Consider the following 45,048-nt stretch of genomic DNA (forward strand, 5'->3'; position numbering starts at 1 on the left):
CACGGTTGAGCCGATCCCGCCCCACCGACCCACCCGAACGTGGCGCCGGTCACCCCGAAACCCCTGTGAGCCCCCGCACACCGTCGACCCAGCGTGACCACGGGCGGACGCGGAGGTCGCCGCGGTGGGCCCGTCCGGGCGGCCGCGGATGACCGGGGTCACATCCGCCGGTCGAGGTGACGGCGCGTGTCGGTGCGGGCCGGATCTCGGTACGGTCGAAGGGTGAGTGAGCCCGGGAGCGAGACACCCGTCCCGACCAGGTCGGCGAAGACCCTGCTGCGGGCCGGGCTGGCCGACACGCAGCACCTGCCGGAGCAGCTCGCGCTGCTCGCCGTCCAGCTGGAGGGCCACCGGGCCGGGACGGCGGTCGACAAGCTGCGGCGGTCCAGGCCCGACGCGCGGCCCGATGCACTGCGTCACCTGGTGGTGGAGCGCGGCATCCGGCTGACCGTGGTGGAGGGCGGCGCCGTCGGCGGGCCGTTCATGGTGCTGGTGCCGGTCGCCTTCTGCGCCGCGCTGCTGGTCCAGATCCGGATGGTGCTGATGCTGGCCGCGCTGGCCGGCCACGATCCCCGGGCCCGGTCCAGGGTGGCGGAGCTGCTGGTCCTCCAGGGGGTCTATCCGGACGTGGAGCGGGCCGAGGTGGGACTCGCCGAGCTCCCCGAGCTGCCGGTCGCGTCGGGCGAGGGGCGTCTGCCGCGCGGCACCCGGGTGGGGATGGTCCGCCGGATGGCCTACCTGCTGGGAGTGGTCGGACCCGCGGAGCAGAATCCGGGCCGCCTCCGGCAGTTGGCCGGCTGGGTCGGCGTGGCCGTGGTGGTGGCGGTCGGCGTGCTCTTCCCGCTGGTGTGGATCCCGGTGATGGGCCTGGCCTACTTCAAGGGGACCGGGCGGCTCGGCGTGCGCGCGACCGAGTACTACTCCGGCGCCGAGCGGGAGAGTCCCGAGCGGGAGAGCGCCGAACCGCAGCCGCTGCGCGGCAGGCTGCGCCCGTCCGCGGTGCTGGTGATGCTGCGGACGCTGGGCGCCACCGTGCTGCCGCTGCTCGCGCTGCTGCTGGTGGTGGCCACCGACATCCGGCTGGTCGGCAGCAAGCTGGGCGCGGCGCTGTTCGCGGTGGTGGCCGTGTCGGTGGTGGTGGCGACGGTGCAGGGCGTGCGGCACTGGCACCGCCGGCGGCAGGGCTGAGACGGGGCCGGGGGCGGTCACCCGGACGGCGCGCAGCACGGGCGGGGCCGTCGGCGGCGTGGTGGCGTGGGTCGTGACCTGTGCTCGGCGTCGGGCCCTGAGGAGCGCGCATGAGTTCGATGGACCTGCCGGCGGACGGCCGGGGCAGTCCGGAGGCGGCCGGTGAGGTGCGGAGCCGGGCCGTGAGCGCGGTCTCCGCCCCCCCGGCTGACCTGGCTGACCCTGGCGCTGATGACCACCAGCTCGGTCGCCAGCCCGCGGGCCGCACCGACGATGGCGGTGTACGGCCTGGCGTGCGTGTTCCTCTACATCGTCCCGGCGATCGTCTTCCTGCTGCCCACCGCGCTGGTGTCGGCCGAGCTGGCGTCCGGCTGGAACGGCGGCGTCTACAACTGGGTCTCGCAGGGGCTCTCCAAGCCGCTCGGCTTCCTCGCGGTGTGGTGCCGGTTCGCCATGACGATCTTCTACTACCCGAGCCTGCTGGCGTACGTGGCCTCCACCATCGCGTACGTGATCAACCCGGCGCTGGCCAGCGACGGCCTCTACACCGCGCTCGTGATCATGGTGCTGTACTGGACCGGCGTCTGGATCTCCGCGCGCGGCACCGGTGCGGTGGCGGGCCTGGCCTCCTGGGGCCTGGTGGTCGGCACGTTGATCCCGGGTGCGCTGCTGGTGGTGCTGGGCATGGTCTTCCTCGGCCAGGGCAACCCCTCGGCCGCCCCGATGAACGCCGCGCACCTGCTGCCGGCCTGGACGGGCCTGGCCAGCCTGGTGCTGATCGTCAACACCTTCCTCAGCTACTCCGGCATGGAGATGAACGCCGTTCACGTCTCCTCGCTGCGCAACCCGCCCAAGGAGTTCCCGAAGTCGATGTTCCTGGCGACGGGCCTGGTCCTGCTGATCTTCATCCTGCCGGCGATCGCGATCAGCTGGGTCGTCCCGTCCGACCAGCTCAGCCTGACGGCCGGGGTGATGCAGGCCTTCGACGCGTTCTTCCAGTACTTCGACGTCGGCTGGCTCACCCCGGTGATCGCGGTCGGCCTGGTCGCCGCCTCACTGGGCGGCATGCTCACCTGGCTCGCCGGCCCGTCCAAGGGACTGCTGCTGATCTCGCGCCAGGAGGGCTACCTCCCGCCCTTCCTGCAGCAGCTCAACAAGAACGGCGTCCAGCAGAACATCCTGGTCACCCAGGGCATCGTCACCACGGCGATCGCGCTGATGTACGCCTTCATCCCGAACGTCTCCAGCGCGTACCGGATCTTCTCGGTGATCACCACCCAGGTGTACCTGATCGTCTACCTGCTGATGTTCGTGGCCGCGATCCGGCTGCGCAGGCTCCAGCCCGACCACCCGCGCGGCTGCCAACCGGAAGGCCCAGGAACTGTCCGGGCAGCTGGAGGCCGCGGGCTACCCGGTACCGGACCAGGACCAGATCGTCTCCACCCTCGGGACGAGCGGCGGCGCGGTCTGCGAGCAGCCGGCCAGCGTCCTGAAGAACGCGCTCTGGCTGCAGCGCATCGCGAACGGCGCCGCCGGGCCCGGCCAGCGCGCGGTGACCGGGGACCGTCGGGCGATCGGGGTCGAGGCCCTGATCCTCGGCGTCTACTGCCCGGACGAGCTGGACAAGTACCAGGACGGGCTCGACGACCTCAAGACCGACGACACCGTCAAGAACTGAGTCCGCGCAGGAACCCGGTCCGCGCGACACCGCAGCGAGGAGCACCACCGACATGACCCAGGACGCAGCGGACGACGGGCTGGCCCGCCGGATCTCCGAGCTGATGCCCCGAGCCAAGGCCGACCTGGCGGAGCTGGTCGCGATCCCCTCGGTGGCCGACCCCCGGCAGTACCCGCCGGAGAAGTGCCGCCAGGCCGCCGAGTGGCTGGTGGGCGCGTTCACCGAGGCGGGGCTGCGCGACGTGCACCTGGCCGAGACGCCCGACGGAAGCCACGCGGTGCTCGGCCACCGCCCGCCGCCGCCCGGCGCGCCGACCGTGCTGCTGTACTGCCACTACGACGTGCAGCCGCCGCTGGACGACGACGCCTGGACCTCCCCGCCGTTCGAGCTCACCGAGCGCGACGGCCGCTGGTACGGCCGGGGGAGCGCGGACTGCAAGGGCAACATCGTCATGCACCTCACCGCGCTGCGGGCACTCGGCGACGACCTGCCGGTCGGGGTGAAGTTCGTCGCCGAGGGCTCGGAGGAGCAGGGCACCGGCGGCCTGGAGGAGTACGTCCGGGCGCACGTGGACGAGCTGCACGCCGACGCGCTGCTGATCTGCGACACCGGCAACGCCGCCGTCGGCGTCCCGACCGCCACCACCACCCTGCGCGGCCTCGCCAACCTCGTGGTCACCGTCTCCACCCTGGCGGGCGACCTGCACTCCGGGATGTTCGGCGGCCCCGCGCCGGACGCGCTCGCCGCGCTGATCCGGATCCTCGACTCGCTGCGGGACGCGGACGGCGGCACCCGGATCGACGGGCTGGCGGCGGACGGCCACTGGGACGGGGTCGGCTACGACGAGCAGCAGTTCCGCACCGACGCCGGCGTGCTGGACGGGGTGGGGCTCACCGGCTCGGGCAGCGTCGCGGACCGGCTCTGGGCGCGGCCCGCGGTGACCGTCCTGGGCATCGACTGCGCCCGAGTGGTCGGCTCGGCCGCCGCGATCCCGGCCACCGCCCGGGCCCGGGTCAGCCTGCGGGTCCCGCCGGGATCGGACGCGGCCGCCGCGCTCGCCGCGCTGAGCGCGCACCTGCGGGCGGCCGCCCCCTGGGGCGCCCGGGTGGAGATCGAGCCCGAGGGCACCGGGGCGCCGTTCCGTGCGGCCACCGACGGCCGGGCGTACGCCGCCCTCGACCGGGCGGTGCGGGAGGTGTACGGGAGGGAACTCTCCTTCCTCGGCCAGGGCGGATCGATCCCGCTCTGCAACGTGCTCGCCGGCTGCTACCCGGAGGCGGAGATCATCCTGATGGGCGTGGAGGAGCCGCGCTGCCTCATCCACGCGCCGAACGAGAGTGTGGATCCGGCCGAGATCGAGCACATGGCCCACGTCGAGGCGCTGTTCCTGCGACGCTTCGCCGAGACCGCCGTCCGCCGCTGAGACAGGACACCGCTGGAACCGGGGCGCCCCCGAGCCGGGACGCCCCGCCGGGAACCCCGGCCGGACCGAGAGAGGCAGGCAGCAGATGCCGAGCACCCAAGCCGCGCGGCCCTTCACCGCGGAGGACTTCGCCGACCGGATGACCCGGGCCGCCGAGGCGGCCGCCGCCGAGGGGCTGGCCGGCCTGGTCGTCACCCCCGGCCCGGACCTGCTGCACCTCGCGGGCTACCAGCCGGTCGCGATCACCGAGCGGCTGACCGCGCTGCTGCTGGCACCGGGCCGCCGGCCCGTCCTGGTGGTGCCGTCGCTGGAGCGCCCCGACGCCGCCGAGGCCCCCGGCGCCCCGGCGGTGCGGATCGTCGACTGGGCGGACGGCACCGACCCGTACGCGGCGCTGGCCCCGCTGCTGGACCCGCGGGGGCGGTACGGGATCTCGGACGCGGCCTGGGCGATGCACCTGATCGGCCTCCAGGAGGCGTTGCCGGGCACCGCGTACCGCTCGCTCACCCAGGTGCTGCCCATGCTGCGGGCGGTGAAGGACGCCGACGAGCTGGCACGGCTGGCCGGCGCCGGGGGCGCGGCCGACGCGGTGTACCGGGCGATCCTCGGCGTCCGCTTCGCCGGGCGGCGGGAGGCCGAGGTCGCGGCCGACCTGGCCGAGCTGCTGCTCGGGCACGGACACAGCCAGGTGGACTTCACCGTGGTCGGTTCGGGGCCCAACGGCGCCAATCCGCACCACGAGGCCGGTGACCGGGTGATCGAGCGAGGTGACACCGTGGTGCTGGACTTCGGCGGGCTGCGGGACGGCTACGGCTCCGACACCACGCGCACCGTGCACGTCGGCGAGGACGTCCCGGACGAGGTCAGGGAGGTGCACGGGATCGTCCGGAGGGCACAGCAGGCGGCCTTCGAGGCCGTCCGTCCCGGAGTAGAGTGCCAGGAGATCGACCGGGTGGCGCGCAGGGTGATCACCGAGGCCGGTTACGGAGAGTACTTCATCCACCGCACCGGGCACGGCATCGGGCTCACCACCCACGAGCCGCCGTACATGGTGGAGGGCGAGACCCGGCCGCTGGTGCCGGGGATGTGCTTCTCGATCGAGCCGGGGATCTACCTGCCCGGGCGCTTCGGCGTACGGATCGAGGACATCGTCACCGTCACCGCGGAGGGCGGCCGGCGGCTCAACAACACCCCGCACGAGCTCGGAATCGTCTCGTAGCGGGGGATTCGCTGTGGTGTGGCTCACATCCGGCCGGACGGGCTGACGCACCGTCAGATCAACTGACGGACCGTCATGTTCGTTGCCGGGGAATGAGCCTGGTGTCTGACGATGTGTCAGTAAAACTGAAATCAGGCTCAGTTGGGCTGAGTTGGAATCAGCCCGGTCGGATCGGCCCGGGGCTACCATCGGCACCGTTGTCCGCTTTCGACCCGGAGCGAGTGGACGGGGACGAGGACGAGGAGCGCACAGCTGTGACCACCGAGATCGGCACACTGCACGAACCGGAGCTCCGGGAGGACCGGAGCACCGACCCGCGGGCCGTGTTCCCCGGCCGCCCGGCCCCCGCGCCGCGCACCCTGGTCGAGCTGCTGGACGCCACCGCGCGGGCCCACCCGCACGAACCGGCCCTGGACGACGGCCGCACCACCCTCAGCTACACCGCGCTCGCCGCCGAGGTCGACACCCAGCGCCGCCGCCTGGCGGCGGCCGGCGTCGGCCCAGGCGACCGGGTCGGGATCCGGATCCCCTCCGGCACCAACGACCTCTACATCGGCATCCTGGCCGTCCTGGCCGCCGGCGCCGCCTACGTCCCGGTGGACGCCGAGGACCCGGACGAGCGCGCCGAGCTGGTCTTCGGCGAGGCCGACGTGGCCGCCGTCCTCGGCGCCGACCGCGCCCTGACCGTGACCGACGGCCGGCGCGCCGCCCGTGGAAGCGGCCGACCCGGCCCCGAGGACGACGCCTGGATCATCTTCACCTCGGGCTCCACCGGCAAGCCCAAGGGCGTCGCCGTCACCCACCGCAACGCCGCCGCCTTCGTGGACGCCGAGGCCGCGCTCTTCCTCCAGGAGGAGCCGATCGGCCCCGGCGACCGGGTGATGGCCGGCCTCTCGGTCGCCTTCGACGCCTCCTGCGAGGAGATGTGGCTGGCCTGGCGCCACGGCGCCTGCCTCGTCCCCGTCCCCCGCTCCCAGGTGCGCAGCGGCGCGGATCTCGGCCCCTGGCTCGCCGAGCAGGAGATCACCGTGGTCTCCACCGTGCCCACCCTCGCCGCGCTGTGGCCCGCCGAGGCCCTGATCGAGGTCCGGCTGCTGATCTTCGGCGGCGAGGCCTGCCCGCCCGAGCTGGTCCAGCGACTGGTCACCGAGGGCCGCGAGGTGTGGAACACCTACGGCCCCACCGAGGCCACCGTGGTCGCCTGCGCCTCCCTGCTCACCGCCGACGGTCCGGTCAGGATCGGCCTGCCGCTGGACGGCTGGGAACTGGCCGTGGTGGACGAGAACGGCGAGCCCGTCCCGATGGGCGGCAGCGGCGAGCTGGTGATCGGCGGCGTCGGCCTGGCCCGCTACCTCGACGCCGACAAGGACGCCGAGAAGTACGCCCCGCTCAAGACCCTCGGCTGGGACCGCGCCTACCGCAGCGGCGACCTGGTGAAGGCCGAGCCCGAGGGCCTGCTCTTCCTCGGCCGCGGCGACGAGCAGGTCAAGCTCGGCGGCCGCCGGATCGAGCTCGGCGAGGTCGACGCGGCCCTCCAGGCCCTGCCCGGCGTGGCCGGCGCCGCCGCCGCCGTCCGCACCGCCCGCGGCGGCAACCAGCTGCTGGTCGGCTACCTGGTCACCCAGGAGGGCTGGGACCGGGAGGCGGCCGTCGCCCGGCTGCGCGCCGAACTGCCCGCCGCCCTGGTACCGCTGCTCGCCCCGGTCGACTCGCTGCCCACCCGCACCTCCGGCAAGGTCGACCGGGCCGCGCTGCCCTGGCCGCTGCCCGAGCTGGAGAGCACCGGCCCCGCCGAGCAGCTCTACGGCACCGAGGCCTGGCTGGCCGAGCAGTGGAGCGAGATCCTCGGCGTCCCGGTCACCGGCGCCCAGGACGACTTCTTCGCGATCGGCGGCGGCAGCCTCGCCGCCGCGCGCCTGACCACCCTGCTGCGCAGCCGCTACCCGTCCGCCGCCGTCCTGGACATCTACCAGCAGCCGGTCCTGCGCAAGCTCGCCCGGCACCTGGAGCGCTCCGCGCAGGGCGACGGCGCGGCGCGGACGGTCCTGCCCGTGCCCACCCGCGCCAAGGTCCTCCAACTGCTCCTGCTGGTGCCGCTCCTCACCCTGGTCGGGCTGCGCTGGACGGTCGGCCTGCTGGCCCTCGGCAACGCGCTCGCCTGGTTCGGCGACTACCCGTGGGCGCCGACCGCCTCCTGGTGGGCGGTCCTGCCGGCCGGGTTGCTGCTGTTCAGCCCGCCCGGCCGGCTCGCCGTCGCGGCCGGCGGCGCCCGGCTGCTGCTGCGCGGCCTCACCCCCGGCAGCCACCCGCGCGGCGGCAGCGTCCACCTGCGGCTGTGGACCGCCGAACGGCTCGCCGAACTGAGCGGCGCCACCTCGCTCTCCGGCGCCTGGCTGGTGCGCTACGGCCGGGCGCTCGGCGCCCGGATCGCCCCCGAGGTCGACCTGCACTCGCTGCCGCCGGTCACCGGCATGCTCCGGCTCGGACGCGGCTGCGCCATCGAGGCGGAGGTCGACCTGTCCGGTTACTGGCTCGACGGCGACCGGCTGGAGGTCGGCCCGATCAGGGTCGGCTCCGGCGCCGTCGTCGGCACCCGCAGCACGCTCTTCCCCGGCTCCCGGGTCGGCAAGCGCGCCCAGGTCGCGCCCGGCTCCGGCGTCGCCGGCCAGGTCCCGACCGGCCAGCGCTGGGCCGGCGCGCCCGCCGTCAAACTCGGCAAGGCCGACCGCGGCCGCCCCGCGCAGCGCCCGCCCCGCCGGGCCCGCTGGGCCGCGCTGTACGGGGCGAGCGGCCTCGGACTGAGCCTGCTGCCGGTGCTCTCCGGCCTCGCCGCGCTGGCCGTGCTCAGCCGCTTCGTCCACCCCGGGGACGGCCTCGCGGCGGCCCTCACCGGCGCGCTGACCGCCGTGGTCCCCGCCACCCTGGCCTTCGGGCTGGCCTACGCCGTCCTGCTGGTGGCGGCCGTGCGCCTGCTCAGTGTGGGACTGCGCCCCGGCTACCACCCGCTGCACGGCCGGATCGGCTGGCAGGCCTGGACCGTCAGCCAGCTGATGGACCTGGCCCGCGAGACGCTGTTCCCGCTCTACGCGGGCCTGATCACCCCGGTCTGGCTGCGCGCCCTGGGCATGAAGGTCGGCAGCCGGGCGGAGGTCTCCACCGTGCTCGCCCTGCCCAGCCTGACCACCGTCGGCGACGGCGCGTTCCTGGCCGACGACACCCTGATCGCCCCGTACGAGCTGGACGGCGGCTGGGTCCGGCTCGGCGAGGCCGAGATCGGCGAGCGTGCCTTCCTCGGGAACTCCGGGATGACCGCCCCCGGGCGGGCCGTGCCCGACCGGGGCCTGGTCGGGGTGCTGTCCGCGACGCCCAAGAAGGCCAAGAAGGGCAGCTCCTACCTCGGCATGCCGCCGATGCGGCTGCCCCGCTCGGCCGACGCCGGCGACCAGAGCCGCACCTACGACCCGCCCGCCGGACTGCTCTGGGCACGCGGCCTGACCGAGGTCTGCCGGATCGTGCCCGTCCTCGCCTCCGCCGCCCTCGGGGTGCTCACCCTCGCCGGGCTCGCCCTGATCGCCGACGCCGGGAGCCCGCTGCTGGCCGCGCTGCTGTCCGGCGTGCTGCTGCTGGCCGCGGGGACGGCCGCCTGCCTGGTCTCCATCGCCGCCAAGTGGGTGCTGGTCGGCCGGTTCCGCGCCGTCGAGCACCCGCTGTGGAGCGGCTTCGTGTGGCGCAACGAGCTCGCCGACACCTTCGTCGAGGTGCTCGCCGTGCCGTGGCTGATCGGCGCGGTGCCCGGCACCCCCGTCCTCAACCTCTGGCTGCGCGGCCTGGGCGCGAAGGTCGGCCGCGGCGTCTGGTGCGAGAGCTACTGGCTGCCCGAGGCCGACCTGGTCACCCTCGGCGACGGGGTCAGCGTGAACCGCGGCTGCGTGCTGCAGACCCACCTCTTCCACGACCGGATCATGCGGATGGATACTGTGGACCTCCGCGAGGGCGCCACGCTGGGCCCGGGCGGAATCGTGCTGCCGGGCAGCACCATCGGGGCCCGCAGCACGCTCGGGCCGGCCTCGCTGGTGATGCGCGCCGAGTCCGTCCCCGCCGACACCCGCTGGCTGGGCAACCCGATCGAGGCCTGGCAGGCGTAGCCCGCACCAGGCACGACCGCACGACCGCACCGCGCACCACCGCACCGCGCAGTTCCGTAAGACGGCAGGGAGAGTACGCACCGTTGAGCCCCAAGCAGGCGCCGCACCTGGGCGCCGACCCGTACTTCCCCGCCCACGGTGACACCCGCTACCGGGTCCACCGCTACGAACTCGCCCTCGACTACAAGCCCGGCCCCAACCGGCTCGGCGGCTCCGCCCGGCTGAGCGCCGTCGCGGGCGCCGAGCCGCTGCGCGAGTTCGCGCTCGACCTGGCCGAGTTCCGGATCGGCCGGGTCCTGGTGGACGGCCGGGCCGCCCACTACACCCACCGCGCCGGGAAACTGCGGGTCCGCCCGGCCAAGGCCCTGGCGGCCGGTGCCCCGTTCACCACCGAGGTGCACTACAGCGGGAACCCCAAACCGGTCCGCAGCCCCTGGGGCGGCCTCGGCTGGGAGGAACTCACCGACGGCGCGCTGGTGGCCAGCCAGCCGATCGGCGCGCCCTCCTGGTACCCGTGCAACGACCGGCCCGCCGACAAGGCCTCGTACCAGATCGCGATCACCACCCCGTCCGCGTACTCCGTGCTGGTCGGCGGCCGGCTGCTCACCCGCACCTCCCGCGGCGGCTCCACCACCTGGGTGTACGAGCAGTCCGCGCCGACCTCCAGCTACCTGGTGTCCGTCTCGATCGGCCAGTACGCGCCGCTGCGGCTCGACACCCCGGGATCGGGCGCGACCGTCCCGCAGCACGTGTACGTGCCGGCCGGGCTGGAGGCGCTGGCCGCGCACGACTTCGGGCGGCAGCCCGAGATGATGCGGCTGTTCGAGGAGCTCTTCGGCCCGTACCCGTTCGGCTCGTACACGGTGGTCGTCGCCGACGAGGAGCTCGACGTCCCGGTCGAGGCCCAGGGCGTGGCCACCTTCGGCACCAACCACGTGGACGGTCGGCGCGGCTCGGAACGGCTGGTCGCCCACGAGCTCGCCCACCAGTGGTTCGGCAACAGCGTCACCATCGCCGACTGGCGGCACATCTGGCTCAACGAGGGCTTCGCCAAGTACGCCGAGTGGCTCTGGTCCGAGCGCTCCGGCGGCCGGCCCGCCACGGCGCACGCGGCCGTCGCGCACGCCCTGCTGTCCCGGCTGCCGCAGGACCTGCGGCTGGCCGACCCCGGCATGCGGCTGATGTTCGACGACCGGCTGTACGAGCGCGGCGGGCTGGCCGTGCACGCGCTGCGGTGCGCGCTCGGCGAGGAGTCCTTCTTCCGGATGGTCAGGGACTGGGCCGGCCAGAACCGGTACGGCGTGGTCGGCACCGCCGACCTCACCGCCCACGTCCGGTGCTACGCCACTCGGCCGGTGGACGGGCTGCTGGAGGCCTGGCTGCACGAGACGGCACTGCCGATGCTGCCGGTGGCGGCCGGCTGAGGCGGCCCTACTCGCGCGGGAACGACACCAGGACCTTGCCCTTGAGGTTGGTCCGGAAGTAGCCGCCGCCGTACTCGTCGGCCACGTAGTAGGAGACTCCGGCCTCCTTGTCCGACCAGCTGTAGTCCACGATGATGTACCGGCTCGTGGGCTTGGCGACGCCCAGTTCGGCATCGGCCTTGGCCAGCATGGCGGGGAGCTGGGTCCAGTCGACGGAGTCGAGATCGACGGTGTGGTCGCCCGACGTGATCGTGCTGCCCCGGTCGCTGGTGACCTTCCCGTTCCGGTAGCTGAGGTCGTCGTAGAGCTTCGGGTTGGCCTTGGTCGGCACCTCGGCGTTGGCGTACTCGGGGTAGATCGTCGCCTTGACGACCGTCGACGAGCCGGTGGAGGCCCGGATGGCCTCGATCACGCTGCGGACGCCGTCGGGCGTGAGCAGGTCCTTGGTCGCGGCGTTCGTCTTCGCCGGGGCCGCCTTCGGCGAGGCCGGGTCGCCGCCCGTGGTGCGGGCGCCGGTGCTCGCGGCCGTGGACGGCTTCAGGCCCGACCCGGCGGTGCCCGTCCCGCCGGGCTTCAGCCAGCCGTGGCTCACCTTCCAGCCGAGCAGCCCGACCAGCAGCACTCCCGCCACCGCGACCGCCGTCACCGCGCCGGTCCGGCCCCGCCCCGGCGGCTGGGCCGGCCAGGGCTGCTGGGGGTGGCCGCCGGTGCCGTACGGGTGCATCGGGCCGGTGGGGCCGGTCGGGTACGGGGTGCCGGGGAAGGGCGTGTTGAGCTGGGTCTGCGCGTACGGCGCCGGGGTGTTGAGCTGGGTGGGCGAGAACGCGGACGGCACGCCGCCGCCCTGGGTGCCGTCCAGACCCTGCTCGGCGGCGGCGAACAGCCGGTCCAGCTGGTCGGCGTTGGGCCGCACCGCCGGGTCGCGGGCCAGCAGCGCGCTCAGCGTCGGGCCGAGCGGGCCGGAGCGGACCGGCGGGGGCAGCGGCTCGTCGAGGACGGCGGCGAGCGTCGCCAGGCTGGTCGAGCGGCGCAGCGGGTGGTGGCCCTCCACGGCGACGTACAGCATCATGCCGAGCGACCACAGGTCCGAGGACGGGTTGCCCTCCTCGCCGCGGATCCGCTCGGGGGCGATGAACTCCGGCGAGCCGATCAGCGAGCCGGTCGCGGTGAGGCTGGTCGACTCGCTGAGCGCGGCGATGCCGAAGTCGGTCAGGACGGGGGTTCCGTCGGTGCGCAGCAGGACGTTGGCGGGCTTCACGTCGCGGTGCTGGATGCCGGCGGCGTGCGCGGCGCGCAGCGCGGAGAGCACGCCGCGGCCGATCCGGGCGGCCTCCTGGGCCGACAGCGGGCCCTGGCTGATCCGGTCGTGCAGGGAGCCACCGGTCACCAGCTCCATCACCAGCCAGGGGTGGGGAAGTTCGGCGTTGTCGACGATGTGGTAGATGATCACCACGTTGGGGTGCTGGAGCCGGGCCAGGGCCTGCGCCTCGCGCAGCACCCGTTCCCGCAGCTCGTGGGCGGCCGCCGGGTCGGCCGCGAGCATCGCCGGGTCCGGCGGGCGGACCTCCTTGAGGGCGACCTCGCGCTGGAGCACCGTGTCGCGGGCACGCCACACCAGGCCCATGCCGCCGCCGCCGAGTCGCTGCAGCAGCTCGAAGCGGCCGTCGATGAGCTGGGATCCAGCCTCCCCTGTAGTCATGCCGGTCATCGTAGGTGCTGCGGGGGACAGCCGTGGACGCGGCCGGCGGCCGTCCGGCGCCGGGCCGCGCGGCTGCGGCTCCGGTCGTGAACGCACGGCAGCGGCACCGGCGGTAGCCCGGACGGGACACCGCCGGGACGCGACCGGGACCGGTGACCCGGGTGGTCGGGACGGCGGGCCGCCTAGGTTCGGCGACGTGCCCGCAGGACGGGCGCGGGAGGCGGCCCCACCGCGGGGCCGCGCCGAGCGGACAGGAGGCACTCCGTTGTTCGACTACCCCGGTTTCTTCGCCGACCGGATCGAGGCCATCAAGGAGTCCGGCCAGTACCGGACCTTCGTCGAGATCGAGCGCCTGGCCGGGAGGTTCCCCCAGGCCCTGCACCACGGACCGGACGGCCCGCGGGAGGTCACCGTCTGGTGCAGCAACGACCACCTGGGCATGGGCCAGCACCCCGCGGTGCTCCGCGCCATGCAGGACACCATGCTGAAGTCCGGTGCCGCGGCCGGTGGTTCGCGCAACATCTCGGGCACCACCCCGCACCACGTCGCGCTCGAACGGGAGGTCGCCGACCTGCACGGCACCGAGAGCGCCCTCACCTTCATCACCGGCTACGCCGCCAACGACGCGGCGCTGTACGTCCTCGGGCGCCACCTGCCCGACGCGGTGTTCCTGTCCGACCGGCTCAACCACGCCTCGATGATCCTCGCGATGCGCGCCAGCGGCGCCGAACGCCGGATCTTCGCGCACAACGACCCCGCCGACCTCGACCGGCAGTTGCGCGGCCTCGACCCGGACCGGCCGAAGGTGGTCGCCTTCGAGTCGGTGTACTCGATGGACGGCGACGTCGCCCCGATGGCCGAGCTGTGCGCCGTCGCCCGGCGGTACGGCGCCCTGGTGTACGTCGACGAGGCGCACTCCGTCGGCATGTACGGCCCGCAGGGCGCCGGCATGGCGGCGCAGCTCGGCATCGGCCGCGAGGTCGACCTGCTGATGGGCACCTTCGCCAAGGGGTACGGGACCGCCGGCGGCTACCTCGCCGGGCCCGCGCCGCTGGTGGACGCCGTCCGCAGCTTCGCGCCCGCCTTCATCTTCACGCTCTCCATGCCGCCGGCGCTCGCCGCGGCGGCCCTGGCGAGCGTGCGGCACCTGCGCACCAGCGAGGAGGAGCGCCGGCTGCTGCGCCGGCGCTCCGGCCTGCTCAAGGAACTGCTCCGGGAGGCGGGGATCCCGCTGGTGAGCGACCAGAGCCACATCGTGCCGGTGCTGGTGGGGGACGCCCACCGCTGCCGGCGGCTGGCCGGTCTGCTGCTGGAACGGCACGCGATGTACGCCCAGCCGATCAACTTCCCGAGCGTGCCGGCCGGCACCGAGCGGCTGCGGATCAACCCCTCGCCGGTGCACCGACCGGACCAGGTGTACGCGCTGGCCCGGACGCTGGACCGGCTCTGGGACGAGCTGCGACTGCCCAGGGCGGCCGACGACTTCCCGTGCCTGGCGGCCTGAGGGCCGGGCGGTGAGCGACCTCGGCCGAGCGGTCTCCGCCCGTCCGCCGGCCGGGCCGGCCCCCGACCCGGCGGGCGGCGCCGGCCGGACCGGCCACCCCCTGCTGTTCCTCCTCCTCTTCCTGATGGGCGCCGAGACGTTCCTGGTGGCACCCCTGCTGCCGCGGATCGCGGCGGACCTGCACACCGGCACCGGTGCCGCCGCCCAGGTGGTCACCGCCTACGTGCTCACCTACGCGCTCGCCGCGCCCCTGCTCGGCCCCCTCGCCGACCGGGTGCCGCGGCGCTGGCCGATCGGCGTCGGCGGCCTGGTCTTCCTGACCGGGAACGTCCTGTGCGCGTCCGCCGGCAGCCTGGGCGCCCTGACCGCCGGCCGCGCGGTCACCGGGCTGGGGGGCGCGGCGGCGGCCCCCGCCCTGTGGGCGTACCTGGCCGAGACCTCGGCCCCGGACCGGCGCGGGCGGACGCTCGCCGCCGGCGCGGCCGGCTACGCCCTGGGACAGGTGCTGGGTGTTCCGCTCGGCGCGCTGCTGGCCCAACTCGCCGGCTGGCGCTGGGCGTTCCTGGCGGTCGCGGCCGGTCTCGGACCGATCGCCGCCGTCGTGCTGCTCCGGCTGCCCGGCGGCCGGCCCGGCCCGCGCGGCCCGTTCCTCGCGGGGTTCGCGGTCTGGCGGCAGCGCCGGGTGCGGCGCTCGCTGCTGGCGACGGGGGCGCTGCAGGCCGGGCGGCTCGGCGCGTACACCTTCGTCGGCGTGCTGTTCGCCCGCCGATTCGGCTTCGACACCGGGCAGTTGGGCCTGGTCGGCCTGCTCGCGGGGACCGGTGCGCTGGCCGGCTCGCTGGCCGGCGGGCGGACGGTCGACCTGGCCCGGGCCCGGGGCCGTCCGGAGGGGCTGCCCGCGGCCGGCTGGGCCCTGCTCTTCGCGGCGGCCGCCGCCGTCGGGCTGACCGCCGGCCGGCCGGGCCCCGCGCTGGCCGCGCTGTTCGTCTGGTCGGCGGCCGGCGGCGCCTTCTACACCACCCAGCAGACCGGCCTCGGCAGCCTCGACCCTGCCCGGCGGGCCGCCCTGCTGTCCTGGAACAGCACCTTCGACCACCTGGGCGCGGCCGCCGGCACCGCGCTCCTGGGCCTGCTGCCGCTCGCGGGCCCGGCGTTCGTCCTCACCGCAGCCGGTCTGGGACTGCTCGCGGCGCTGCTCGCGGTCGGGGCGCGGCCCGGGTCGGGCGCTGTCGGTGCCCGCGGCTAGGGTCGGTCACCGGCGATCGGACGGGAGGGGGGTGCGGCGGTGGCCGATCCTGACGCGCCGGCGTGGCGGTCGGCCCGCCGGGCGGTGCTGGACCACCTCCTCGGCCTGCTGGCCGAACCGGCCTGGAGCCACGGCCTCGTCCTGCGCGGCAGCATGTGCATGGTGGCCTGGGCCCCGCGCGGCTGCCGCGAGCCCGCCGACCTGGACTGGATGGTCCCGCCGCTGCCGGGCGGCGGCGGGACGCCGTACCCGTTCACCGACTCGCTGGAGTCCGTCCAGCAGTGGCCCGAGGCGTTCGACGGCGCGGCGCGCTACGAACCCTGGCGCGAGGAGGAGTTCGGGACCGCGGGGACCAGGCCGCTCCTCCCGCCGGAGGGCCTGAACTGGGCCCCGGCCCCCGAGGAGCCCTTCGACCCCGGCGCCGAACTGGCCGCGGCCATCCGGCGCAGCCCGCGCGCCGCCCCCGGCATCGTCCTCGACCCGGACCGGATCCGGGTCGACGGGCAGTGGACGTACCAGCAGTACGAGACCCCCGGCATCCGGCTGCTCGTCCCCTGGCACGCGGACGGCCGGCCGCCCGGCGAGATCGGGATCGACTTCGCCCGCGACGAACGGCTGCCGCAGGCGCCCGTGCTGACCGCCGTCCCCAGGGCGGACGGCGGACGGCCGACTGTCCTGCGTACGGCGAGCCGCGAACTCTCGCTCGCCTGGAAACTGCTCTGGCTGCACAGCGACTGGACCACCGGCGGCCGTTCCCGGGGCAAGGACCTCTATGACGCCGTGCTGCTCGCCGAGTCCCCGCGGACCCTGCTCCCGGACCGCCTGCTCAGGTCCGTCCTGCGGCACGCCCTCGGCGCCGACGCCGGTGGATGGGAACCGTCGGCGGTGCGGCGCTGGGACGTGGAGTGGGACACCTTCCGCGCGCGGTACCCCCGGGTGCGCGGCACGGCGGAGGACTGGACCGGCCGCCTCGAAAGGGCGTTGGGGCCCGCGCCGGGCCGTCCGTCGCCGTAGGCTCGTCCCGTGTCAACTGACCTGCCGTCGGTGACGGTCGACGAGGGAGTGACGGTACCCGTGCCGCGGGACGGCGAGGTCTGGGCCGTCGGCGCGGTCGTCCTGGACGGGGAGGGCCGGGCCTTCGTCCAGCGGCGCAGCCCCGAACGCAGGCTCTTCGCGGACTGCTGGGACGTGGTCGGCGGCCATGTCGAGCCCGGCGAGAGCCTGCTCGCGGCACTCGCCCGCGAGGTGGCCGAGGAGACCGGCTGGCGGCTGCGCCGGGTACGGGAGTTGCTCGACACCAGCACCTGGACCGGCGACGACGGCCGGGGCCTGCGGCACGAGGTCGACTTCCTGGTCGAGGTCGACGGCGATCCGGCGCACCCGGTGCTGGAACGGGGCAAGCACACCGAGTTCGCCTGGATCGGCCCGTCCGAGCTGCCCCGCCTGCGCGAGAACCGTCCGCCGCAGGACGCCTTCATCCACGACCTGGTCGCCCGGGCCCTGCGGGTGCGCTGACCCGGTGACCCGTCCGGTCAGCGCGGCGGGACTCCGAGGTACCGCAGGAGTTCCTCGTTGGTGGACAGGTCCGCTGCGGTCGGCGCCTGGACGTCCACCCGGGCGCCGAGGTCGGAGTGGCCGGTGGTCGTGGTGCGCGGGCCGGTGGACGTGTCCTCGGTCTCCGTGCGCCTGATCAGCTCTCCGCCGTCGCCGACCCAGAAGTCGGCGGTGACCGTGCTGGTGCCGTCGGCCGCCAGCGACCGGGCGACCTCCGCCCGCTCGTCGGCGGACAGCCCGGTGGCGTAGTAGTCGACGGCGGGCATCCGGACCCGCAGGCGGGTGCAGTGGACCTTGCCGGCGTCGCTCCCGCCGAGGTTCTCCGCCGTGTCCGAGGCGGCAGCGGCGGCGAGGCCGGTCACGGGGTCGAGCTGCCGGCGGAGCCGGAGGAAGCCCCCGGGCGTGTTGAACCACGCCGCACGGGCGGCCCAGGCGTTGGAGGGCCGGCCCTCGGGGCCGTCGATGCGCAGCCACTTCAGACCCGCCCAGGACGCGTCCTGGTAGGCGGCGCCGTCCACGACGTGCACGCCGGTCCCGAGGTCGGCCCGTACCTCCGGTTCCGCCCAACTCGCCTTCACCACCCGGCGCTCGACACCGTCCGCCTGCTCGATGTCGATCCGCTCCGTCGCGCTCCGGGCCCGGTCCATCGTCTCGGCGGCCCGGCGCAGCAGGTCACGGGCGGTCGGCTCGGCGGGCGCCGGATCGGAACAGGCGGTCAACCCTGCGGCGAGAGTGAGGGTCACGACGGCGGCGAGAGCCGCGGTACGGGCGGTGTGCACGGTGATTCCTTCGACGGGACGGCTGCCAGGCTACGGCCTGCCCGCGAACGGCCCACGGGTGGGGTGACCGGCCCGCTACCGGCCCGCGGTGCGGGGGCGGGGGCGGGGTGCGGTGTCGAGGACGCAGTCGCCGCACAGACCGCCGCCCGGGACCCGGTAGTACAGGCAGCAGGTGGTGCGGCGGAACGACGGGGGGCCGCCGGGGGTGGAGGTTCCGGTGCCCGCCAGCGGCGGCAGGGTCAGCAGCGAGGCCACCCATGTCCCCGCTCCGGAGCCTATGTGACGCTCCGTCAGCATGCGGGCGGTGCCGACCAGGGCGGAGGCGGCGTTGCCCCACAGCAGTCGCTCCGCGACCGGTGCCACCGAGCGGACGGCCTCGCCGAGCGGCGCCAGGACGCCTTCGACCGTGCCCCGGTGCAGGGCGTCCACCGGATCGCCGGTGACGGCGTACGCGCCGGGTGCCGGCAGCCAGAGGTCGAGCGGGCCGCCGGGCGGGAGTCGGATGTGCGCCCGGTCCGGGTGGAGGTCGGCGGCGCCGCCGAGGGCCGCCACGCCGAGGGCCACCGACCAGAGCCGGGCCGCGAGGCCGAGATGGACCACCGAGGCGGCCACCCGGGGCTCGTCGGTGCGCAGTTGGCCCGCGGCGTACCGGATCCGCCGCGCCAGGTCGGTGTCCGGCCCCGGAGCGAACAGGTCGCGCAGCGGGCGGAAGCCCTCCGGCGGGCCGTCGGCCGGGTCGGAGACGTCCACGCGGAAGTACGGGCCGACGGCTCCGACCAGGCGGAGCACCTCGGACGCGGGGAAGGGTTCGGCATCGGGCACGGGTGCCATGGTGGCACGCCCGGCGGGCCGCGGCCGGGCCGGATCAGGGGTGGCGGGCCGCGGCCGAGTCGGGGGCGAGCTGGAGGGCCGAGACGTCGACGGCTTCGAAGTCCGCGCCGGTGAGGGCCCCGAGGCGGGCGAGGGCGGTGTTGTCCCAGCGGTCGTCCTGGGTGCCGCTGACGTACCAGGCCGAGCCGTTGTCGGCGACGATCGCGCCGTAGGTCTTCAGGGCCTGGGCGACGGCCCTGGCCTGGGGCGGGAGCCCCGAGACGTCGACGCCGGCCTTCAGCCGCAGCCGGAGGCCCATCGGCGGCAGGGCGGCGTCGGTGCTGCTGCCGGCCTGGTGCCGGGCGGGCCAGAGGGCGGCCTTGCGGCTGCGCGGGACGGTGATCCGCAGCGCGTGGTCGATGGTGCCGCCGCTCGCCTCGTCGTAGCGGGCGAGGCCGGGCAGGATCGGCAGGCCGGCGGCGTCGGCGGAGGTCCGGCCGGTCGGGCGCAGCGCGTTCGAGCGGAGGTCGAAGACCGCGCCGGAGGCGGCCCGCCAGGAGCCGTCGCCCTGCGGGTGGGCGTCGTAGAGCTCGTAGGCCGGGATCGGGTACGGGCCGCGGTCGCTCTCCTCGGCGTAGTCGAAGGCGACCCGGGCGGTGGGTGTCCCGGGCGGGACGGCGGTGATCGGGATGCCGAAGGGCGCGCCCTCCCAGGTGCCGGCGCCGAAGTCGGCCTTGAGGTGCTTGGCCGTGCCGATGGCGGCGACGAGCGCGGCGGAGTCCGCAGCGGCGGGCAGCCGGTCGACCGGGGTGCGCCAGATGCTGTCGGCGGGGGCGACCGGGCAGCCCCCGAGGTCGGCGGCGCCGCCGGCGGCCGGCGCGGTCGTCGTGGCCGGCCCGGCCGGGCTGCCGCCGGCCGAGGACGCGGCGGAAGCGGGCTGCTCGGCCCGGGGGGACGGGGTGTCCGGCGGGCCGACGGCCGGGACCGGGGCCGGGGGCGCCGGCTCGGCGGCGGCCGGGGTGGGCGTACCGGCGCGGTCCGGGGACTGGAGCAGTACGACCGCCAGGCCGGTCACGGCGCACAGGGCGACCGAGCCGACGGCCAGACGGGCGCGTCCGGGCGGACGCGACGGGCGGCGCGGACGACGGCGCGGACGGCGGGGCGGAGGGGTCACGCGGGACGCGCCTTTCGCCGGGGGACGGGCGACACCCGGCAGTGAACCCAGCGCGCCGCGGCCTGTCAAGCGGTACGCGACCCGGGGTGCGCCGAGGTCGGACGGCATCGGCGTCACGGTCCGTCAGGGCGCTGCCGGGCGGGCCCGTGGGGCCGTGCCATGATGAGCGTGCCATGTTCCCGTCGACGCGGTCGCGCGCGGTGCGCGCCCTCCTCTTCTCCGGGGTCTGCACGACCCTCGGAGCTCTGGCGCATGCCTTCGCCGGCGGTGGACCGGCCGCCCTGCCAGCCGTCCTGACGGGCGGTGCGCTGACCCTCGGGGCGGCGCTGGCGCTGACCGGTCGGGAACGCGGGCCGCTGGCCGTGACGACCGGGGTGCTGGCCTCGCAGGTGTGGCTGCACCTGTGGTTCGCCGCCTGGACGGTCCGGCCCGGCGGCCCGGGCGCCGTCGATCCCGTCCGGCTGGTGCTGGACCGCCTGCTCTGCCCGGCCGGGGTGCACCGGCCCATCCAGCCGGACGAGGCCGCCGAACTGCTGCGCGCGGCCGGTCTCGACGTCGGTGCGCCCGCGCCGTCGGCCCCGCCGCACGCCCACCCGGACTGGCGGATGACGGCGGCGCACCTGCTGGCCGCACTGGCCTGCGCCTGGTGGCTGCGGCAGGGCGAGGCCGCGTTCTTCCGGCTGCTGCCCGTGCTCGGCCCGGTGGTGCGGTTCGTGCGGTGGGCGCTGCTGCTCTCGGTGGTGACCGGCTGCCCGGCGCCGCCGCCGGGGCCCCGGCCGGCCGAGCGGGCCTGCGGTCCGTACCGGCCGCCGCTGCTGCGGCACTCGCTGGACGGCCGGGCGCCGCCGGTCTCGTACGCCCCGACGGCCTGACCGCCGGGGCACCCGCCGCAGCGCCGCCCGCCCCGGGGACGACCCCGGCACGACGGGTGGACTGCTTCCTCCCCTTCACCGTGCCGTGGGGCGCCTCCGGCCGGCTGCCGAGACCGGCTGCCGATCGCCGCCCGCGCCCGCCGCGGCACGTCCTCCTCCGGCCTGCGCCGATGCGGTGCGGCCGACTCCTTCCGGAGAGTCAGATGAGCAGTACGACGATGACCGGTCCACCCCCGCAGGACCACCCGGCCCGCCCCGCCCCGCCCGCAGGCCCCGCCCGACCGACCCGCCCCGGCCGCCCGGCGCGCCTGCTCGCGTGCTTCGGGCTGATGCTGGCGCTGCTGTTCGGGGCCTCGTACGGCCTCGGCCGGGTCGTGGGGCCGGTCGCACCGGGCCTGGCCCCGGCCGGGACGGACCGCCACGACCCGGGCGGCCGGCCCGGCGACGACGGGCACGGCGGCGGCGACCAGGGCGACGGCGACGGGATGTCCGGCATGACGATGGGCGCCCCCGCGCCGTCCGCCGTGGCTGTGACCGTGCCGGTGGCCCCGCCCGCGGCGGAGACCGTGGCGGACACCGCGGCGGTGGCCCGGTGAGCGCCCGCGCGGCCGGGACGCCCGCCCGGCAGTCCGCGCAGTCGCGGACCGAGCCCGTCACCACCGACCTGGTGGTCGGCGGGATGACCTGCGGGGCCTGTGTGGCCCGGGTGGAGAAGAAGCTGTCCCGGCTGGAAGGGGTGAGCGCGGGGGTCAACCTGGCGACCGGCCGGGCCCGGGTGCTGCACCCGGCCTCGCTGGATCCGGCGGAGCTGGTCGCGGCGGTCGAGGCCGCGGGCTACACGGCGGAGCTTTCCGACGAGGCGCCGGCGGCCCCGGCGCTGCACGAAGACCTCCTGCCCGGTTGGCAGTTGGCGGTGGTCGCGGCGCTGGCGGTGCCGGTGATCGTCCTGGCGATGGTGCCGGCGCTGCAGTTCCGGGGCTGGCAGTGGGTCAGTTTCGCGCTCGCCGTGCCGGTGGTGACCTGGGGCTCGGCGGAGTTCCACCGCCGGGCCTGGCGCGGGCTGCGGCACGCCACCGGGACGATGGACAGCCTGGTCAGCCTCGGCATCCTCGCCTCGGCCGGCTGGTCGGTGTACGCGCTGCTGTTCGGCGGTGCGGGGGAACTGGGCATGGAGATGCCGTTCTCGCTGACCGCGCAGGCGGGGGAGGGGGCGCACGTCTACCTGGAGGCCGCGGTCGGGGTGCCGCTGTTCGTGCTGTGCGGGCGGTGGCTGGAGGGCAGGGTCCGGGACCGGACCGGGTCGGCGCTGCGGGCGCTGGCGGAGCTCGGCGCCAAGGACGTCTGCGTCCTGGACGACGGTGTCGAGCGCCGCATCCCGATCGATCGGCTCCTGCCCGGGCAGCGGTTCGTGGTCCGGCCGGGCGAGAAGGTGGCGACCGACGGCGTGGTGCTGGAGGGCGGTTCCGCGCTGGACCTCTCCCTGCTGACCGGCGAGAGCATGCCGGTGGAGGTCGGCCCGGGCGACCGGGTGACCGGTGCGACGCTGAACGTGGGCGGGCGGCTGCTGGTCCGCGCGACCGAGGTCGGCCGGGACACCCAACTGGCCCGCATCACGGCCCTGGTGGTGGACGCCCAGACCGGCAAGGCCAGGTCGCAGCGGCTCGCCGACACGGTGGCCGGGGTGTTCGTGCCGTGCGCGCTGGCGATCGCGGTCTGCGTCCTGGGCTTCTGGCTGGGCGCCGGCGCCCAGCCGGCGGCCGCGGTCACGGCGGCCGTCGCGGTGCTGGTGGTGGCCTGCCCCTGCGCCCTCGGCCTGGCCACGCCCACCGCCCTGCTGGCGGCGACCGGCCGCGGTGCGGAGCTCGGCGTGCTGGTGCGCGGCCCGGAGGTGCTGGAGAGCCTGCGCGGGATCGACACGGTGGTGCTCGACAAGACCGGCACCCTGACCAACGGCCGGATGGAACTGCTGGAGGCGGTGGCCGTGCCCGGTGCCGACCTGGACGCGGTGTTCCGGCTGGCGGGTGCACTGGAGGACCACTCGGAGCACCCGGTCGGCCGGGCCGTGACCGCGGCGGCCCGCCGCCGCTGCGGCGACGACCTGCCGGCCGTGCACGGGTTCGCGGCCGAGCCGGGCACCGGTGTGAGCGGCGAGGTGGCCGGCGTCGCCGTCCGGGTGGTGCGGCCGACGGCGGCCGGGCCGCTGCCGGACGCCCTGGCCGCCGCGCTGCGCAAGGCCGACACCGACGGGCGGACGGCCGTCGTGGTGGAGCTGGACGGTACGGCGGCCGCCCTGCTCGTGGTCGGCGACAGCCTCCGCGCCGGCAGCTACCGCACGGTCCACCGGCTGCGCGGGATCGGCCTGACACCGGTCCTGGCGACCGGGGACGGCCCGGGCGCGGCCCGCGCGGTGGCCGAACACCTGGGCATCGCCGAGGTGCACGCGGGCGCATCGCCGGAGCGCAAGGCCGAGCTGGTCGCCGAACTGCGGTCGGCCGGACGGACGGTGGCCGTGGTCGGCGACGGGGTGAACGACGCGGTGGCGCTGGCCGCCGCCGACCTCGGTGTGGCGCTCGGCTCGGGCACCGACGTGGCGATCGGCGCGGCCGGACTGACCCTGGTGCGCGGCGAGATCGAGACCGTGGTGGACGCGGTGCTGCTCGCCCGGCGCACCCTCGCCACCGTCCGGGCCAACCTCGGGTGGGCGTTCGGCTACAACCTGGTGCTCGTCCCGCTGGCCGCCGTCGGCCTGCTCAACCCGATGCTGGCCGGGCTGGCGATGTCGGTCAGCTCCGTGCTGGTGGTCGGCAACAGCCTGCGGCTGCGCACCTGGCGCCCCGCCCAGGCCCGGCCGGTGCGGCAGGGGGCGGGTCGATGAGGACGCGCCGGAACGCCCTGGCGGCCGCCGCGCCGGTCGGCGCGGGCGCCGTCACCCTGCTGGTGCTCGCCGGGTGGGTCGGGCTCGGCGGCGCGGGCCGCTCGCGCCCGGTCGAGGTGGACCAGGGCTGGGTGCTGATCGGCCCGGGCGGGAGCCCGGTGTCCACCTCGGCGTTCTTCACGGTCCGCAACCCCGGCGACGTGCCCGACCTGCTGCTCGGGGCGAGTACCGCGCTCTCCGGGCGGGTGGCCCTGAGCCGGCACGAGCACCGTGACGGGGGCGCCCGGCCGGCCGAGACCGACGCGCTGGCGGTGCCGGCGCGCGGCGCGCTGACGATGGACCTGATGAGCGCGGACCTGGTGCTGTCCCGGCCGGGACCGCTGGTCCGGGGTCAGCGGGTGGAGTTCCGGCTGAGGTTCCGGCGCAGCGGGGAGGTGCGGGCGACGGCGGTCGCCGTGACCCCGCAGGAGCTCTCCGGCCTGCTCGCGGGCGCCCGTACGGCGGGAGCCGCCTAGCGGACGGGCCCTGTGCCCCGGCCGGCCGGGCCCGGGCTGCGGTCTCATCGCCCGGACGGCTCCGGCCCCCGTCGTAGCGGCCGGAGGGGTTCCGGAAGAAATCCGCAATTCGTTCGGAACTCTCTCGGCCCGGCGCACGACTGGTGTGACGGATGCCGTGGATCCACGGCATCCGTCACTACGGGGAGGACGGTCCATGCCGACGTGCGGCGGGGTGTCATGACGACCGGACGGACGGCTCCCGCACCCGCGGTGACCGGGCCGGACCGCTGGCCGCTGGTGGGTCTGGCCGGTCTGCTCGCGTTCGTCGCGATGCTCGACCTGAACATCGTCACCGTGGCCGTCCCGAAGATCGCCGAAGGTCTCGGGGTCCAGCCGGAGACCGCCCAGTGGGCCGGTCTCGGCTATCAACTCCCCGTGGTGGCACTGCTGTTGCCGGTCGGCCGATGGCTGGACGGCGTCGCCCCGCGGCATGCCCTGCTCGGCGCGCTGACCGGGTTCGCGCTCTGTTCGGCGGCGGCTGCCGCAGCCCCCGGCGCCGGCTGGCTGATCGGGGCGCGGATCGCCCAGGGCTGCTTCGCCGCCGTCCTGTTCGTGCTGATGCCGGTGCTCGCCGCCACCGCCGTGCGGCCCGAGCTGCGGGCCCGGGCGATGAGCGTCCCGGCCACGCTCGGTCCGCTCGGGGCGGTCACCGGCCCGGCGGTCGGCGGGCTGCTGCTCGACCACCTGGGCTGGCGGGCGGTGTTCCTGGTCAAACTGCCGCTCTGCCTGGCCGCGGCCGTCCTCGCCCACCGGCACCTCGCCCCCGGCGGCAGAACGCCCCGACCGGACCGCCGCTCGTCGGCCGACGCCGCGCTGATCGGCGCGGCCGTCGGCGCCGTCCTGCTCGCGCTCACCCTGGCGCCTGGTGCCCCGCCGTGGCTGCTGCTGGCTCTCGCGGCCGTACCGTTCGCGGTGCTCTGGCTGCGCGGGCCCGGCGGGCGTACGGTGGTCGCCGTCCTGCGGTACTCCGCCACCTCGGGGGTCAACGCGGCCGTCCTCGCCGTCGCGGCGGGCTTCGCCGCGATGCACTACCTGGTCTCCCTGCACCTCCAGCGCGACCAGGGGGTCAGCGCCACCGCCACCGGCCTCACCGTGCTCGCCTTCCCGGCCGCGATGGGCCTGGCCGGACCGCTCGGCGGGCGGCTCGCGGACTGCTTCGGCACCCGCCCCACCGCGGCGGCCGGCGCCGCCGTCACCGCCCTCGGGCTGCTGCTGCTCGTCCCGCTCGGCGACCACTGGTCCACCGGTTCGATCGCCTGGCGGCTCGCGCTGGCCGGCGCCGGCATGGGGCTGTACGGCGGGCCGAGCCAGGCCCTGGTGATGACCGCCGCCCCGCCGGACCGGATGGCCACCGCCGGCTCCACCGTCCAGCTCGCCCGCTCGCTGGGCTTCGCGCTCGGCCCGGCGCTCGCCACCGCGGCCTGGGGCCTGGCCGGCCGCGGCGACACCGGTGTCCGGACCGGCCTGGCCGTCGCCGCGGTGGCGGTCTGCGCCGCGGTCCCGCTGCTGGCCGCCGGTGCCCGGGTGCCTCGGCCGGCCCGGCCGGGCAGACCCACCGCCGGCTGACCCCGGTCGGCCCGGGCGCCCCCCTCACCCCCCGCCCCTCGTCCACCTTTCCCCGCAGAAGGGAACATCCGCATGTGCGGAATCACCGGCTGGGTCTCCTTCCACCAGGACCCCGCCCCGCAGTCGGCGGTCATCGAGGCGATGACCGCCACCCTGGCCCGCCGCGGCCCCGACGCCGGCGGCTGCTGGGCCGGCCCGCACGCGGCGCTCGGCCACCGCCGGCTCTCCGTGATCGACCTGGTCGGCGGGGTCCAGCCGATGGCGGACCGGCCGGAGCGCCCCACCGCCGTCCTCAGCTACAGCGGCGAGGTCTACAACCACCACCGGCTGCGCGCCGAACTCCAGCGCCTGGGACACGAGTTCCGCACCCGTAGCGACACCGAGACGGTCCTGCGCGGCTACCTCCAGTGGGGTGACGCGGTGGTCGACCGGCTGGAGGGCATGTACGCCTTCGCGATCTGGGACGCCCGCCGCGAACGCCTGCTGCTGGTCCGCGACCGGCTCGGGGTCAAGCCGCTGTACTGGGCGCAGGTGGACGGCGGCCTGGTCTTCGGCTCCGAGCCGAAGGCCCTGTTCGCCCACCCCGAGGTCACCCCCCGGGTGGACGCGGACGGCCTGCGCGAGACCTACAGCCTGCTCTTCAACACCGGCCCCACACTCTGGGCCGGCGTCCGCGAACTCCCGCCCGGCGGCCTGCTCACCCTCGACCGCTCCGGCCTGCGCGAGCAGCTCTACTGGCAGTTGACGGCCCGACCGCACGCGGACGACCGGGAGAGCACCGTCGAGCGGATCGGCTCCCTGGTCAACCGCACCGCCCGGGCCCAGCTGGAGGCCGACGTCCCGCTCTGCAGCCTGCTGTCCGGCGGCATCGACTCCACCGTGATCACCGCCCTGGTCGCCGACGAACTGCGGCTCGCCGACGGGCCCGGCGCCCGGCTGCGCTCGTACGCCGTCGACTACAGCGACCAGGCCGAGCAGTTCACCGGCGACGTGTTGCGCACCGGCCACGACACCCCGTTCGCCGCCGAGGCCGGCGCGTACATCGGCACCGACCACTCCACCGTCGTCCTCGACCCGCGCAGCCTGCTCGACCCCGAGCACCGCCGTGCGGTGGTCGAGTGCCGGGACTCGCCGATCGGTGTCGGCGACATGGACACCTCGCTCTACCTGCTCTTCGGCCGGATCCGCGAGCACTCCACCGTGGCGCTCTCCGGGGAGGCCGCCGACGAGATCTTCGCCGGCTACCCCTGGTTCCACACCCCTGCGGCCGTGCAGGCGCCGACCTTCCCGTGGCTGCTGGTCACCGGCGACGAGGCCGCGATGCCGCTCAACCCCGAGCTGGCCGCCACCCTGCGGATCGCCGAGTTCCGCCGGGACACCTACCGGGACGCCCTGGCCGCCGTCCCCCACCTGCCCGGCGAGGACCCGGCCGAGCACCGCCAACGCGAGCTGCAGCACCTCTCGCTGACCCGCTGGCTGCGCCAGCTGCTGCACCGCAAGGACCGGCTGAGCATGGCCCAGGGACTGGAGGTACGCGTCCCCTACTGCGACCACCGGCTGGTCGAGTACGCCTTCAACGCCCCCTTCGCGCTGAAGAGTTTCGACGGCCGGGAGAAGAGCCTGCTGCGTGCCGCGGCCACCGGCCTCGCCCCCGAATCCGTCCTGCGCCGGCCGAAGAACCACTACCCCGCCACCCACCACCCCGACTACAACAGCGGCCTGCAGGCGATGGCCCGCGAGGCCCTGGACTCGCACCACGGCCAGGTCCGCGAGATCGCCGACGAGGCCGTGATCAAGGCCACCCTGGACACCCCGCCCGACCAGCTCACCTGGGGCCACCGCCTGCGCCTGGAACGGGTGGTCGACCTCGCCCTGTGGCTGGACCACCACAACCCCCACCTGACGTTCTGACCACTTCCGGGAGCCCCAGTCATGACCGACCCCACCGCGCCGGCGGGCCGCTGCCCGTACGGCCATGACACCCCGACCGGCACCGAACGGGCCGAGCCGGTACCGCTGTTCGGCCAGGCGTACAAGAGTGACCCCTACCCGCTCTACCGCGAGCTGCGCGGGACGGGCCCGGTGCACCGGGTGCGTTTCCCCAGCGGCATCGCCGCCTGGCTGGTGACCGGCTACCGGGCCGCGCACCAGACCCTCAACGACCCGCGCCTGGGCAAGAACCACCGCCTGGGCAACGAGGGTTGGCGCCGCCTCGCGTCGATCATGCCGGAGCCGCAGCACTCCCAGCTCCAGGTCCACCTGCTGCACCAGGACCCGCCCAAGCACACCGACATGCGCCGGCTGGTGCTGGACGGCTTCGCCCCGCGCCGGATCGAGGCCCTGCGGCCACGGTTCCAGCAGATCGCCGACGCCCTGGTCGACGCCCTGCCCGCCACCGGCGGCGCCGACCTCGTCCAGGGCTTCGCGGCCCACTACCCCTTCCGGGTGCTCGCCGAAGTCATCGGCCTGCCGGCGGAGCTGGCCGCGCGATTCGACCGCGACTGGGGCAAGGTCGTCCAGCCGGTCGGCCCGCACGACCCCGGTCGCCCGGCCTACGAGGGCCGACTGCGCGGACTCCAGACCTACATCGCGGACGTGGTCGCCCACAAGCGGGCCGAGCCCTCGGACGACCTGCTCGGCCGGCTGGTGGCCGCCCAGGACGACGGGCAGCTCGGCAAGGAGGAGCTGGACTCCATGATCTTCCAGCTGCTGGTCGCCGGCCAGGAGCCCGTCACCAACCAGATCAGCACCATGCTGATCACCCTGCTGCGCCACCCCGACCAGCTCGCCCGGCTGCGCGACGACCCGGCCCTGCTGCCCCGAGCGGTCGAGGAACTGCTGCGCCACGACAGCGCGTTCGAGCTGACCACCTGGCGGTTCTTCGCCGAGGACAGCGACCTGCACGGCACCACCGTCCCGGCCGGCGACTCGGTGATCGTGTCGCTCTGCGCGGCCAACCGGGACCCGGAGCAGTTCCCCGGGGCCGACGACCTCGACTTCGACCGGACCCCCAACGCCCACCTGGCGTTCGGCCACGGCATCCACTTCTGCCCCGGTGCCGCGCTGGCCCGGGCCGAGCTCCAGATCGCCCTGGGCACCCTGCTGGCCAGGCTGTCCGGGCTGCGGCCCGCCGTCGCGGACTCCGAGCTGAGCTGGATCCCGGCCGTCCTCGCCCGGGGAGTCGACACGCTGCCCGTCCGCTACGACGCCCGCCGCTGAGCAGGCCGCACCGACCCCGTACCCCGCACCGGCCCGTACCCGCACCGCACCGAACCCGCACCGACCCCGTACCGACCGTCCGCCGCCGCGCCCGGCGCTCCCGCGCCGCGGCGCTCTCCCGTCATGCCCTCGTGGAGGACCGCATGTCGTCAACCGCCACTCTGGCCCCGCTCCAGCCCACCCATCCGGCCGTCGCACGCGTCAGCGCCGAGCTGGTGGAGCTGCTACTGCCCCATCGCCGGGCCTCGGACCCGGACCTACCCGCGACCGCCGCCCTGTTCCCGGTCCAACTGCGCCAGGTGGCGGGCTTCGTGGCCGCCGGCGAGCCGGTGGTGTTCACCCTGCCCGGCTTCCCCTGCAAGTCGCCCAACACCCGCAAGGTGCTGGGCCACCTCCCCGACGAGGGCGAGCGGCTGGCCCTGGGCTTCCTGAACGGCCTGTGCGAGCGGATCGCCCGGGTGTACTCACCGGGTGCCCGGATCCTGATCTGCTCGGACGGCCACGTCTTCGGCGACCTGATCCGCGTCCCGGACCAGGACATCGACGCCTACTCCGACGAGCTCACCGCGATGATCGCCCGCGAGGGCTTCGACCACCTGGCCACCTTCGACCTGCGCCACGTCCTGGGCGACCTGCCGTACGACGACAAGCGCGCCCTGGTGCACGACCGGTACGCGCCGCCGCTCGACGACCTGCGCGCAGAGGTCAGGTCCGACGAGGAGACCAACGGCCTCTACCGGGGCATCACCCGCTTCCTGGTCGACGACACGGCCGACTTCGCGGGCACCAGATCGGCGCTGCAGCGCGAGTGCCGCCGCCGTGCGTACGGCGTGATCCAGCGCAGCCGCGCCTGGGGCACGCTGATCGCCGAGCAGCACCCGCGTTCCGTCCGGCTGTCGATCCACCCGCAGCCGGTCGGGGCCGGCAAGTTCGGGATCCGGCTGCTGGACCACCGGGACGTGTGGGCCACCCCGTGGCACACCGCGGTCCTGCACCGGCCGGACGGTGCCTGGGAGTTGATGCACCGGGCGGAGGCGGAGCGGATCGGCGCCCTGGTCCACCGCGACGGGCGGCCCAGCCACTTCGAAGCGGCCCGGTAGGCGGCCCGGCCCGGCCCGGCCCGGCTCGCGGCGGGGCGGGGCGGCGTGGATTCCCGTCGCACGCCGCCCCGCCGCGGGTCACCGTTCGACCGCGCCCGGGGCGCCGACCGCGCCCGTCACCCGGCCGGCCGGGTTGCGGTGGTCGAAGGCGATCAGCGGATCGCCGGTCAGCGGGTGTTCCACGACGGCCGCCCGCACCCCGAACACCTCCGCGAGCAGCTCCGGCGTCAGCACGTCGCGCGGCGGCCCGGAGGCCACCACCGAGCCGTCGTGCAGCACGTGCAGCCGGTCGCAGACCGACGCCGCCGCGTTCAGGTCGTGCAGCGCGACCAGGGTGGTGGTGGCCTGCACGCGCAGCAGGGTGAGCAGCTCCACCTGGTGCCGGACGTCCAGGTGGTTGGTCGGCTCGTCCAGCACCAGCACGTCCGGCTCCTGGGCGAGCGCCCGGGCCAGCAGGACGCGCTGCCGCTCGCCGCCGGAGAGCTGGGAGAACGGCCGCCCGGCGTGCTCCAGCATCCCCACCCGGGCCAGACCGGCGGCCGTCGCGGCCCGGTCCCGGGCGCTCTCGGCGGCGAACGCCCGCTGGTACGGGATCCGGCCGAGCGCCACCACCTGGGCCACCGTCAGCTCGAAGTCCCCGCCGCGCTCCTGCGGGAGGGCCGCGATGTGCCGGGCGGACTCGGCGGGTGCCAGCGCGGTCAGGTCGCGGCCGTCCAGCAGGACCCGGCCGGCCCTCGGCGCCAGGTGCCGGTAGACGGTCCGCAGCAGGGTGGACTTGCCGCTGCCGTTGGGGCCGACCAGGCCGGCGATCTCGCCCTTCTCGGCGACCAGGTGGACGCCGGCCACCACGGTCCGTCCGGCGAGCGCGACGTGCAGGTCTTCCAGGGCGATCCTCAACTGCGCTCCAGTCGTCGGTCGAGCAGGTACAGCAGGGCGGGCGCCCCGATCAGCGCGGTGACCACGCCGATCGGCAGCTCCTGGGTGTCCAGTGCGGTCCGGGCCACGGTGTCGACCACCACCAGCAGGACGGCGCCGGTGAGGGCGGACAGCGGCAGCAGCCGGCGGTGGTCGCCGCCGCACACCAGCCGGCAGACGTGCGGCACCAGCAGGCCGACGAAGCCGATCGCCCCCGAGACGGCGACCAGCACGCCGGTCAGCACGCTGGTGGCGACGAACAGCTCCCGGCGCAGCCGGGCGACCGGTACGCCGACGCTGGCGGCGGTCTCGTCGCCCATCAGCAGGGCGTTGAGGCCCCGCGCCCGGGCCTGGAGGACGGCCAGGCCGAGCAGGACGGCCGCGGCGGGCACCGCGAGTCCGTCCCAGGTGGCGCCGCTGAGGCTGCCCATCAGCCAGAACAGCACGCCCCTGGTCTGCTGTTCGTCCCCGGCCTGGAGCACCAGGTAGCTGGTGAAGCCGGACAGGAACTGCCCGATGCCGACGCCCGCGAGCACCAGCCGCAGCGGGGAGAAGCCGCCGCCGCGCCGGGCCATCGCCCAGACCAGGGCGAACGCGCCGAGCGCGCCGGCGAACGCGGCCCCCGAGACGCCGAGGCCGGCCACCGTCCCGCCGGCCGTGCCGAGCACGATCACCCCGACGGCACCGAGCGAGGCGCCGGAGGAGATGCCGAGCAGGTAGGGGTCGGCGAGCGGGTTGCGGACCAGGGCCTGGACGGCGGCGCCGACCAGGCCGAGGCCGGCGCCGACCAGCGCGGCCAGCAGGGCGCGCGGGACGCGCAGCTGCCACACGATCAGGTCACGGGTGCCCGGCAGGGGCGGGCGTCCGGTCAGCCGGCGGGCGACCACGGACCAGACCTCGCCGGGCGGGACGTCCACCGAGCCGATCGAGACGGCGGTGGTGAGCGCGGCCAGCAGGGCGAGTCCGAGCACGGCGGCGGCCCAGCCGGCCGGCACCCGGCGGGGCGGACGGCCGCCGGGCCGGCCGGCCGCAGGCCCGGCGGTCCCGTGCGGGGCTTCGGTGACGGCCACTCAGCTGCCGTTCCGGACCAGGTCGGGGTGGACGGTGGCGGCGATCCGCTGGACGGTGTCCGCGTTGCGGGTCCCGGCGATGGTGGTGACCTCGGAGCCGATCCGCAGGAAGTGGCCCTGCTGGACGGCGGGCAGCGCCCTGGTGGCCGGGAACTCGCGCAGGAACGCCTCGGCCTCGGCGTACGCCTTGGTGTTCTCCGCCTCGCTGCCGCGGTCGCGGACGCCCAGCTGGATCCAGTCCGGGTTCTTGGCCACCACGTCCTCCCAGCTCACCGGGCGGAAGTCGGAGTCGCAGTCGGCGAACACGTTGCGGGCGCCGGCCAGGGTGATCACCGCGTTGGCGACCTGCCGGCCGCAGAGCGCGACCGGCTGCTTGGTGCCGGCGTCGAAGTCGAAGAAGAAGTAGCCGGGGCGGCGCTCTGCGGGCAGGTCCTTGAGGGCGTCGGTGACCGCCTTGACGCGGCTCTCCATCGCGGTGGTCAGCTCCTCGGCCTTCGCGCCGGTGCCGGTCACGGCCCCGAGCCGGCGGATGTCCTGCTCGACCTCGGCCAGATCGGTGCGGGGGCCCTTGGCGGTGGCGGTGCAGGCGGTGGAGAGCAGGTAGACGTGCCGGATCCCGGCGGCCGCGAACTCCGCCTCGGTCGGGGCCCCGCCGCCCGCGCCGCCCATCATGTCCATCGAGCCGAAGGTGTCCACGTAGGTGTCGGCGCCGGAGCCGAGCAGCTTCTCCTTGGCGATCCCCATCTCGCCGAGCACCGGCACCTTGGCGCCCTGGTCGGCGACGGCGGCCGGCAGGGTGCCCTTGCCGGGCGGGAAGCCGGTGCCGATGACCCGGTCGCCGGCGCCGAGCTGGAGCAGCATCTCCAGGGCGGAGCCGTTGCTGGTGACGATCCGCCGTGCCGGGCCGGCGAAGGTGGTCTTCTTGCCGGCGCAGTCGGCGACCTCGACGGGGAAGGCCCCCGCCGACGCGGTGCCGGTCGCGCCGGTCGCGGCCTCGCTGCCGCTGCCACCCCCGGTGGTGCTGCAGGCGGTGGCGGTGAGCAGCGCGGCGGCCGCCGCGATGCCGCACAGGACGCGAGAACGCATGGGGACTCTCCTGGGTATCCGGGTGGAACGGGCCCGCTGGAACGGGCCGTGGACCAGGTAGTCGCGCGGATCGGGGGAGGAGTTCCCAGAGGTGCCGAAACGGCCGCCGGGGAACGAGGGGGCGCCCCCGGCGGCCGGTGCTGCGGTGCTGTGCTGCTGCGTGCTGTGGCGTCCTGCGGATGCGGTACGCGGGTGTGTCGTGCGGGTGCGCGACGCGGGTGCGGGCGCGCTGGCGGAGCGTCAGCCGCTGTGGCTGAGCGCCGCCCCCGGGCGGCGGCGGTAGACGAAGACCGCGGAGCCGGCCACCGCGGCCAGGGCGGACCCGCCGAGCACCAGCGAGCGGGTGGAGCCGGCCGTGAGCGGGGCGGCGGCGCTGCCCTGCGCGGCGGCGGCCTGGTGGTCGCCGCCGTGGCCCTGGTGGTCGACGGTGGAGCGGGTGTAGCCCGCGGCGATCTGCTGCTCGGTCGGGGTGGTGGGGGTGGACGGGGACTGCAGGCCGGTCGCGGCGGCGGCGCCCTGCCCGTACGTGACGTCGGAGCAGCCGTAGAAGGCCTCGGGGCTGTCGTTGCGCTGCCAGACCAGGTAGAGCAGCTGGCGGCCGGTCCGGCTGGGGAGGTTGCCGCCGAAGGTGTAGTAGCCGTTGGTCGCACTCCGGCCGGTCGGGTACTCGGCCACCGGGTTGGCGAGGTCCAGGTCCGCCCACTTCAGGGGTTTGGTCGGGTCGTAGCCCGGCTTGGTGATGTAGAGCTTCATCAGGCCCTGGTGCGGCGCGGTCACCCGGAAGTTGAAGGTGAAGGAGCCGGACTGGACGCCGGTGGCGGGCCAGTCGGTACGGGCCATGTCGAGGGCCTTGTACTTGTCGCGGTTGGCCGAGCAGAGCCTGCCGTCCGGAATGAGCTGCTGGTGCTGGCCGTTCGCGTTGGCGATGTTGACCTCGTTCCAGTCGTACAGCGGCTGGGTGCCGCTCATCGCGACGAGGTCCTTGCACACCTGGGACTGCGGGTGCTCGGGGCCCTCGGCGTAGCAGGTGGCGACCCTGCTGACGGGGCCGTAGAGCGAGCCGTGGGCGCTCGCGGTGCCGGTGGTGACGGCGGCCGTCAGCAGGGCGGTCGCGCCGACGACACCCGAGGCCAGGAGGCGGCGGGTTACGGACATGGGGGATCTCCTCGACGGTACTTCGGGCCTGTTGTGGGGGACGGGCACGTCTGCCCGGAATCCCCGGGGAGCGACCCCGGGGCAAGGCGCGGCGCGGACCCGGCGCGCAGCCTGGAACGAGCGTATGATTGGCCTAGACCATATGGCAATAGCCGCGCATACCCAGTGAGTTGACGGACCGTCCTACCTAGGGCCCGACCTGCGCGAAGGGGACGCGGAACGGCCCGTGCCCCGCCGGTGTCGCCGGCGGGGCACGGGCCGTCAGGAGTACCTACGGGTCAGGCGGGGACCTTCTCGGACCGCTCCGCGTCGTCCAGGCCGTCCGCGGCGCCCTCCTCGGCACCGGCCTCCTGGTGCGGGCGGGCGTGCTTGGGCAGCAGGAAGATGGCGGCGAACACGACGGCCAGCATCGCGATCTCGACGGCGAGGGTGAACTGTTCGGCGTGCAGGAAGCTCTCGGTCTTGATCTGCTCGAAGAAGACCGTGCCCAGGACCGCGGTGCCGAGCGCGGCGCCGAGCTGCTGGACGGAGGTGAGGGTACCCGAGGCCGAACCGGTCTCGTGCGGCTCGACCGAGGCGAGCACGGTGTCGAAGAACGGCGCCATCACGAAGCCCATGCCGAGGCCGGTCACCGCGAGCGCGGGCGCCAGCTGCCAGGGGCTCACCCCTTCGCCGGCCAGCTGGAGGGTGAGGATGACCGCGCCGACGCCCAGGGCCATCACGATCAGGCCGCCGTGCATGACCTTGCGGCCGAACTTCAGCAGCGCCTGCGAGGAGACGAAGGCGATCACCATGCCGACCGAGGACGGGATGCCGGCCAGGCCCGCCTTGAACGGCGAGTAGTGCAGGCCGATCTGGGTGTAGAGGCTGAAGGTCAGCCAGAAACCGGTCATCGCCGAGAAGAAGGCCAGGCCGAGGACCATGCCGCCGCTGAATCCGCGCTTGCGGAACAGGCTCGGTTCCACCAGCGGGTCGCCGCCGGAGCGGCTCTTGCGGTTCTCGTACCAGGCGAAGAGGGCGAACACCGCCAGCGACAGCCCGATCAGCGCGAACGCCCAGGCCGGCCAGCCGTGCTCGCGGCCCTGGACCAGCGGGAAGACGATCAGGGCGGAGCCGGCCGCGGCGAGCAGGGCGCCGACCAGGTCGAGCCGGACGGTGCGGGCGCTCTTCCACTCGGGGAGGAAGGCCACGCCACCGGCGATCGCGAACAGGCCGAGCGGGATGTTGATCAGGAAGATCATCCGCCAGCCGCTGCCCCACAGGTCGGCGTCGACCAGCCAGCCGGCCAGGATCGGGCCGCCGACGGTGGACAGTCCCATCACCGGGCCGAACAGGCCGAACGCGGTGGCCTGCTCCTTCTCGGAGAAGATCTCCTTGAGCATGCCCAGGCCCTGCGGCAGCATGATGGCGCCGAGCAGGCCCTGGAACACCCGGGCCGCGATCAGCTGGCCGGGCTCCTGGGCCAGGCCGCAGGCCACCGAGCCGAGGGTGAAGCCGACGGCGCCGATGAGGTACATCCGGCGGCGGCCGAAGATGTCGCCGAGCCGGCCACCGGTGATCAGGCCGATCGCCATGGCGAGCGTGTACGCGGCGCCGAGCCACTGGATGAGCGACTCGCCGCCGCCGATGTCGGCCCGGATCGACGGTCCGGCGATGTTGGTGACGAGGGAGTCCAGGAGGTCCATGACCTCTGCGGCGAGGATGACGAACAGCGCCGCCCATCGCCATCTGTAGGGGGACGTCGAGTCGGTCATCGGGGAACTCCTGAGGTGCGGGGACGGGCATGTGGCGAACACTGTTCTACGGCGCGACCGCCGTTCTGTCAACACAGTGTTCGCCTGGCGAACGGCGTTCGCAACCCGATGGGTCGCCCGACCTGGGGAACAGCGTTCGCCGGGGGTACGATGTTCGCCGGGGGAACGCCGGACGATCATCGAGTAGTCGCGAAAGCAGGTGCGCATGACCTCGCAGATGCCCCCCGTCCCCTGGCACAAGGCGCGGAAGGCGGACGTCCGCCAGCCGCTCAGCCAGGAGGCGATCGTCGAGGCCGGGATCCGGATCCTCGACGCCGAGGGTCTCGCCGGGGTCACCATGCGCCGGATCGCGCAGGAGCTCGACACCGGCCCGGCCTCGCTCTACGCGCACGTGTCCAACAAGGACGAGCTCTGCGAGCTGATGCTGGAACGGATCTCCGGGGAGATCCCGCTGCCCGACGCCCCGGACCCGGCCCGCTGGAAGGAGCAGATCACCCGGATCTGCCTGGACGCTCAGCGCGTCTACACCGCCCACAGCGACATCACCCTGGTGTCGCTGGGTGCCATCCCGACCGGCGCCAACCAGCTGCGGGTCGCCGAGTTCATGCTCAACGTGATGCTCGCCGCCGGCATCCCGGACCAGGTCGCCTCCTGGGCCCTGGACGGTCTCGGCCAGCTGATCGACTCGGACGCGTACGAGGCCTGCATGTACGCCGCGAAGCTCCAGCGCGGCACCGATCTGGACGCCTACTTCGAGAGCATCAAGGACTACTTCTCCCGGCTGCCGGCCGACCGGTTCCCGCTGATCAGCAGCATGGCGTCGACCATGGTCGACGGTGACGGCGACGACCGCTTCGCGTTCAAGATCGACGTCTTCCTGCGCGGGCTGGAGTCCTACATCGAGAAGTGAGGCCGCCGCGCCCGCCGGCCGCCTGTCAGGGCGGGGTGGCCGGCGGGTGCGGCGGCGGCCCGGTGGCCGGGTCGGTGCCCGACCGGGGTGTCAGCAGCCGCCGCGGATCCGGTGCACGGCCGGGTGCAGGCCGGACAGGATGGTGTCGAAGCGGTGCCGGGTGGTGTCGGAGTTGATCCGCAGCCGGTTGATCCGCAGCGGGTCGGGCGGCAGCAGCGCGTCGTGCCGGTGGTTGAACAGGAAGCCCAGCCGGTACCCGAGCTCGCCGAGCAGGGCTTCCGTGCGCTCGTCGCGGTTCCCGTTGGGGTAGGCGAAGGCGGTGGGGGCCTCGCCCAGCCACCCGGTCAGCAGCCGGTGGGCCTCGGCGACCTCGGTGCGGACGGTGGCGTCCGCGCAGCGGTCCAGGCACGGGTGGGAGTGGGTGTGGTTCCCGATCGCCACGCCGGCCGCGCGTAGCTCGGTGAGGTCGGTGCTGCCGAGCTGGGCCTGCCGGGGGGCCCGGGTGCCGGCGGTGGCGCGCAGCTCCTGGAGGCTGCGGCGGCGGTCCGCGTCCGGCAGGGTCTTCAGTCGGCCCACGGCGTGCTGCGGGGGACATCCCGACAGGGCCTGTGCGGTGCCGCCGCGCGCCGCGAGGTAGGCGGCCTCCGACCACCAGAACGGCTGCTCGGTGCCGATGAGTTCGGTCACCACGAAGGCGGCGGCGGGGATCCGCAGCCGGGCCAGCACCGGCAGTCCGTGGGTGAGGACGCTGCGGTCGCCGTCGTCGAAGGTGACCAGCACGCTGCGCGGCGGCAGCGGGCGCCCCTCGGCCACGCAGCGCTCCAGCTCACCGAGCGAGACCGGGCTCGCGGTGCGGACCAGGCGCTCCATCTGGGCGGTGAACGCCGTCGGGTCGTCGATGCCGTGGTACGCCAGCACGGCCAGTCGCCGGGAGGACAGCGCGCGGAAGACCGGTTGGAGCGGTGAGTGGCGCAGCAGCCCGTCGATCCGGCGCCGCCGGGCGTCCCCGGCCACCGGGTGCGCGGCCGGCTGCGGTGCGGCGGGAGCGTGTTCGGCAGCCGGGTGGGCGGCGGGCGGATGGGCGGCGGCAGGGTGCGGGGCGGCCCGGCCGCCCGGCCCGCCGGGACCGGTGCCGGGCACCGGCTGCGGCCGAGGTGCCGCGGTGGTCGACGGTGTGCTGCTGGGCTTCTTGCTGTCCACGGTGACGGTCGCACGCGCGGTCGTGTCCGGCTTCGACACGCTTACCCCCTCCGAACTCTGCCGCGTGCGCAGCCGACCCTGGGTGGCAGCCCGGCATCGTGCTGTCGGGCGCGACAGCGGATCCCGCACGCTCTGAAAACGTTTTTACCGCCACGCTGGAGACTTTAATACCTCTTTGGAAAACTTTTCCTGACTGGACATCAACTGAGCGGATCCTGGCTGCGATCTGTACGTGTCAGGGCTAACGTACTGCGTGTCGCGCCGGTCGGCACCGGAGTCCGCGCGGTCGGCCGGATTCGGTCGGGTGGTGGGCCGTGGAAGGCGGAGCGCCCGGCGCGCGGCCGCCGGTGCGACGTGCGCCCGGCGGGAACGGGCGTTCGGTGCGGCGGTTTCCGGGACATGCCCTTCGTCTGCGGATCATCACAGAATCAACACGCCCCGGCCGCGGAATCCTCGACTTCGCGCGCCCGGCGCCCGGCGGTGCCGAGGGGCGGGCGCTCAGCCGAACAGGCGCAGCCGCTCCGCCGCCACGCCCAGCCGAACGGTCTGACCCCAGGTTAGCCGCAGCGCGTCGGACTCGACACCGTCCCCGAACGCGACCAGTTGGTCCGATTCGACGGTCAGCGTGAGCCGCTCGCCCCCCGCGAGCAGCCCCTGCACCTGCCCGGTGCCGGTGAGCGGCGACGGCCAGGCCTCCCGGACGAACCAGGCCACCGCCGGCGCGCCCGGCCCCGGCAGGTCGAGGCTGCTGCGCCGTTCCAGCCAGGTGGAGCGGCACCAGCCGGTCGCCCCGGTGCCGGTGCCGACCAGCACCCCGGAGGAGGCCTGCGACTCCTCCGTGCCGCCGGCCGCCGCCAGCCGGTAGCGGGCGGTCTGGTGGCCGCGCTGGCCGAGGTAGATCTCGTTGAGGGCGAGCAGCCGCTGGGTGTCGTCGGAGACCGCCTCGACCATGGTGCGCTCCTCCAGGTGGCGGTCGCCGCCCGGTGCGGCGACGGCGCGCAGCACCCGGGCCGCGTCCGCCGCCCGGTGTCGGACGAGCACGCCGAGGCCGCTCCCGGGCTCGGTGTCGATCCCCACCACCGGCTGCCCGGTGAGGTACTTGGCGGCGTTGGCCACCAGGCCGTCCTGGCCGACCACCACCAGGACGTCCTCGGGGGTGAACAGGAAGCGGTCCAGGTCGGCGCGCTCGACCCGGCTGCGGCGCCAGTCCAGCGGCACGGCGGCGGCGACCTCCGCCAGGGCGGCCCTGGTGCTGTGGTGGCGCCGCTCCACCTCGTCCAGCGTCCGGCCCCGGGTGGACAGGAAGAACGCCGCCTGCCCGCGGGAGCCGTGCCGGGCGATCAACTCCTCGTACTCGGTGCGGCGGTGGACCACCACCGCGCGCGGTGCCAGGCTCACCGCTCCCCGTCCCCGGTGGTGGCGGGCCGGCCGAGCCGGGTGAGCAGGCCGGTCAGCACGTCGGGGCTGAGCGTGATGCTGTCGATCTTCGGCAGGTGCTCGGCGAGCTTGCCCAGCGCCAGCGCGTGCAGCAGCTCCGGCCCGGCCTGCTGGTGGGCGAGCAGCCACGCCTCCTCGGAGGCCGCCCTGGCCTCGCCGAGCACCCGCTCGGAGTCGGCCTGGGCGTCCGCCAGGATCCGGGCGGCCTCCGCCTCGGCGGTGGCGATCCGGGTGCGGCGGGCGGCCTCGGAGTCGGCCCGGACGCGGTCGGCGGCGGCGTTCTGCTCGGCCTGCCGGCGCGCGTTGGCGCCCTGCTGGGCGACCAGGTCCTCCTCGCGCCGGGCCAGCTCGATCTTGCTGGCCAACTCGTTCTCGGCGATGGCGCGTTCGCGTTCGACGGCGACCGCGCGGCGCTCGTAGGTGGCCCGGTCGGCCTCCTGCTGGACCTGCTCGCGCGCCGGGGTGCGCAGCGCGCGCTCCAGGTCGGCCTCCGGTCGCAGCGCGGTGACCCGGACGGCGATCACGGCGAGGCCGGTCTCGGCGAGCCGGGGGTCCGTGCTCAGTCCGGCGCCGATCCTCTCGCGGACCGGGGTCACGCCGGCGGCGAGCGCCTGTGCGAGCGTCAGGCCGGCGACCAGCTCCAGGGCGTGCTGCTGGGCGCTCTCGGTGAGCAGGGTGCCGAGCTGGTCCAGCGGCTCGGCCCGCCAGGCCCCGGTGTCGGGGTCGATGCCGAAGTCCACCCGGGTGGCCGCGACCACCGGGTCGGTGATCCGGTAGGTGACGGTGGCCTGGACGGTGAGGTCCTGGAAGTCGGCCGTGCGGGCGTGGCAGATCATCGCCAGTTCCCGGTCGTCGGCGGGGACTTCGGAGATCGCCGCGGTGAGCGGGCGGAACCAGAACGCGAGGCCGGTGCCCTCGTGGGCGAGCGTGCCGCGGCGCAGGTGCCGGATGTGGGCGGTGGGTGCGGCGCGCAGGTGGCGGAATCCGAAGCGCCTGGTGATGTCGGCCATGACTGGCCCCCTTTCTCGTCTATCTGACGATAAATGGCCGGGATCATTATCGTCAAGGGGACGAAAACGGCGCCCCGCGCCGACGGGCGGCATGATGGCCCGACAGGCACGGCTCACCGGCGCGACGGAGGCGGACACGATGGTGCGGAACGCGGTGCGGGTCGAACGGCGCGGCCCGGTCACGACGGTGGTCCTGGCCCGCCCCGAGGCCCGCAACGCGGTCGACGGGCCGACCGCCGCCGCCCTGCTCGAAGCCTTCGAGGAGTTCGACGCCGACGATGGCGCCTCGGTGGCCGTGCTCTGGGGCGAGGGCGGCACGTTCTGCGCCGGCGCGGACCTCAAGGCGGTCGGCACCGTCCGCGGCAACCGCCTCGCCGCGGACGGACCGGGCCCGATGGGACCCACCCGGCTGCGCCTGGGCAAGCCGGTGATCGCCGCGGTGGCCGGGCACGCGGTCGCCGGTGGCCTGGAACTGGCGCTCTGGTGCGACCTGCGGGTCGCCGGGCAGGACGCGGTCTTCGGCGTCTTCTGCCGCCGCTGGGGCGTCCCGCTGATCGACGGCGGCACCGTGCGGCTGCCCCGGCTGATCGGCACCGGCCGGGCCATGGACCTGGTCCTCACCGGCCGCCCGGTCGACGCCGAGGAGGCGTACCGGATCGGTCTGGCCGACCGCCTGGTGCCGGCCGGCACCGAACGGGCCGCCGCCGAGGCGCTGGCCGCCGAACTCGCCCGCTTCCCGCAGACCTGCCTGCGCCAGGACCGGCTCTCGCTGCTCGAACAGGACGGCCTCACCGAGCCCGCGGCGATGGCCAACGAGTGGGCCCACGGCCGGGTCTCGCTCGCCTCGGACACCACGGCCGGGGCGGCCCGCTTCACCGCGGGGGAGGGGCGCCACGGCGCGTTCTGACCCGTCTCCCACGGTGCTGCGGCCGGCGGTGCGATTGTCCGTCCATTGTGGCCGGTGCATGGCCCGGGCCCGTGGCGGGGAGCTCTCCCCCGAGCGACGAAGGAGCACCAGCGTGACGACCGAGACCCTCCCGCCCGACCGGTTCGCAGCCACCCTGCCCAAGCACGTCGTGTCGGCGGGCGTGCTGCTCACCGACGCGGACGACCGGATCCTGATGCTCCGCCAGGCCCGCGGCTACCCGGGCCACCCGGTCTGGTGGCAGCTCCCCGGCGGTCTGGCCGACCACGGCGAGCGCCCCTGTCGCACGGCCGTGCGCGAGACCCGCGAGGAGACCGGCCTGCGGGTCGACGGGCCTCTGCCGCTGCTCGCCGTCGACTACCGCCGCGCCTCGGACGGCTGGCCGCCGGTGATCGACTTCTGCTTCGACGGCGGCACCGCCCCCGGCGCCCCCGTCCTCAGCGCCGAGCACGACGCCTACGACTGGCGCAGCCATCAGGACTGGCTGGCCGGCCTGCACCCCGTGCAGCAACCCTGGTTCACGGCCCTGTGGCGCGCCCGCCGGAGCCGGACACCGCTCTACCTGTACGACGGCGAGTGCTCCTGAGCGTCCGCCGCCCGGTCAGCCCCCGCTCTCCAGGTGGCGCAGCACCGCCAGGACCCGGCGGTGGCCGCCGTCCGAGGCGGGCAGGTCGAGCTTGGTGAAGATGTTGGCGATGTGCTTCTCGACGGCCCGCCCGGAGACCACCAGGACGTCCGCGATCGACTGGTTGGTCCGGCCCTCGGCCATCAGCGCGAGCACCTCGCGCTCACGCGGGGTGAGCGCGTCGAGCGTGGCGGCCCGGCGGCTCGCGCCGAACAGCTGGGAGACCACCTGCGGGTCGAGGGCGGTGCCGCCGGCCGCCACCCTGGCCAGCGCGTCCGTGAACTCGTCGAGGTCGACGACCCGTTCCTTCAACAGATAGCCCACGCCGGCGCAGTCCCGGCCGAGCAACTGGGCGGCGTACCGGGTCTCCACGTACTGGGAGAAGATCAGCACGCCCACGCCGGGGTGCTCCTGGCGGATCGTCACGGCCGCGCGCAGCCCCTCGTCCGTCTGGGTCGGCGGCATCCGTACGTCCACCACCGCGGCGTCCGGCCGGTGGGCGGCGACGGCGGTCAGCAGCGCCTCGGCGTCGCCGACCGCGGCGACCACCTCGACCCCGCGCAGCGCCAGCAGTTGGGCCAGCCCGTCCCGCAGGATGGCCGAGTCCTCGGCGATCACCACCCGCATCCGCGGTTCCTCCCCGTCCGGCCGGTCAGAACGGCAGCCGGACGGTGACCTCGGTCGGTCCGCCGCGCGGGCTGTCGCAGGTCAGGCTACCGTCGACGGTCCTGGCCCGGGCCCGCAGGCCGGACAGGCCGCTGCCCGCGCCGAGCACCGCACCGCCGCGGCCGTCGTCCCGGACGGCCAGCCGCAGCACCCCTCCCGGCTCGGCGGCCACCGCGATCCGCACCTGCCGGGCGTCGCTGTGCTTGACGGCGTTGGCCAGCAGCTCCGCCGCGCAGAAGTACCCGATCGACTCGACCGCGGGGGAGGGCCGCCGGGGCAGCTCCACCGTCACCTCCACCGGCAGCGGGCAGTCGGCCGCCAGCGTCTCCAGCGCGGTCGCCAGGCCGCTGTCCAGCGCCGGCGGATGGATGCCCCGGACCAGGTCGCGCAGGTCCGCGACGGCCTGCTTGGCGTTGCCCCGCGCCGTCTCCAGGACGGGGAGCAGCTGTTCGCGCCCGGCGCCGGCCAGCACCAGTTCGCGGATCACCGTCAGGTGCATCCCCAGCCCCACCAGCCGGGCCTGGGTGCCGTCGTGCAGGTCGCGTTCGATCCGCCGCAGGGTGGCCGCGGCGTCGTCGACCGCCTGGGTCCGGGTCTCCTCCAGGTCGCGGATCCGCCGGTCCACCGCATCCGGGCCGAGCAGCGACCGCAGCAGCGCCCGCTGCGGGGCCAGGGCCCGGTGCACCAGCCACGGCGCCGCCGCCAGCAGGCCCAACCCCACGGCGCACGGGACGAGCCAGCGGGGCCAGCTGTCCCACTGCACCCCGCCGACCTCCAGCGAGACGTGCCGCACCGAGCCGTCCGCGTCGCGCACGGTGAAGCGGTTCCACCGTCGCAGCAGCGGATGCGCGGCCAGCAGCACCCCGTACACGTAGCCGACCAGCACGGCCGGCAGCGGCAGCAGGGCGGTCAGCGGGGTGGCGAGCGCCGCGCCGACCGCCCGCCAGCCGGCCCGGTCGCCCAGTACCGCCCGCCGCCAGGCGAAGGCCCCGGGCGCGCCCGGCGGCACCGGCGTCGCCACGGCCAGGCCGAGCAGCCGCCCGGCGAGCCGGCGCTGGACGGCGCCGAGCCCGCTCGCCCCGCGGACGGTCGCCGCGATCAGCCACGGCCCCAGCGGGGTCACCGAGAGCACCCCGCCGGCCACCAGCCCCGACAGCACCAGCGCGGCGCCGGCCAGTGCCGGTACCGGCGCGAGCAGGGCGTAGAGCAGGGCGGCCAGGGCCCGGCGGCGGAACGGCGCTGCGGCGACATCGGCGGCACGGGAGATCATGCGCGAAGCCTAGAGCTGGTGCGCGACGGGGACGGCGACCACGGCACCCACCACCGCGACCAGCGCCGCGAGCAGCACGGCACGGCCGGCCCCGATCCGCCGCGGGCCGAGCAGGCCGACGGCCAGCCGGGCCTGAAGGGCGGTCAGGCCGCGGCCGATCCAGGGCATCAGCAGCAGGAAGCCGACCCCGCCGCCCAGCGCGTGCAGCGCCCAGGCCCCGGCGAAGGTCGGGCCGCCCCAGTCCTCGGCGTAGTCGCCGGTGCCCATGCCGAGCAGCGGGCGCAGCGGCCAGCCGAGGTTGAGCGGCACCAGCGACCAGCCGTAGACCGTGGTCACCAGGGCGACCGCGTCGAGCGGCAGTGCGAGGACCGCGTGGGCCAGGGCGGCGAGCCGGCCGCCGGCCGGTTCCTCGATCCGCCGGCCGAGCAGCCGCGCCACCAGACCCCGCTGCAGGCGGCCCGCGGGGCCGCCCAGCAGGGCGAGCGGTACGGCGAGCAGCCCGACCGGCAGCGCGAGCAGCAGGTAGCCGACGCGTCGCCAGGTGTCGCGCCGGAAGGGCTCGGTGAGGACGGTGCGCAGGCCGCGGACGAGGACGGGACGGGCCGTGTTCATGGGAACCACCAGGGGATCGGTCGCGAATCGGGACCCCGACGCCTGCTCGGGGGTGGTTCCAGCCTTCCGCGGCCACCCGCCCGGTACGAGGGGGGCAGCACGGAACCCGGGGGTTCGGTCCACCCCACCCCCGGATACCTCCGGGGTCGGGGTAGGGGTCATCCGGAAGGAGGAGAGCGGTCCCCGCCGTCCCGACCGGGAGGGGTACGCCCAACCGTCCGGCAGGCCGACGGACCGTGCCGGCAACGCGCCCGAGGATGGACGGGACCCTGCATCCCGACCCTGCCAGGAGCCCCTCGTGAGCACCATGACGACCACCACCGCCGCCGCCCGCGCCACCGGCCTGAACAAGGTCTACGGCGAGGGCGAGACCCGGGTGGT

Annotated in this window: 35 protein-coding genes and 1 pseudogene; 21 read left to right on the top strand and 15 right to left on the bottom strand. The window is 75.3% G+C overall.

What is annotated here, in order from left to right:
• Positions 1-222 precede the first annotated feature (222 nt).
• The 6 genes and pseudogenes from ACIOFR_RS36030 (at position 223) to ACIOFR_RS36055 (ending at position 11,077) form a co-directional block, all read left to right on the top strand.
• On the top strand, positions 223-1,188 hold the full coding sequence (locus ACIOFR_RS36030) for a hypothetical protein (protein ID WP_401004065.1): 966 nt from the start codon (positions 223-225) through the stop codon (positions 1,186-1,188).
• 110 nt (positions 1,189-1,298) lie between these two features.
• Positions 1,299-2,547 (top strand): annotated as a pseudogene (locus ACIOFR_RS36035) (APC family permease); the annotation flags it as partial.
• A 371-nt stretch (positions 2,548-2,918) separates the two neighbouring features.
• On the top strand, positions 2,919-4,289 hold the full coding sequence (locus tag ACIOFR_RS36040) for a dipeptidase (protein WP_401004067.1): 1,371 nt from the start codon (positions 2,919-2,921) through the stop codon (positions 4,287-4,289).
• Between the two features lie 85 nt (positions 4,290-4,374).
• Complete coding sequence (locus ACIOFR_RS36045) at positions 4,375-5,508, top strand: M24 family metallopeptidase (protein WP_401004069.1); 1,134 nt, start codon at positions 4,375-4,377, stop codon at positions 5,506-5,508.
• A gap of 266 nt (positions 5,509-5,774) precedes the next feature.
• On the top strand, positions 5,775-9,653 hold the full coding sequence (locus ACIOFR_RS36050) for a Pls/PosA family non-ribosomal peptide synthetase (RefSeq protein WP_401004125.1): 3,879 nt from the start codon (positions 5,775-5,777) through the stop codon (positions 9,651-9,653).
• Positions 9,654-9,736: 83 nt separating this feature from the next.
• Complete coding sequence (locus ACIOFR_RS36055; protein ID WP_401004071.1) at positions 9,737-11,077, top strand: M1 family metallopeptidase; 1,341 nt, start codon at positions 9,737-9,739, stop codon at positions 11,075-11,077.
• Between the two features lie 7 nt (positions 11,078-11,084).
• On the opposite strand, the gene ACIOFR_RS36060 is transcribed toward ACIOFR_RS36055, so the two are convergent.
• Positions 11,085-12,776, bottom strand: coding sequence for a serine/threonine-protein kinase (locus tag ACIOFR_RS36060; RefSeq protein WP_401004073.1), 1,692 nt, complete (start codon positions 12,774-12,776; stop codon positions 11,085-11,087).
• 265 nt (positions 12,777-13,041) lie between these two features.
• Here ACIOFR_RS36060 and hemA point away from each other — a divergent pair, with 265 nt between their 5' ends.
• The 4 genes from hemA to ACIOFR_RS36080 are packed head-to-tail and all read left to right on the top strand — an operon-like array spanning position 13,042 to position 17,041.
• Positions 13,042-14,280 (top strand): 5-aminolevulinate synthase, encoded by a 1,239-nt coding sequence (gene hemA, locus ACIOFR_RS36065; protein ID WP_401004075.1) that lies wholly within the window; start codon positions 13,042-13,044, stop codon positions 14,278-14,280.
• 10 nt (positions 14,281-14,290) lie between these two features.
• On the top strand, positions 14,291-15,526 hold the full coding sequence (locus ACIOFR_RS36070; protein ID WP_401004077.1) for an MFS transporter: 1,236 nt from the start codon (positions 14,291-14,293) through the stop codon (positions 15,524-15,526).
• Positions 15,527-15,565: 39 nt separating this feature from the next.
• Entirely contained in the window at positions 15,566-16,540 is a 975-nt protein-coding gene (locus tag ACIOFR_RS36075; RefSeq protein WP_401004079.1) for a nucleotidyl transferase AbiEii/AbiGii toxin family protein, read from the top strand.
• 9 nt (positions 16,541-16,549) lie between these two features.
• Positions 16,550-17,041 carry an NUDIX hydrolase gene (locus ACIOFR_RS36080; protein ID WP_401004080.1) on the top strand — a complete coding sequence of 164 codons (492 nt, stop codon included), beginning with the start codon at positions 16,550-16,552 and terminating at the stop codon, positions 17,039-17,041.
• Positions 17,042-17,058: 17 nt separating this feature from the next.
• Here ACIOFR_RS36080 and ACIOFR_RS36085 read toward each other — a convergent pair whose 3' ends face one another.
• From ACIOFR_RS36085 to ACIOFR_RS36095, 3 genes are all read right to left on the bottom strand, one after another.
• On the bottom strand, positions 17,059-17,859 hold the full coding sequence (locus tag ACIOFR_RS36085) for a hypothetical protein (RefSeq protein WP_401004082.1): 801 nt from the start codon (positions 17,857-17,859) through the stop codon (positions 17,059-17,061).
• Between the two features lie 75 nt (positions 17,860-17,934).
• Positions 17,935-18,681, bottom strand: a complete 747-nt coding sequence (locus ACIOFR_RS36090; RefSeq protein WP_401004083.1) for a (2Fe-2S)-binding protein — start codon at positions 18,679-18,681, stop codon at positions 17,935-17,937.
• 43 nt (positions 18,682-18,724) lie between these two features.
• Positions 18,725-19,843, bottom strand: coding sequence for a hypothetical protein (locus tag ACIOFR_RS36095; protein ID WP_401004085.1), 1,119 nt, complete (start codon positions 19,841-19,843; stop codon positions 18,725-18,727).
• 173 nt (positions 19,844-20,016) lie between these two features.
• On the opposite strand from ACIOFR_RS36095, the gene ACIOFR_RS36100 reads away from it, so the two are divergent.
• From ACIOFR_RS36100 to ACIOFR_RS36135, 8 genes are all read left to right on the top strand, one after another.
• Complete coding sequence (locus ACIOFR_RS36100; RefSeq protein ID WP_401004087.1) at positions 20,017-20,715, top strand: hypothetical protein; 699 nt, start codon at positions 20,017-20,019, stop codon at positions 20,713-20,715.
• A gap of 203 nt (positions 20,716-20,918) precedes the next feature.
• A complete protein-coding gene (locus ACIOFR_RS36105; RefSeq protein WP_401004088.1) occupies positions 20,919-21,311 on the top strand; it encodes a hypothetical protein in 393 nt (130 codons plus the stop codon).
• 83 nt (positions 21,312-21,394) lie between these two features.
• Positions 21,395-23,590, top strand: coding sequence for a heavy metal translocating P-type ATPase (locus ACIOFR_RS36110; RefSeq protein ID WP_401004127.1), 2,196 nt, complete (start codon positions 21,395-21,397; stop codon positions 23,588-23,590).
• The gene (locus ACIOFR_RS36115; protein ID WP_401004090.1) at positions 23,587-24,105 is read left to right on the top strand and encodes a copper chaperone PCu(A)C; all 519 of its coding nucleotides are present in this window, start codon (positions 23,587-23,589) and stop codon (positions 24,103-24,105) included. Before ACIOFR_RS36110 ends, ACIOFR_RS36115 begins: the two co-directional genes overlap by 4 nt.
• Before the next feature lie 219 nt (positions 24,106-24,324).
• On the top strand, positions 24,325-25,713 hold the full coding sequence (locus tag ACIOFR_RS36120; protein ID WP_401004092.1) for an MFS transporter: 1,389 nt from the start codon (positions 24,325-24,327) through the stop codon (positions 25,711-25,713).
• 72 nt (positions 25,714-25,785) lie between these two features.
• A complete protein-coding gene (asnB, locus tag ACIOFR_RS36125; RefSeq protein WP_401004094.1) occupies positions 25,786-27,624 on the top strand; it encodes an asparagine synthase (glutamine-hydrolyzing) in 1,839 nt (612 codons plus the stop codon).
• A gap of 21 nt (positions 27,625-27,645) precedes the next feature.
• The gene (locus ACIOFR_RS36130) at positions 27,646-28,932 is read left to right on the top strand and encodes a cytochrome P450 (RefSeq protein ID WP_401004096.1); all 1,287 of its coding nucleotides are present in this window, start codon (positions 27,646-27,648) and stop codon (positions 28,930-28,932) included.
• 143 nt (positions 28,933-29,075) lie between these two features.
• A complete protein-coding gene (locus ACIOFR_RS36135) occupies positions 29,076-30,032 on the top strand; it encodes an L-tyrosine/L-tryptophan isonitrile synthase family protein (RefSeq protein ID WP_401004098.1) in 957 nt (318 codons plus the stop codon).
• A gap of 78 nt (positions 30,033-30,110) precedes the next feature.
• Here ACIOFR_RS36135 and ACIOFR_RS36140 read toward each other — a convergent pair whose 3' ends face one another.
• The 5 genes from ACIOFR_RS36140 to ACIOFR_RS36160 form a co-directional block, all read right to left on the bottom strand.
• Positions 30,111-30,929 carry an ABC transporter ATP-binding protein gene (locus ACIOFR_RS36140; RefSeq protein WP_401004100.1) on the bottom strand — a complete coding sequence of 273 codons (819 nt, stop codon included), beginning with the start codon at positions 30,927-30,929 and terminating at the stop codon, positions 30,111-30,113.
• Positions 30,926-31,942, bottom strand: a complete 1,017-nt coding sequence (locus ACIOFR_RS36145; RefSeq protein WP_401004129.1) for a FecCD family ABC transporter permease — start codon at positions 31,940-31,942, stop codon at positions 30,926-30,928. The genes ACIOFR_RS36140 and ACIOFR_RS36145 overlap by 4 nt, the downstream gene beginning before the upstream one ends.
• Before the next feature lie 75 nt (positions 31,943-32,017).
• On the bottom strand, positions 32,018-33,103 hold the full coding sequence (locus tag ACIOFR_RS36150; RefSeq protein WP_401004102.1) for an ABC transporter substrate-binding protein: 1,086 nt from the start codon (positions 33,101-33,103) through the stop codon (positions 32,018-32,020).
• Between the two features lie 240 nt (positions 33,104-33,343).
• The gene (locus tag ACIOFR_RS36155; protein ID WP_401004104.1) at positions 33,344-34,258 is read right to left on the bottom strand and encodes a lytic polysaccharide monooxygenase; all 915 of its coding nucleotides are present in this window, start codon (positions 34,256-34,258) and stop codon (positions 33,344-33,346) included.
• A gap of 278 nt (positions 34,259-34,536) precedes the next feature.
• Positions 34,537-36,012, bottom strand: coding sequence for an MFS transporter (locus ACIOFR_RS36160; RefSeq protein WP_401004106.1), 1,476 nt, complete (start codon positions 36,010-36,012; stop codon positions 34,537-34,539).
• A gap of 205 nt (positions 36,013-36,217) precedes the next feature.
• Here ACIOFR_RS36160 and ACIOFR_RS36165 point away from each other — a divergent pair, with 205 nt between their 5' ends.
• Entirely contained in the window at positions 36,218-36,922 is a 705-nt protein-coding gene (locus tag ACIOFR_RS36165) for a TetR/AcrR family transcriptional regulator (protein ID WP_401004108.1), read from the top strand.
• Positions 36,923-37,012: 90 nt separating this feature from the next.
• Here ACIOFR_RS36165 and ACIOFR_RS36170 read toward each other — a convergent pair whose 3' ends face one another.
• The 3 genes from ACIOFR_RS36170 to ACIOFR_RS36180 form a co-directional block, all read right to left on the bottom strand.
• The gene (locus tag ACIOFR_RS36170; protein WP_401004110.1) at positions 37,013-38,161 is read right to left on the bottom strand and encodes a polysaccharide deacetylase family protein; all 1,149 of its coding nucleotides are present in this window, start codon (positions 38,159-38,161) and stop codon (positions 37,013-37,015) included.
• 459 nt (positions 38,162-38,620) lie between these two features.
• Entirely contained in the window at positions 38,621-39,520 is a 900-nt protein-coding gene (locus ACIOFR_RS36175; RefSeq protein ID WP_401004111.1) for a hypothetical protein, read from the bottom strand.
• Positions 39,517-40,569, bottom strand: coding sequence for an SPFH domain-containing protein (locus ACIOFR_RS36180; RefSeq protein WP_401004113.1), 1,053 nt, complete (start codon positions 40,567-40,569; stop codon positions 39,517-39,519). The genes ACIOFR_RS36175 and ACIOFR_RS36180 overlap by 4 nt, the downstream gene beginning before the upstream one ends.
• A gap of 139 nt (positions 40,570-40,708) precedes the next feature.
• Here ACIOFR_RS36180 and ACIOFR_RS36185 point away from each other — a divergent pair, with 139 nt between their 5' ends.
• On the top strand, positions 40,709-41,476 hold the full coding sequence (locus ACIOFR_RS36185; protein ID WP_401004115.1) for a crotonase/enoyl-CoA hydratase family protein: 768 nt from the start codon (positions 40,709-40,711) through the stop codon (positions 41,474-41,476).
• Positions 41,477-41,588: 112 nt separating this feature from the next.
• A complete protein-coding gene (locus ACIOFR_RS36190) occupies positions 41,589-42,080 on the top strand; it encodes an NUDIX hydrolase (protein ID WP_401004117.1) in 492 nt (163 codons plus the stop codon).
• Positions 42,081-42,095: 15 nt separating this feature from the next.
• On the opposite strand, the gene ACIOFR_RS36195 is transcribed toward ACIOFR_RS36190, so the two are convergent.
• The 3 genes from ACIOFR_RS36195 to ACIOFR_RS36205 are packed head-to-tail and all read right to left on the bottom strand — an operon-like array spanning position 42,096 to position 44,667.
• A complete protein-coding gene (locus ACIOFR_RS36195) occupies positions 42,096-42,746 on the bottom strand; it encodes a response regulator (RefSeq protein ID WP_401004119.1) in 651 nt (216 codons plus the stop codon).
• Between the two features lie 25 nt (positions 42,747-42,771).
• Positions 42,772-44,055 (bottom strand): sensor histidine kinase, encoded by a 1,284-nt coding sequence (locus tag ACIOFR_RS36200; RefSeq protein WP_401004121.1) that lies wholly within the window; start codon positions 44,053-44,055, stop codon positions 42,772-42,774.
• Between the two features lie 9 nt (positions 44,056-44,064).
• A complete protein-coding gene (locus ACIOFR_RS36205; protein WP_401004123.1) occupies positions 44,065-44,667 on the bottom strand; it encodes a hypothetical protein in 603 nt (200 codons plus the stop codon).
• Positions 44,668-45,048: the final 381 nt, after the last annotated feature.

Source organism: Kitasatospora sp. NPDC088346 (assembly GCF_044740765.1).
GTDB lineage: Bacteria > Actinomycetota > Actinomycetes > Streptomycetales > Streptomycetaceae > Kitasatospora.

Bases quoted from the DNA above. Each gene is read 5' to 3' on its own strand.
- ACIOFR_RS36040 (WP_401004067.1), top strand. From the start codon at position 2,919: ATGACCCAGGACGCAGCGGACGACGGGCTGGCCCGCCGGATCTCCGAG.
- ACIOFR_RS36045 (WP_401004069.1), top strand. From the start codon at position 4,375: ATGCCGAGCACCCAAGCCGCGCGGCCCTTCACCGCGGAGGACTTCGCC.
- ACIOFR_RS36060 (WP_401004073.1), bottom strand. From the start codon at position 12,776: ATGACTACAGGGGAGGCTGGATCCCAGCTCATCGACGGCCGCTTCGAG.
- ACIOFR_RS36100 (WP_401004087.1), top strand. From the start codon at position 20,017: ATGTTCCCGTCGACGCGGTCGCGCGCGGTGCGCGCCCTCCTCTTCTCC.
- ACIOFR_RS36105 (WP_401004088.1), top strand. From the start codon at position 20,919: ATGAGCAGTACGACGATGACCGGTCCACCCCCGCAGGACCACCCGGCC.
- ACIOFR_RS36110 (WP_401004127.1), top strand. From the start codon at position 21,395: ATGACCTGCGGGGCCTGTGTGGCCCGGGTGGAGAAGAAGCTGTCCCGG.
- ACIOFR_RS36115 (WP_401004090.1), top strand. From the start codon at position 23,587: ATGAGGACGCGCCGGAACGCCCTGGCGGCCGCCGCGCCGGTCGGCGCG.
- ACIOFR_RS36120 (WP_401004092.1), top strand. From the start codon at position 24,325: ATGACGACCGGACGGACGGCTCCCGCACCCGCGGTGACCGGGCCGGAC.
- asnB (WP_401004094.1), top strand. From the start codon at position 25,786: ATGTGCGGAATCACCGGCTGGGTCTCCTTCCACCAGGACCCCGCCCCG.
- ACIOFR_RS36130 (WP_401004096.1), top strand. From the start codon at position 27,646: ATGACCGACCCCACCGCGCCGGCGGGCCGCTGCCCGTACGGCCATGAC.
- ACIOFR_RS36135 (WP_401004098.1), top strand. From the start codon at position 29,076: ATGTCGTCAACCGCCACTCTGGCCCCGCTCCAGCCCACCCATCCGGCC.
- ACIOFR_RS36150 (WP_401004102.1), bottom strand. From the start codon at position 33,103: ATGCGTTCTCGCGTCCTGTGCGGCATCGCGGCGGCCGCCGCGCTGCTC.
- ACIOFR_RS36155 (WP_401004104.1), bottom strand. From the start codon at position 34,258: ATGTCCGTAACCCGCCGCCTCCTGGCCTCGGGTGTCGTCGGCGCGACC.
- ACIOFR_RS36160 (WP_401004106.1), bottom strand. From the start codon at position 36,012: ATGACCGACTCGACGTCCCCCTACAGATGGCGATGGGCGGCGCTGTTC.
- ACIOFR_RS36165 (WP_401004108.1), top strand. From the start codon at position 36,218: ATGACCTCGCAGATGCCCCCCGTCCCCTGGCACAAGGCGCGGAAGGCG.
- ACIOFR_RS36180 (WP_401004113.1), bottom strand. From the start codon at position 40,569: ATGGCCGACATCACCAGGCGCTTCGGATTCCGCCACCTGCGCGCCGCA.
- ACIOFR_RS36185 (WP_401004115.1), top strand. From the start codon at position 40,709: ATGGTGCGGAACGCGGTGCGGGTCGAACGGCGCGGCCCGGTCACGACG.
- ACIOFR_RS36195 (WP_401004119.1), bottom strand. From the start codon at position 42,746: ATGCGGGTGGTGATCGCCGAGGACTCGGCCATCCTGCGGGACGGGCTG.
- ACIOFR_RS36200 (WP_401004121.1), bottom strand. From the start codon at position 44,055: ATGATCTCCCGTGCCGCCGATGTCGCCGCAGCGCCGTTCCGCCGCCGG.
- ACIOFR_RS36205 (WP_401004123.1), bottom strand. From the start codon at position 44,667: ATGAACACGGCCCGTCCCGTCCTCGTCCGCGGCCTGCGCACCGTCCTC.